General features: G+C 58.3%; 54 protein-coding genes and 1 pseudogene (1 of these 55 cut by a window edge). 27 read left to right on the forward strand and 28 right to left on the reverse strand.

What is annotated here, in order from left to right; translation table 11 throughout:
• Complete coding sequence (gene rep / locus ACYZTW_RS00005; RefSeq protein WP_462003254.1) at positions 1–2,010, forward strand: DNA helicase Rep; 2,010 nt, start codon at positions 1–3, stop codon at positions 2,008–2,010.
• A 57-nt stretch (positions 2,011–2,067) separates the two neighbouring features.
• Positions 2,068–2,640, forward strand: coding sequence for a xanthine phosphoribosyltransferase (locus tag ACYZTW_RS00010; RefSeq protein ID WP_020799401.1), 573 nt, complete (start codon positions 2,068–2,070; stop codon positions 2,638–2,640).
• Positions 2,641–2,769: 129 nt separating this feature from the next.
• Here the strand turns inward: ACYZTW_RS00010 and ACYZTW_RS00015 are convergent, their stop codons facing one another.
• The 6 genes from ACYZTW_RS00015 to dadA form a co-directional block, all read right to left on the reverse strand.
• Positions 2,770–4,692, reverse strand: a complete 1,923-nt coding sequence (locus ACYZTW_RS00015) for an acetyl-CoA hydrolase/transferase C-terminal domain-containing protein (protein WP_462003255.1) — start codon at positions 4,690–4,692, stop codon at positions 2,770–2,772.
• 134 nt (positions 4,693–4,826) lie between these two features.
• Positions 4,827–5,252 (reverse strand): c-type cytochrome, encoded by a 426-nt coding sequence (locus ACYZTW_RS00020; RefSeq protein WP_129440019.1) that lies wholly within the window; start codon positions 5,250–5,252, stop codon positions 4,827–4,829.
• Positions 5,253–5,421: 169 nt separating this feature from the next.
• Complete coding sequence (locus ACYZTW_RS00025) at positions 5,422–5,970, reverse strand: cupin domain-containing protein (protein ID WP_008150195.1); 549 nt, start codon at positions 5,968–5,970, stop codon at positions 5,422–5,424.
• Between the two features lie 127 nt (positions 5,971–6,097).
• Positions 6,098–7,171, reverse strand: coding sequence for an alanine racemase (gene alr / locus ACYZTW_RS00030; protein ID WP_056738693.1), 1,074 nt, complete (start codon positions 7,169–7,171; stop codon positions 6,098–6,100).
• Between the two features lie 97 nt (positions 7,172–7,268).
• Positions 7,269–7,622 (reverse strand): RidA family protein, encoded by a 354-nt coding sequence (locus ACYZTW_RS00035; RefSeq protein WP_076029299.1) that lies wholly within the window; start codon positions 7,620–7,622, stop codon positions 7,269–7,271.
• Complete coding sequence (gene dadA, locus ACYZTW_RS00040) at positions 7,594–8,898, reverse strand: D-amino acid dehydrogenase (protein WP_415772225.1); 1,305 nt, start codon at positions 8,896–8,898, stop codon at positions 7,594–7,596. The genes ACYZTW_RS00035 and dadA overlap by 29 nt, the downstream gene beginning before the upstream one ends.
• 157 nt (positions 8,899–9,055) lie before the next feature.
• Between dadA and ACYZTW_RS00045 the strand changes: the two genes are divergently transcribed.
• Positions 9,056–9,544 carry an Lrp/AsnC ligand binding domain-containing protein gene (locus ACYZTW_RS00045; protein WP_003206849.1) on the forward strand — a complete coding sequence of 163 codons (489 nt, stop codon included), beginning with the start codon at positions 9,056–9,058 and terminating at the stop codon, positions 9,542–9,544.
• A gap of 139 nt (positions 9,545–9,683) precedes the next feature.
• On the opposite strand, the gene ACYZTW_RS00050 is transcribed toward ACYZTW_RS00045, so the two are convergent.
• The gene (locus ACYZTW_RS00050) at positions 9,684–10,037 is read right to left on the reverse strand and encodes a YkgJ family cysteine cluster protein (RefSeq protein WP_007947437.1); all 354 of its coding nucleotides are present in this window, start codon (positions 10,035–10,037) and stop codon (positions 9,684–9,686) included.
• Positions 10,038–10,184: 147 nt separating this feature from the next.
• Here ACYZTW_RS00050 and ACYZTW_RS00055 point away from each other — a divergent pair, with 147 nt between their 5' ends.
• Complete coding sequence (locus ACYZTW_RS00055) at positions 10,185–11,498, forward strand: NAD(P)/FAD-dependent oxidoreductase (protein ID WP_462003256.1); 1,314 nt, start codon at positions 10,185–10,187, stop codon at positions 11,496–11,498.
• A gap of 123 nt (positions 11,499–11,621) precedes the next feature.
• Here the strand turns inward: ACYZTW_RS00055 and ACYZTW_RS00060 are convergent, their stop codons facing one another.
• Complete coding sequence (locus tag ACYZTW_RS00060; RefSeq protein WP_462003257.1) at positions 11,622–11,867, reverse strand: DUF1127 domain-containing protein; 246 nt, start codon at positions 11,865–11,867, stop codon at positions 11,622–11,624.
• A gap of 179 nt (positions 11,868–12,046) precedes the next feature.
• Here ACYZTW_RS00060 and ACYZTW_RS00065 point away from each other — a divergent pair, with 179 nt between their 5' ends.
• Complete coding sequence (locus ACYZTW_RS00065) at positions 12,047–13,480, forward strand: aminotransferase-like domain-containing protein (protein ID WP_462003258.1); 1,434 nt, start codon at positions 12,047–12,049, stop codon at positions 13,478–13,480.
• Positions 13,481–13,540: 60 nt separating this feature from the next.
• Entirely contained in the window at positions 13,541–15,109 is a 1,569-nt protein-coding gene (locus tag ACYZTW_RS00070; RefSeq protein WP_462003259.1) for a phospholipase D family protein, read from the forward strand.
• Between the two features lie 136 nt (positions 15,110–15,245).
• Here ACYZTW_RS00070 and ACYZTW_RS00075 read toward each other — a convergent pair whose 3' ends face one another.
• A complete protein-coding gene (locus ACYZTW_RS00075) occupies positions 15,246–16,391 on the reverse strand; it encodes an MFS transporter (protein WP_462003260.1) in 1,146 nt (381 codons plus the stop codon).
• A gap of 261 nt (positions 16,392–16,652) precedes the next feature.
• Complete coding sequence (locus ACYZTW_RS00080; protein WP_008150178.1) at positions 16,653–18,146, reverse strand: aldehyde dehydrogenase; 1,494 nt, start codon at positions 18,144–18,146, stop codon at positions 16,653–16,655.
• Between the two features lie 307 nt (positions 18,147–18,453).
• Here ACYZTW_RS00080 and ACYZTW_RS00085 point away from each other — a divergent pair, with 307 nt between their 5' ends.
• Positions 18,454–18,816, forward strand: a complete 363-nt coding sequence (locus ACYZTW_RS00085; protein WP_462003261.1) for a cupin domain-containing protein — start codon at positions 18,454–18,456, stop codon at positions 18,814–18,816.
• A 187-nt stretch (positions 18,817–19,003) separates the two neighbouring features.
• Here ACYZTW_RS00085 and rpmG read toward each other — a convergent pair whose 3' ends face one another.
• The gene (rpmG, locus tag ACYZTW_RS00090) at positions 19,004–19,159 is read right to left on the reverse strand and encodes a 50S ribosomal protein L33 (protein WP_007894709.1); all 156 of its coding nucleotides are present in this window, start codon (positions 19,157–19,159) and stop codon (positions 19,004–19,006) included.
• A gap of 11 nt (positions 19,160–19,170) precedes the next feature.
• Complete coding sequence (gene rpmB / locus ACYZTW_RS00095) at positions 19,171–19,404, reverse strand: 50S ribosomal protein L28 (RefSeq protein WP_007894701.1); 234 nt, start codon at positions 19,402–19,404, stop codon at positions 19,171–19,173.
• Positions 19,405–19,849: 445 nt separating this feature from the next.
• Between rpmB and ACYZTW_RS00100 the strand changes: the two genes are divergently transcribed.
• Positions 19,850–21,436, forward strand: a complete 1,587-nt coding sequence (locus ACYZTW_RS00100; RefSeq protein ID WP_462003262.1) for an ABC transporter substrate-binding protein — start codon at positions 19,850–19,852, stop codon at positions 21,434–21,436.
• A gap of 139 nt (positions 21,437–21,575) precedes the next feature.
• Here the strand turns inward: ACYZTW_RS00100 and radC are convergent, their stop codons facing one another.
• On the reverse strand, positions 21,576–22,250 hold the full coding sequence (radC, locus tag ACYZTW_RS00105; protein ID WP_462003263.1) for a RadC family protein: 675 nt from the start codon (positions 22,248–22,250) through the stop codon (positions 21,576–21,578).
• A 136-nt stretch (positions 22,251–22,386) separates the two neighbouring features.
• Between radC and coaBC the strand changes: the two genes are divergently transcribed.
• The 5 genes and pseudogenes from coaBC (at position 22,387) to argB (ending at position 26,709) form a co-directional block, all read left to right on the forward strand.
• Complete coding sequence (gene coaBC, locus ACYZTW_RS00110; RefSeq protein ID WP_462003264.1) at positions 22,387–23,595, forward strand: bifunctional phosphopantothenoylcysteine decarboxylase/phosphopantothenate--cysteine ligase CoaBC; 1,209 nt, start codon at positions 22,387–22,389, stop codon at positions 23,593–23,595.
• Positions 23,596–23,600: 5 nt separating this feature from the next.
• Complete coding sequence (gene dut / locus ACYZTW_RS00115) at positions 23,601–24,056, forward strand: dUTP diphosphatase (protein ID WP_462003265.1); 456 nt, start codon at positions 23,601–23,603, stop codon at positions 24,054–24,056.
• A gap of 127 nt (positions 24,057–24,183) precedes the next feature.
• Positions 24,184–24,381: a hypothetical protein gene (locus ACYZTW_RS00120; RefSeq protein WP_462003266.1), complete on the forward strand. Its 198-nt coding sequence runs from the start codon at positions 24,184–24,186 to the stop codon at positions 24,379–24,381.
• A pseudogene (locus ACYZTW_RS00125) lies at positions 24,375–25,778 on the forward strand (phosphomannomutase/phosphoglucomutase); the annotation flags it as partial. The gene ACYZTW_RS00120 and the pseudogene ACYZTW_RS00125, both read left to right, overlap by 7 nt.
• 25 nt (positions 25,779–25,803) lie before the next feature.
• Positions 25,804–26,709: an acetylglutamate kinase gene (gene argB / locus ACYZTW_RS00130; RefSeq protein ID WP_109626724.1), complete on the forward strand. Its 906-nt coding sequence runs from the start codon at positions 25,804–25,806 to the stop codon at positions 26,707–26,709.
• 203 nt (positions 26,710–26,912) lie between these two features.
• On the opposite strand, the gene pyrE is transcribed toward argB, so the two are convergent.
• Positions 26,913–27,557, reverse strand: a complete 645-nt coding sequence (gene pyrE, locus ACYZTW_RS00135; RefSeq protein WP_007934609.1) for an orotate phosphoribosyltransferase — start codon at positions 27,555–27,557, stop codon at positions 26,913–26,915.
• Positions 27,558–27,639: 82 nt separating this feature from the next.
• Between pyrE and ACYZTW_RS00140 the strand changes: the two genes are divergently transcribed.
• A complete protein-coding gene (locus ACYZTW_RS00140) occupies positions 27,640–28,419 on the forward strand; it encodes an exodeoxyribonuclease III (protein ID WP_007934608.1) in 780 nt (259 codons plus the stop codon).
• Between the two features lie 178 nt (positions 28,420–28,597).
• On the opposite strand, the gene ACYZTW_RS00145 is transcribed toward ACYZTW_RS00140, so the two are convergent.
• Complete coding sequence (locus tag ACYZTW_RS00145) at positions 28,598–28,966, reverse strand: DUF4870 domain-containing protein (RefSeq protein ID WP_462003267.1); 369 nt, start codon at positions 28,964–28,966, stop codon at positions 28,598–28,600.
• Between the two features lie 29 nt (positions 28,967–28,995).
• Complete coding sequence (rph, locus tag ACYZTW_RS00150; RefSeq protein ID WP_010465211.1) at positions 28,996–29,718, reverse strand: ribonuclease PH; 723 nt, start codon at positions 29,716–29,718, stop codon at positions 28,996–28,998.
• A gap of 270 nt (positions 29,719–29,988) precedes the next feature.
• Here rph and ACYZTW_RS00155 point away from each other — a divergent pair, with 270 nt between their 5' ends.
• From ACYZTW_RS00155 to ACYZTW_RS00180, 6 genes are all read left to right on the forward strand, one after another.
• Entirely contained in the window at positions 29,989–30,852 is an 864-nt protein-coding gene (locus ACYZTW_RS00155; RefSeq protein WP_462003268.1) for a YicC/YloC family endoribonuclease, read from the forward strand.
• Positions 30,853–30,864: 12 nt separating this feature from the next.
• Positions 30,865–31,485, forward strand: coding sequence for a guanylate kinase (gene gmk / locus ACYZTW_RS00160; RefSeq protein ID WP_050681654.1), 621 nt, complete (start codon positions 30,865–30,867; stop codon positions 31,483–31,485).
• A 167-nt stretch (positions 31,486–31,652) separates the two neighbouring features.
• Positions 31,653–31,916 (forward strand): DNA-directed RNA polymerase subunit omega, encoded by a 264-nt coding sequence (gene rpoZ / locus ACYZTW_RS00165; RefSeq protein ID WP_007894670.1) that lies wholly within the window; start codon positions 31,653–31,655, stop codon positions 31,914–31,916.
• Between the two features lie 56 nt (positions 31,917–31,972).
• Positions 31,973–34,078: a bifunctional GTP diphosphokinase/guanosine-3',5'-bis pyrophosphate 3'-pyrophosphohydrolase gene (gene spoT / locus ACYZTW_RS00170; RefSeq protein WP_033059343.1), complete on the forward strand. Its 2,106-nt coding sequence runs from the start codon at positions 31,973–31,975 to the stop codon at positions 34,076–34,078.
• A 24-nt stretch (positions 34,079–34,102) separates the two neighbouring features.
• The gene (locus tag ACYZTW_RS00175; RefSeq protein ID WP_003229509.1) at positions 34,103–34,483 is read left to right on the forward strand and encodes a RidA family protein; all 381 of its coding nucleotides are present in this window, start codon (positions 34,103–34,105) and stop codon (positions 34,481–34,483) included.
• A gap of 72 nt (positions 34,484–34,555) precedes the next feature.
• Positions 34,556–35,296: a hypothetical protein gene (locus tag ACYZTW_RS00180; protein ID WP_462003269.1), complete on the forward strand. Its 741-nt coding sequence runs from the start codon at positions 34,556–34,558 to the stop codon at positions 35,294–35,296.
• Between the two features lie 141 nt (positions 35,297–35,437).
• On the opposite strand, the gene ACYZTW_RS00185 is transcribed toward ACYZTW_RS00180, so the two are convergent.
• On the reverse strand, positions 35,438–36,298 hold the full coding sequence (locus ACYZTW_RS00185; protein ID WP_462003270.1) for an SDR family oxidoreductase: 861 nt from the start codon (positions 36,296–36,298) through the stop codon (positions 35,438–35,440).
• A gap of 189 nt (positions 36,299–36,487) precedes the next feature.
• On the opposite strand from ACYZTW_RS00185, the gene exbB reads away from it, so the two are divergent.
• The 6 genes from exbB (at position 36,488) to ACYZTW_RS00215 (ending at position 43,424) form a co-directional block, all read left to right on the forward strand.
• Entirely contained in the window at positions 36,488–37,483 is a 996-nt protein-coding gene (exbB, locus tag ACYZTW_RS00190) for a tonB-system energizer ExbB (RefSeq protein WP_462003271.1), read from the forward strand.
• Positions 37,484–37,489: 6 nt separating this feature from the next.
• Positions 37,490–37,918, forward strand: coding sequence for a TonB system transport protein ExbD (gene exbD, locus ACYZTW_RS00195; RefSeq protein WP_149630664.1), 429 nt, complete (start codon positions 37,490–37,492; stop codon positions 37,916–37,918).
• The gene (locus ACYZTW_RS00200; RefSeq protein WP_462003272.1) at positions 37,915–38,664 is read left to right on the forward strand and encodes an energy transducer TonB family protein; all 750 of its coding nucleotides are present in this window, start codon (positions 37,915–37,917) and stop codon (positions 38,662–38,664) included. Before exbD ends, ACYZTW_RS00200 begins: the two co-directional genes overlap by 4 nt.
• Positions 38,665–38,930: 266 nt before the next feature.
• On the forward strand, positions 38,931–39,860 hold the full coding sequence (locus ACYZTW_RS00205) for a LysR substrate-binding domain-containing protein (RefSeq protein ID WP_462003273.1): 930 nt from the start codon (positions 38,931–38,933) through the stop codon (positions 39,858–39,860).
• Between the two features lie 9 nt (positions 39,861–39,869).
• Positions 39,870–41,945 carry an ATP-dependent DNA helicase RecG gene (gene recG, locus ACYZTW_RS00210; protein WP_462003274.1) on the forward strand — a complete coding sequence of 692 codons (2,076 nt, stop codon included), beginning with the start codon at positions 39,870–39,872 and terminating at the stop codon, positions 41,943–41,945.
• Positions 41,946–42,023: 78 nt separating this feature from the next.
• Positions 42,024–43,424 (forward strand): aminoacyl-tRNA deacylase and HDOD domain-containing protein, encoded by a 1,401-nt coding sequence (locus ACYZTW_RS00215; protein WP_462003275.1) that lies wholly within the window; start codon positions 42,024–42,026, stop codon positions 43,422–43,424.
• A gap of 317 nt (positions 43,425–43,741) precedes the next feature.
• Here ACYZTW_RS00215 and ACYZTW_RS00220 read toward each other — a convergent pair whose 3' ends face one another.
• Complete coding sequence (locus tag ACYZTW_RS00220) at positions 43,742–44,131, reverse strand: hypothetical protein (RefSeq protein WP_008150118.1); 390 nt, start codon at positions 44,129–44,131, stop codon at positions 43,742–43,744.
• Positions 44,132–44,553: 422 nt separating this feature from the next.
• On the opposite strand from ACYZTW_RS00220, the gene ACYZTW_RS00225 reads away from it, so the two are divergent.
• On the forward strand, positions 44,554–44,937 hold the full coding sequence (locus ACYZTW_RS00225; RefSeq protein ID WP_462003276.1) for a DUF6124 family protein: 384 nt from the start codon (positions 44,554–44,556) through the stop codon (positions 44,935–44,937).
• A gap of 59 nt (positions 44,938–44,996) precedes the next feature.
• On the opposite strand, the gene ACYZTW_RS00230 is transcribed toward ACYZTW_RS00225, so the two are convergent.
• The 10 genes from ACYZTW_RS00230 to tssM form a co-directional block, all read right to left on the reverse strand.
• Complete coding sequence (locus ACYZTW_RS00230) at positions 44,997–46,337, reverse strand: lysozyme inhibitor LprI family protein (protein ID WP_462005876.1); 1,341 nt, start codon at positions 46,335–46,337, stop codon at positions 44,997–44,999.
• Positions 46,338–46,416: 79 nt separating this feature from the next.
• Entirely contained in the window at positions 46,417–47,553 is a 1,137-nt protein-coding gene (locus ACYZTW_RS00235; protein WP_462003277.1) for a lysozyme inhibitor LprI family protein, read from the reverse strand.
• Positions 47,554–47,672: 119 nt separating this feature from the next.
• A complete protein-coding gene (locus ACYZTW_RS00240; RefSeq protein WP_462003278.1) occupies positions 47,673–48,419 on the reverse strand; it encodes a lysozyme inhibitor LprI family protein in 747 nt (248 codons plus the stop codon).
• 132 nt (positions 48,420–48,551) lie between these two features.
• A complete protein-coding gene (locus ACYZTW_RS00245; protein ID WP_462003279.1) occupies positions 48,552–49,091 on the reverse strand; it encodes a hypothetical protein in 540 nt (179 codons plus the stop codon).
• A 344-nt stretch (positions 49,092–49,435) separates the two neighbouring features.
• Positions 49,436–50,032, reverse strand: coding sequence for a lysozyme inhibitor LprI family protein (locus ACYZTW_RS00250; protein ID WP_462003280.1), 597 nt, complete (start codon positions 50,030–50,032; stop codon positions 49,436–49,438).
• Positions 50,014–52,665: a pesticin C-terminus-like muramidase gene (locus tag ACYZTW_RS00255; protein WP_462003281.1), complete on the reverse strand. Its 2,652-nt coding sequence runs from the start codon at positions 52,663–52,665 to the stop codon at positions 50,014–50,016. Before ACYZTW_RS00255 ends, ACYZTW_RS00250 begins: the two co-directional genes overlap by 19 nt.
• A 54-nt stretch (positions 52,666–52,719) precedes the next feature.
• Positions 52,720–54,762 (reverse strand): type VI secretion system Vgr family protein, encoded by a 2,043-nt coding sequence (locus tag ACYZTW_RS00260; protein WP_462003282.1) that lies wholly within the window; start codon positions 54,760–54,762, stop codon positions 52,720–52,722.
• 28 nt (positions 54,763–54,790) lie between these two features.
• Positions 54,791–55,807, reverse strand: a complete 1,017-nt coding sequence (locus ACYZTW_RS00265; RefSeq protein WP_462003283.1) for a serine/threonine-protein kinase — start codon at positions 55,805–55,807, stop codon at positions 54,791–54,793.
• Entirely contained in the window at positions 55,804–56,532 is a 729-nt protein-coding gene (locus tag ACYZTW_RS00270; RefSeq protein ID WP_462003284.1) for a PP2C family protein-serine/threonine phosphatase, read from the reverse strand. Before ACYZTW_RS00270 ends, ACYZTW_RS00265 begins: the two co-directional genes overlap by 4 nt.
• Positions 56,532–57,055, reverse strand: the final stretch of a protein-coding gene (tssM, locus tag ACYZTW_RS00275) for a type VI secretion system membrane subunit TssM (protein ID WP_462003285.1). The gene runs 3,001 nt beyond the window's last position; 524 of the gene's 3,525 nt are visible here — the last part of the coding sequence; its start codon lies off the right edge, out of view — the gene reads right to left on this strand; the stop codon is at positions 56,532–56,534. Before tssM ends, ACYZTW_RS00270 begins: the two co-directional genes overlap by 1 nt.

Genomic DNA, 57,055 nt, shown 5'->3' on the forward strand with positions numbered 1-57,055 from the left:
ATGTCCCGACTCAATCCCCGGCAGCAAGAAGCCGTGAGCTACGTCGGCGGCCCTCTTTTGGTGCTCGCCGGCGCAGGCTCCGGCAAGACCAGCGTGATCACGCGCAAAATTGCGCATCTGATCCAGAGCTGCGGCATCCGCGCCCAGTACATCGTCGCCATGACCTTTACCAACAAGGCCGCGCGCGAGATGAAGGAACGGGTCGGCACCCTGCTCAAAGGCGGCGAAGGCCGCGGCCTGACGGTCTGCACCTTCCACAATCTGGGCCTGAACATCATCCGCAAGGAACACGTGCGGCTGGGCTACAAGCCAGGTTTCTCGATCTTCGACGAGACCGACGTCAAAGCCCTGATGACCGACATCATGCAGAAGGAATACTCGGGCGACGACGGCGTCGACGAGATCAAGAACATGATCGGCTCGTGGAAAAACGACCTGATCCTGCCGCCCGAAGCCCTGGAAAACGCGCGCAACCCCAAGGAACAGACCGCCGCCATCGTCTACACCCACTATCAGCGCACGCTCAAGGCGTTCAACGCGGTGGACTTCGACGACCTGATCCTGCTGCCGGTGAAGCTGTTCCAGGAACACGCCGACATCCTCGAAAAATGGCAGAACAAAGTCCGCTACCTGCTGGTAGACGAATACCAGGACACCAACGCCAGCCAGTATTTGCTGGTGAAGCTGCTCATCGGCATACGCAACCAGTTCACCGTGGTGGGCGATGACGACCAGTCGATCTACGCCTGGCGCGGCGCGCGGCCGGAAAACCTGATGTTGCTCAAGGACGATTACCCGTCCCTGAAAGTGGTGATGCTGGAGCAAAACTATCGCTCCACCAGCCGCATCCTGCGGTGCGCCAACGTGCTGATCTCGAACAACCCGCACGAATTCGAAAAGCAGCTGTGGAGCGAGATGGGCCATGGTGACGAGATCCGCGTGATCCGTTGCCGCAACGAAGACGCCGAAGCCGAGCGCGTGGCCGTGGAACTGCTGACCCTGCACTTGCGCACGGATCGGCCATACAGCGATTTCGCGATTCTGTACCGCGGTAACTACCAGGCCAAGCTGATCGAGCTGAAGCTGCAACACCACCAGATTCCGTATCGACTTTCCGGCGGCAACAGCTTTTTCGGACGCCAGGAAGTGAAAGACCTGATGGCCTACTTCCGCCTGATCGTGAACCCGGACGACGACAACGCCTTCCTGCGGGTGATCAACGTCCCACGCCGGGAGATCGGCTCGACCACGCTGGAAAAGCTCGGTAACTACGCCACCGAACGCAAAATCTCGATGTACGCCGCCACCGACGAAATCGGTCTGGGCGAGCATCTGGACACGCGCTTTACCGATCGACTGTCGCGCTTCAAGCGCTTCATGGACAAGGTCCGCGAGCAGTGCGCTGGCGAAGACCCAATTTCGGCGCTGCGCAGCATGGTCATGGACATCGACTACGAGAACTGGCTGCGCACCAACAGCTCCAGTGACAAGGCCGCCGACTACCGCATGGGTAACGTCTGGTTCTTGATCGAGGCGTTGAAGAACACCCTCGAAAAAGACGAAGAAGGCGAGATGACCGTCGAAGACGCCATCGGCAAACTCGTTTTGCGCGACATGCTGGAACGTCAGCAGGAAGAAGAAGACGGCGCCGAGGGTGTGCAGATGATGACCCTGCACGCCTCCAAGGGTCTGGAGTTTCCTTACGTGTTCATCATGGGCATGGAAGAGGAAATCCTCCCGCACCGTTCCAGCATTGAAGCCGACACCATCGAAGAAGAACGTCGGCTGGCCTACGTCGGAATTACCCGAGCGCGTCAGACCCTGGCCTTCACCTTCGCCGCCAAGCGTAAGCAATACGGCGAGATCATCGACTGCGCGCCGAGCCGCTTCCTCGATGAATTGCCGCCGGACGACCTGGCCTGGGAAGGCAACGATGACACGCCCGTTGAAGTCAAAGCTGTTCGCGGTAATACGGCATTGGCGGATATACGCGCGATGTTAAAGCGCTAGAATCGACTACTTTTTAACCGGCCTTAGGCGCACAAGGCGCCAGTAGAGGAAAGCTTCATGGAAGCACTGCACAAGAAAATTCGCGAAGAAGGCATCGTGCTTTCCGATCAGGTCCTGAAAGTCGACGCCTTTCTGAACCACCAGATCGACCCGGCCCTGATGAAGCTGATCGGCGACGAATTCGCCACGCTGTTCAAGGATTCGGGCATCACCAAGATCGTCACCATCGAAGCCTCGGGCATTGCTCCGGCGATCATGACCGGCCTGAACCTCGGCGTGCCGGTGATTTTTGCGCGCAAGCATCAGTCCCTGACCCTGACCGAAAACCTGCTGTCGGCGACCGTTTACTCGTTCACCAAGCAGACCGAAAGCACCGTAGCGATCTCCCCGCGCCACCTGACCAGCAGCGACCGCGTACTGATCATCGATGACTTTTTGGCCAACGGTAAGGCGTCGCAAGCGCTGATCTCGATCATCAAACAAGCCGGCGCTACCGTCGCGGGTTTGGGTATCGTGATCGAAAAATCGTTCCAGGGCGGCCGTGCGGAACTGGATGCGCAGGGTTATCGCGTTGAATCCCTGGCTCGCGTTCAGTCGCTGGCTGGCGGCGTCGTCACCTTCATCGAATAAAGCCACACCGCACATCCCCCTGTGGGAGCGAGCCTGCTCGCGAATGCTGAGTGTCAGTCGACATCAATGTTGACTGACCCAACGCTTTCGCGAGCAGGCTCGCTCCCACAGTGGTATTTGAGGTAACAGTTACTGCGCGGTGGCTTTGAGGCCGGTGAGCAACAGCCGCTGAAACAAATCCTCCTTCAGCCCTTCCGGGTTGGTCAGCTGCATCCGCTCCAGATGCTCGGGAAACTCCGAAGGTTCTGGCGCATCCAGCGCGGCCTTGCCCAGCTCCAGAATCTCCGTGAGCTTGAACTTGCTCTTCAGCCAATTCAGCGCCCGCAATAGATCCTTCTCCTCAGCGGTGAAATCACAACCCAACGGATACTCCGGAAACAACTGCGGATGCCGCGCCTGAATGGCCTGCAAGCGCTGCGGACTGTTGTCGGCGAACCGTGGATCAATACGGAAATTTTTCGGTAACTTGCCGACTGCCTGAGCCTGCTCGATCAGCCCCAACTGAAAACGTGAGTCGCTGATGTTCAGCAACGCCTCGATCACAGCCGCATCGGTCTTACCCCGCAGATCGGCAATGCCATACTCGGTGACCACGATGTCTCGCAAATGCCGCGGGATCGTGCAATGGCCGTACTCCCAAACGATGTTCGAACTCACCTCACCGCCCGACTCGCGCCAGCTGCGCAGGAGCAACACTGAACGCGCGCCTTCCAGTGCATGGCCCTGCGCGACGAAGTTGTATTGCCCGCCGACACCGCTGAGTACTCGCCCGTCTTCGAGCTGATCCGATACGGCTGCGCCAAGCAGGGTCATGGTGAAGGCGGTATTGATGAAGCGCGCATCGAGGCGCTGCAAGCGTTTGAGTTCTTCCTGACCGTAGAGCTCGTTGATGTAGCTGATGCGGGTCATGTTGAATTCGAGCCGCTTGCTGTGCGGCAGCTCGCGCAGCCGCTCATAGAAACTGCGCGGCCCAAGGAAGAAACCGCCATGCACCGAGATGCCGTCAGTCTGCGCGGCTTCGTCCAGCGTGCCGGCATTGGCCTGTTGCTGGGTCGGCACATCGGGGTAGACCTTGCGCCGCACAATCCCGGCGTCGGCCAGCACCAGCAAGCCGTTGACGAACATTTCGCTGCAACCGTAAAGGCCCTTGGCAAAGGGTTCGACGCCGCCTTCGCGGTCGATGAGTTGCGCCCACTGGCTGAGATTCACGTCCGCCAGCAACGCCTTGTAACCGTCATTGTCGGCCTGCCGCGCCAGCAGCGCAGCGGTCAGGGCATCACCCATGGCGCCGATGCCGATCTGCAAGGTGCCGCCGTCGCGCACCAGCGTGCTGGCGTGCAACCCGATGAAGTGATCCTGGAAACCCACCGGCATGTTCGGCGTGGAGAACAGCGTGGTGCTGTCCTTCTCGTCGATCAGCAGGTCGAAGGTGTCGATACCGATTTCGGCATCGCCGGGCATGTACGGTAAATCGTTGTGCACCTGACCCACCAACAGGATCGTCTCCCCCGCCGCCCGACGCTTGGTGATCATGGGAAACAGGTCAAGGGTGATGTCCGGGTTGCAGCTCAGGCTCAGGCGATCGGGATGCTCGCTGTGGCTCGCCACCAATTGCGCCACCAGGTTCAAACCGGCGGCGTTGATGTCCCGCGCGGCGTGACTGTAATTGCTGCTGACATAATCCTGCTGGGCCTGTGCGCTGTGGAGCAGGCTGCCAGGTTGCATGAAGAATTGCTGAATATGGATGTTGGGCGGCAGGCTGTCTTTATGCAGATCAGCCAAAAATCCCAGTTCCGGGTAATCGCCAAACACCCGCTCGATGAAGGGTTCGAGGAAGCGCTTTTGCAAGCCGTCGCCCAACGCAGGACGACCGAGGCACAGCGCGGTGTAGATCGTCAGCTGCCGTTCGGGCAACTGGGCGATGCGTTGAAACAGCGCGTTGACGAAGTGGTTGGGTTTGCCCAAACCGAGGGGCAGGCCCATGTGGATATGCGCCGGCAACCGTGCCAAGACATCATCGACCGCTTGCTCGATAGAACACAGCTGCACCATTTGATCCTCCCTTACATTCCGTGAACCGGGGTTGGACCGAGCTTGCCGGGTCTTTGCTGCAATGAACAGTCTCAGCCGAAAATCGCAGGCACAAAAAAGCCGCTCGAAAGCGGCTTTTTGCTGAAGATGAAGGCTTATTTCAGGCCGGACATCTTCTGGATGGCGCCTTTGAGCTCGGCGTCTGCGCAATCGGCGCAGGTACCTTTTGGCGGCATCGAGTTGAGGCCGGAGATCGCCTTGGCGAGCAAACCGTCAACGCCGCCTTCCTTCTTGGCGCGCTCGCCCCAAGCGGCGGCATCACCGATTTTCGGCGCACCCAACAGGCCGGTGCCGTGGCAAGCGTTGCAGTGTTTGGCAATCACTTCGTCAGGAGTTTTGGCACCACCGCCGCCTGCAGCAGCGGCGACTTCCATACCCTTGCACTCTTTACCCTGAACACAGACCTGGCCGACGGGCTCAAGGCGTTTAGCAATATCGTCGTTGGTCGCAGCTTGTGCGCTGACTGCCCAAAGGGCCAATACGGTTGCTGGTACGGCCAGCATTTTCATAATTAGATTCACGCGTTCACCCTCAATGGTGGCTAGTCACGCCCACGGCCACGGTTCGCAGGCGGGCGCAAGTATAACGGTAAGCCCGCCACACTGAAACAACCCTAAAGTCGAAGGGGTCTTATGCGTGGCGGAAAAACAACTCGGGCACCTGCGCAATGCTGGCGGGACGCCTCTTTTCTTAGAAATTCGCCGGGGTAGCTGCGCTGATTAGTCGCGCTGGCGCATCGAACGGATTACGGAAACGGTGTGGTTTTGTACTTTCAAAGTAGTAGCTGTCGCCGGCTTCGAGCACAAAAGTTTCAAGCCCCACCACCAGTTCAAGTCGACCTTCGAGCAAAATCCCGGTTTCCTCGCCCTCATGGGTGAGCATCTCGTCACCGGTGTCGGCGCCTGGCGGGTAGATTTCGTTGAGGAACGCGATGGCCCGGCTCGGATGAGCCCTGCCGACCAGCTTCATGGTCACTGCGCCATCGGAAATATCGATCAGCTCGTTGGCTTTGTAGACGATCTGAGTCGGTTTTTCCTGCAGGATCTCTTCGGAAAAGAACTCGACCATGGACATGGGAATCCCGCCCAATACCTTCCTCAGCGAACTGATCGAGGGGCTGACGCTGTTCTTCTCGATCATCGAAATGGTGCTGTTAGTGACGCCCGCGCGCTTGGCGAGTTCACGCTGGGAAAGTCCTTTGAGCTTACGGATGGATTGCAGTCGTTCACCGACGTCCAATGCTGGAGCCTCCAGGGATTCAGGTTGTTGGAATATTGAGCGTTATCATGGCGACAGCGTTCAGTATTTACAACACTTGGACCTGAATCCTGTTCGGTGAAGCGACTTTCGGTCGGGGCGCTTTGACCTAAGCCCCGGAATAGAGCATTGGCACCCGGCGCAGGTTGCAGAAGATCTGGTAAGGAATCGTGCCCGCAGCCGCGGCCACGTCACTGGCGAGGATGTTTTTGCCCCACAACTCGACGGTCGAACCGAGGCCGGCTTGCGGCACATCGGTCAGGTCGATGCAAAGCATGTCCATCGACACCCGGCCAATCAACTGGCTGCGCTGCCCGGCAACCATCACGGGCGTACCGGTCGGTGCCTGTCGTGGGTAGCCGTCGGCGTAACCCATGGCCACCACGCCCACGCGCATCGGTTTCTGGGTGATGAATGTGGCGCCGTAACCGATCGGCTCGCCGGCCGGGAGTTCACGCACACAAATCACTTTCGATTCGAGGGTCATCACCGGTTGCAGACGGGATGCCACGGCATTGGCTTCTTCGAAGGGCGTAGCACCGTAGAGCATGATGCCCGGGCGAACCCAGTCACTTGGAATCTGCGGCCAACCGAGCACTGCCGGCGAGTTGCGCAGGCTGACCTCGGCCGACAAGCCCTGGCGCGCCGCTTCAAACACCGCGACCTGCTCGGCACTGGCCTGACTGTGCAGCTCATCGGCCCGGGCGAAGTGGCTCATCAGAACGATCTTCGCCACCTTGCCGCTGGCCAGCAGCCGTTGATAGCCCGCCTGATAATCCTTTGGATGCAAGCCAACCCGATGCATGCCCGAATCGAGCTTGAGCCAGACCGTGATCGGCTTGCTCAATGCAGCTTTCTCGATGGCTTCGAGCTGCCACAGCGAATGCACCACACACCAGAAATCATGCTCGACAATCAGCGACAACTCATCAGCTTCGAAAAAACCTTCCAGCAACAACACCGGCGCACGAATGCCCGCGGCTCGCAGCTCCAACGCTTCTTCGATACAGGCCACGGCGAAACCGTCTGCTTCGGCTTCCAGCGCCTGGGCGCAACGCACCGCGCCATGACCGTAGGCATCAGCCTTGATCACCGCGAGGGCCTTGGCCCCCGTGACTTCACGGGCGATTTGGTAGTTGTGACGCAGGGCTTGAAGGTCGATCAGGGCACGGGCAGGACGCATGGCGGCAGACTTCTGGTCGGTCATTGGGAAGAAAAACCGGCGCTGGCTGACGGCGTAAACCGCCAGTAGCACCGGGAGAGGGATTTTTCAGACTGGCTTATGGCAGAGCGGCGACAACTGACAGCTCAACCAGGATTTGTGGTTCGCACAACTTCGATTCAACGGTGGCACGGGCCGGTGCGACGCCTTTTGGCAGCCACTTGTCCCAGACCGCGTTCATGCCTTCAAAGTGTGCATCAATGTCTTTCAAGTAAATCGTCACCGACAGTAAACGGCTCTTGTCGGTCCCGGCCAGATCCAGCAAACGCTCGATGTTGGCAAGCGTTTCACGGGTCTGCTGTTCAATCCCGGCGTTCATATCGTCGCCGACCTGCCCTGCCAGATACACGGTACCGCTGTGGACTACGATCTGGCTCATGCGCTCATTGGTGAGCTGGCGCTGGATTGACATGTTTTGCAGACTCCTGAAGTTTTTTTCCATAACGGGAAATATCGAGGCCTTCGGCGCTGATTTGCGGCGTTTTCTTCGCCATCAGATCAGCCAGCAAGCGACCGGAACCGCACGCCATGGTCCAACCGAGCGTGCCGTGACCCGTGTTCAAAAACAGATTGCTGAACGGCGTAGCCCCCACGATCGGCGTGCCGTCCGGGGTGGTCGGACGCAGACCGGTCCAGAAACTCGCCTGGGCCAGATCGCCGCCCTGAGGATAAAGGTCGTTGACGATCATCTCCAGGGTTTCGCGCCGACGCGGGTTCAGCGACAGGTCAAAACCGGCTATTTCAGCCATGCCGCCGACGCGGATACGGTTGTCGAAACGAGTGATCGCGACCTTGTAGGTCTCATCGAGGATAGTCGATGTCGGGGCCATCGCCGGATTAGTAATCGGCACGGTCAGGGAGTAACCCTTGAGCGGATACACCGGCGCCTTGATACCCAGCGGCTTGAGCAGTTGCGGCGAGTAGCTGCCCAGGGCCAGCACGTAGCGATCAGCGGTTTCCAGCTTGCCGTCGATCCAGACACCATTGATGCGGTCGCCGGCGTAGTCGAGGCGTTGAATGTCTTGGTCGAAGCGGAATTCAACACCGAGTTTCACGGCCATTTCGGCCAGGCGGGTGGTGAACATTTGGCAATCGCCGGTTTGATCGTTCGGCAGGCGCAGGGCGCCGGCGAGGATGTCGGTGACGCTGGCCAGGGCCGGCTCAACGCGGGCAATGCCGGCGCGGTCGAGCAGTTCGAACGGCACGCCGGATTCTTTCAGCACGGCGATGTCTTTCCAGGCGCCGTCGAGTTGAGCCTGGGTGCGGAACAGTTGGGTCGTACCGAGGCTGCGGCCTTCGTAGGCAATGCCGGTTTCGGCGCGCAATTCGTCGAGGCAGTCACGGCTGTACTCGGACAGGCGGACCATGCGCTCCTTGTTCACCGCATAACGGCTGGCGGTGCAGTTGCGCAGCATCTGCGCCATCCACAGGTACTGGTCGATGTCGGCGGTGGCCTTGATCGCCAGCGGTGCATGGCGCTGCAACAGCCACTTGATGGCTTTAAGCGGAACACCCGGCGCGGCCCACGGCGAGGCATAACCCGGCGAAACCTGTCCGGCGTTGGCGAAACTGGTCTCCATGGCAGCAGCCGGCTGACGGTCCACGACCACCACTTCAAACCCGGCACGCGCCAGATAGTAAGCACTGGTGGTACCGATGACGCCGCTACCCAAGACCATAACGCGCATTTTCATATCCCTCATCGCGGCTTGCCGCTGACGTTCGTAGTTGTCGAGCATTGATGTGCGCAGTGTAAAAAAGATTAGGCAGTGCTTTTCACTATATAAGTGCCTATATTTGGCGAGAATTCTCGGCAAAAACGCTTTTCACGGAGGCGCATCCCCTATGCGTACCAACACTCAGACCAAACGTGAGCTGGACAAGATCGACCGCAACATCCTGCGGATCCTTCAAGCGGACGGGCGCATCTCCTTCACCGAGCTGGGGGAAAAGGTCGGGCTCTCGACCACGCCGTGTACCGAGCGGGTCCGGCGGCTGGAGCGCGAAGGGATCATCATGGGCTACAACGCCCGGCTCAATCCGCAGCACCTCAAGGGTAGTCTTCTGGTGTTCGTCGAGATCAGCCTCGACTACAAATCCGGTGATACTTTCGAAGAGTTCCGACGCGCGGTCCTGAAACTCCCCCACGTGCTGGAGTGCCATTTGGTGTCAGGGGATTTCGACTATCTGGTGAAGGCGCGGATTTCCGAAATGGCCTCGTACCGCAAACTGCTGGGCGACATCCTGCTCAAGCTGCCGCATGTGCGCGAATCCAAGAGCTATATCGTGATGGAAGAGGTGAAAGAGAGCTTGAATCTGCCGATTCCGGATTGAGGGTTCAGCCACAAGGAAAGGGTTGTCTGAGCAACCGCTATCGCGAGCAGGCTCGCTCCCACAGGTACAGCGGTGCCCTTGTGGGAGCGAGCCTGCTCGCGATTGAAGCGACTCGGTCCCTGCTGAAGTAACGCTGTTTTTAAACCAACACCTGCCGGGTACTGGCCATGTACTCATGAATCTGCTTCTCGACCCGCGGATGAATCAGCTCCACCGGCCCCCGCCCATTAGGGCACGGCAAGGTCTTGGTGGTGCCGAACAATCGGCAGATCAGCGGCCGCTCGTCATACACAGTGCAGCCGTTGGGCCCCAGGTGAACGCAATTGAGCTCATCCATCGCCGCATCCTGCTCGGCCCGGGTCTTGCGCGGCAGGCGGGACATTTCTTCCGGTGAGGTGGTCACCGGCCCACAACAGTCATGGCAGCCGGGCACGCACTCGAACGAGGGAATCTGCTGCCGAAGCGTGCGAATTTTCTGACTGTTGCAGCTCATCGAAGCGGTAACCAAATGCGGAATAGAGCGGGATTCTGACGTAAAAGCCCCGATCCAGACAGCACCAACTGACCAGTGTTGCCCGTGTCCGAAGGTCCGGCTTATGCTCCGTCAAATGTTCTAAACACAAGTATCAGGATCACGCACATGAATGCCCGTGCTCAGCAACCTGTCCCGAACCACCAGCACATTGCCTCTTATTACGCCGCCAGCAGCCTGCCGCAGCCCGATCATCCGGCGCTCACAGGCGACCTGATGGCTGACGTGTGCGTGGTCGGTGGCGGGTTATCCGGGTTGAACACAGCACTCGAACTGGCCGAACGCGGCTTCAGTGTGATCCTGCTCGAAGCCCACAAAATCGGTTGGGGCGCCAGTGGACGCAATGGCGGGCAGTTGATTCGCGGGGTCGGCCATGGCCTCGATCAGTTCGCTAACGTGGTCGGTGCGGACGGTGTGCGTCAGATGAAACTCATGGGCCTGGAAGCGGTGGAAATCGTCCGACAGCGCGTCGAGCGTTTTCAGATCCCTTGCGACCTGACTTGGGGCTATTGCGATCTGGCCAACAAGCCCCGGGGCCTCGAAGGTTTCGCTGAAGATGCCGAAGAGCTGCGCAGCCTCGACTACCGTTACGAAACCCGTCTGCTGCAAGCCAGTGAAATGCATTCCGTTGTAGGTTCCGACCGCTACGTCGGCGGGTTGATCGACATGGGCTCGGGGCACCTGCATCCGCTGAACCTGGCACTGGGCGAAGCGGCCGCCGCCCAGCAGTTGGGGGTGAAGCTGTTCGAACAATCAGCAGTCACCCGCATCGATTATGGCCCCGAGGTCAAGGTCCATACCGCCCAGGGCTCGGTTCGCGCCAAGACGCTGGTGCTGGGCTGCAACGCCTACCTCAATGAACTCAATCCCGAACTCGGCGGCAAGGTGCTGCCCGCCGGCAGCTACATCATCGCCACCGAACCGTTGAGTGAAACGCTGGCTCACTCGCTACTGCCGCAGAACATGGCGGTCTGCGATCAACGGGTGGCGCTGGATTACTATCGGCTCTCGGCGGACCGACGCCTGCTGTTTGGCGGCGCCTGCCACTATTCAGGTCGCGACCCGAAGGACATCGCCGCCTACATGCGGCCGAAGATGCTGGAGGTTTTCCCGCAACTGGCCGGCGTGAAGATCGACTTTCAATGGGGCGGGATGATTGGCATTGGCGCTAATCGCCTGCCGCAGATCGGGCGGTTAAAGGATCAGCCGAATGTGTATTACGCCCAGGCTTATTCCGGTCATGGCGTGAATGCCACGCACCTCGCGGGGAAGTTGTTGGCTGAGGCTATCAGTGGTCAGCAGAGTGGAGGGTTCGATCTGTTTGCTCGGGTTCCGCACATTACCTTTCCCGGTGGGAAACATTTGCGCTCGCCGCTCTTGGCGTTGGGGATGTTGTGGCATCGGCTTAAAGAGTTGGTCTGAAGACTTTCGGTGCCTGTGCCGACGCCTTCGCGAGCAGGCTCGCTCCCACAGGATCTGTGTCGTTCACATATCCCCTGTGGGAGCGAGCCTGCTCGCGATTGGGCCGTAAGAGCGCCACAGAACTCAGATCCGCCAGAAGGGTTTAAGCCCCTCCTCCCGCGCCAGCTCCCGACTCAACCCGACATCCCTGAGCTGCTCCGGTGTCAGCTCCAGCAACGCCTTGCGCGTGTGCAGACGATGCCAGAACAGACCCCAGCGACTCAGGCCGGACGGTGCGTTGCGCATGACCGCCTCGCGTGCGCCGTTGTTTTGCCCTGCCGCCAGTTCCTGACTGTGTAACGTCAGCCGCACATCGCTCAAGCCGTTCATTTTGATTGCTCCTGTTTACTTGGGTAGCCAGAGCTTTCATGATGCGTCGACGGCAAAAAGCATTACAGATTCAACGAGACTGTATTAACTCCATACAGATTTTACATTTCAGCGTCTGAATCCTCTATTTTCGACCCATCTGTACTGGTTAACCGAATCACCCACACCGAGACTGCGCCATGACCCTTTACGTCAACCTCGCCGAACTACTCGGCACGCGTATCGAACAGGGCTTCTATCGCCCCGGTGACCGGCTGCCGTCGGTGCGGGCGTTGAGTGTTGAACACGGCGTCAGCCTGAGCACGGTGCAACAGGCGTATCGCGTGCTGGAAGACAGCGGCCTGGCGACACCCAAACCCAAGTCGGGCTACTTCGTACCGGTGGGTCGCGAACTGCCGGAGCTTCCGGCAATTGGCCGCCCGGCACAGCGTCCGGTGGATATTTCCCAGTGGGATCAGGTGCTGGAACTCATTCGCGCCGTCCCGCGCAAAGATGTCGTGCAACTGGGTCGCGGCATGCCGGACATCACCACGCCGACCTTGAAGCCGCTGCTGCGCGGTCTGGCGCGAATCAGCCGGCGGCAAGACATGCCAGGTCTGTATTACGACAACATCCACGGCACCCTCGAACTGCGCGAGCAGATCGCCCGCCTGCTGCTCGATTCCGGCTGCCAGTTGAGCGCCAGCGACCTGGTGGTCACCACGGGTTGTCATGAAGCGCTGTCCACCAGCATCCGCTCGATCTGCGAGCCGGGCGACATTGTCGCCGTGGACTCGCCAAGCTTTCACGGCGCCATGCAGACACTCAAGGGCCTGGGCATGAAAGCCCTGGAAATCCCCACCGACCCGCTCACCGGGATCAGCCTCGATGCCCTCGAACTGGCCTTGGAACAATGGCCGATCAAGGCCATACAGTTGACCCCCAACTGCAACAACCCGCTGGGCTACATCATGCCGGAGTCGCGCAAACGCGCGTTGTTGACGCTCGCACAGCGTTTCGACGTGGCGATCATCGAGGACGATGTGTATGGCGAACTGGCCTACACCTACCCGCGCCCGCGCACGATCAAGTCCTTCGACGAAGACGGCCGCGTCCTGCTGTGCAGTTCCTTTTCCAAGACCCTGGCGCCGGGGCTGCGTATCGGTTGGGTGGCGCCGGGACGGTATCTGGAACGGGTGCTGCACATGAAATACATCAGCACCGGCTCTACGGCGCCGCAACCGCAGATCGCGATTGCCGAATTTCTCAAGGCCGGGCACTTCGAACCGCATTTGCGGCGGATGCGCACCCAATACCAGCGCAATCGCGACGTGATGATCGATTGGGTCACTCGCTATTTCCCGGCCGGCACCCGTGCCAGCCGTCCTCAGGGCAGCTTCATGCTCTGGGTCGAACTGCCGGAGGGTTTCGACACCCTGAAACTGAATCGTGCGCTGCACGACCAAGGCGTACAGATTGCCGTTGGCAGCATTTTTTCCGCCTCGGGCAAGTACCGCAATTGCCTGCGCATGAACTACGCTGCCAAGGCAACACCGCAAATTGAAGAAGCGGTGCGCAAGGTCGGCACCGCGGCAATCAAGCTGCTCGCGGAAACCGACTGCATCACCGACTGACCTTTCTCGGGAATCCAACGTCCATATGCCGACACCTGCCGCCAATCGGAACGATCCCACATGAGAGTCAGACAGCCTCTGCTCGCTCTTCTGTTACTTGCCTCGTTCCTCGGCGGCTGTGCGACGTTCAACGTTCCGCGCGAACCTAGCCAGGCGCTGCCCGCCAGCGATTCGGCATTCGGGCGATCAATCCAGGCTCAGGCCGCGCCCCATGAGGGGCAATCCGGCTTTCGCCTGCTGTCCGACAGCACCGAAGCCTTCACGGTCCGCGCCGAGCTGATCCGCAACGCCCAAAGCAGCCTCGATTTGCAGTACTACATCGTGCATGACGGCATCAGCACGCGGATGCTGGTGGATGAACTGCTCAAGGCCGCCGACCGCGGCGTGCGCGTGCGCATTTTGCTCGACGACACCACCAGCGATGACCAGGACTGGATCATCGCCACGCTGGCGGCGCATCCGCAGATCCAGATCCGTGTGTTCAACCCATTGCACCTGGGCCGCAGTACCGGCGTGACACGAACGGTGGGACGGTTGCTCAACCTGTCGCAGCAACACCGGCGCATGCACAACAAGCTGTGGCTGGCCGACAACAGCATGGCCATCGTCGGAGGGCGCAATCTGGGGGACGAGTATTTCGATGCCGAACCCAACCTGAATTTCACTGACATCGACATGCTCAGCGTCGGCCCGGTCGCCGAACAGCTGGGGCACAGTTTCGACCAATACTGGAACAGTGCGCTGAGCAAGCCGATCGACGAGTTCCTCTCGAGCAAACCGACGGCCAAGGACCTGGAAAACACCCGGACCCGCCTGGAAGAATCGCTTGAGGAAACGCGCAAACAGAATCACGCGCTCTACCAGCAGTTGATGACCTACACCACTCACCCGCGCCTGGCCATCTGGCGTCGGCAGTTGATCTGGGCCAGGAGCCAGGCACTGTGGGACGCGCCGAGCAAGGTGCTGGCCGACGGCGAGCCCGACCCGCAGTTGCTGCTGACCACGCAGTTGGCGCCCGAGCTCAATGGCGTCAGCAAAGAGCTGATCATGATTTCGGCTTACTTCGTACCCGGCCAACCGGGACTGGTGTACCTGACCGGGCGCGCCGATGCCGGGGTGTCGGTGAGCCTGCTGACCAACTCACTGGAAGCCACTGACGTCCCGGCGGTGCATGGCGGTTACGCGCCGTATCGCAAGGCACTGCTGGAGCATGGCGTGCAGCTGTTCGAATTGCGCCGCCAGCCCGGTGAAGGCGGCGGCAGCGGACCCCATCTGTTCCACAGCAAGTCCTATCGCGGCTCAGACTCCAGCCTGCACAGCAAGGCGATGATCTTCGACCAGCAGAAATCGTTCATCGGCTCGTTCAATTTCGACCCACGCTCAGTGCTGTGGAATACCGAAGTCGGGGTGCTGGTAGACAGCCCGGAACTCGCCGCGCGCGTGCGCAAACTGGCGATGCAGGGCATGGCGCCGCCCCTGAGTTATCAGGCGAAACTGGAAAATGGCCAGATTGTCTGGGTCACCGAAGATGACGGCAAAATGCACACGTTGACCAAGGAGCCGGGGAGCTGGTGGCGGCGCTTCAATGCGTGGATGAGCACCACCGTCGGCCTGGAACGGATGCTCTGACAGACAACAAAAACCTCTGTGGGAGCGAGCCTGCTCGCGAAGACGTCATGCCAGCCAATACAGATGTCGACTGATACGTCGCTTTCGCGAGCAGGCTCGCTCCCACAGAGGGATGTGGCTGACGGGTAGTTCAGCGTCAAGCAGGTTCGGCTACCGCGCCAAATGCACCCTGGCGCGACACCAGAATCACCAACCCCAGCGCACCTGCCGCCATCAGCAGCGGCAACGCATGCCCGCTGATCCACTGACTGCCGGCACCGGCAGCCAGCGGCCCGACCAGGCAACCGATCCCCCACAGCTGCGCGATATGCGCATTGGCGCGCACCAGTGCATCGTCGCGATAGCGCTCGCCGATCAGGATCAGTGACAAGGTGAACAAGCCACCGGCACTGGCACCAAACAACACCCACAACGGCCAGATCAGCAACGTGTCGATCAACAACGGGATGGCCAGGCTCGATATCAGCAGGACCACCGCACACCCGGTGAACAACGTACGTCGCGACAAGCGATCAGCCAATGCGCCAATCGGCAATTGCAGCAAGGCATCACCCACCACCACCGTGCTGACCATTGCCAACGCAATGTCCGTCGTAAAACCCTGACGCAGGCAATAGACCGGCAACAACGTCAGGATCATCGCTTCGAACGCCGCGAACAGCGACACCGCCCAGGCAATCGCCGGCAGGCCACGGCAGAAACCCAGCAAGTCGCTGAAGGTCACGCTGCAGGCTTCACTGCTCGGTGCGCCGCTGCGGCCCAGCAACAGGAACGGTGCCGCGATCAGCAAACCGACGCCGACCCAGAATCCGTAATCGTGTTCGGTGCCCAGAACGCCAAGCAGCAACGGCCCGGCCAGCTGACTCAGCGCATAGCTGCTGCCATACAGCGCCACCAATCGCCCGCGCCATTGTTCGACCACCAGTTGGTTGATCCAGCTTTCGCCGAGGATGAAGACGAGGGTCAGGATCACCCCGATCATCAGCCGCAATACCAGCCAAACCGGATAACTCGGCAACAGCGCCAGCAAACCGATGGACAAAGCCCCGGCCCACAGGCATAGACGCATCAGATTGGCCGTGCCCAGACGCGCGGCCAGATGGCTGGAGATCTTTGCCCCCAGCAATACGCCAATGGCGGGCATCGCTGCCATCACACCGATGGCGAACGAGCCGTAGCCCCAGCCTTCCAGGCGAAACGACACCAACGGCATGCTGACGCCCAGCGCCAGGCCGACACTCAAGACAGACGCCAACACGGCGAAATAAGTCGCCCAACGCATGTTCCACGCTCCTGTGGATATTATTTTTCAGGCACGGCACAAAACAATGTGGGAGCGAGCCTTGTGGTGAGGGGATTTATCCCCGTTGGGTCGCGCAGCGGCCCCAAAACCTGCAATAACGGAGTATCAGATACACCGCGTGCATGGGTTCTGCGACTGCTTCGCAGCCGAACGGGGATAAATCCCCTCACCACAAAGGCTTGCTCCCACAGGGATTTCTGTACATTCGGGAGCCTGATTTGGCAGGCTCCCTTTAACGACTTACAACTTGATCCAGGTCGCCTTCAGCTCGGTGTACTTGTCGAACGCGTGCAGCGACTTGTCGCGACCGTTGCCGGACTGCTTGAAGCCACCGAACGGGGCCGTCATGTCGCCGCCGTCGTACTGGTTGACCCACACGCTACCGGCGCGCAGTGCCTTGGCGGTCAGGTGAGCCTTGGAAATATCCTTGGTCCACACCGCTGCGGCCAGGCCATACGGCGTGTCGTTGGCAATCGCAATGGCTTCTTCGGCGGTATCGAAAGTGATCACCGACAGCACTGGGCCGAAGATTTCTTCCTGAGCAATTTTCATCGCGTTGCTGACGCCGTCGAAAATGGTCGGCTCAACGTAGGTGCCACCGGTTTCCTGAAGAATGCGTTTGCCGCCCGCCACCAGTTTCGCGCCGTCGGTGTGGCCGGATTCGATGTAGGACAGCACGGTGTTCATCTGCTGAGTATCCACCAGCGCGCCGACGTTGGTCGCCGGGTCCAGCGGGTTGCCCGGCTTCCAGGTTTTGAGGGCCTCGATCACCAGCGGCAGGAATTTATCCTTGATCGAGCGCTCCACCAGCAGGCGCGAGCCGGCGGTGCAGACTTCGCCCTGGTTGAAGGCGATGGCGCCGGCAGCCGATTCAGCGGCAGCTTGCAGGTCCGGCGCATCGGCGAACACGATGTTCGGGCTCTTACCGCCGGCTTCGAGCCAGACGCGTTTCATGTTCGATTCGCCGGAGTAGATCAACAGTTGCTTGGCGATTTTGGTCGAACCGGTGAACACCAGGGTGTCCACATCATTGTGCAGGGCCAGGGCTTTGCCGACGGTGTGACCGTAACCTGGCAGGACGTTCAGCACGCCTTTCGGGATGCCGGCCTCAACGGCCAGCGCGGCAATGCGGATGGCGGTCAGTGGGGATTTTTCGGACGGCTTGAGGATCACCGAGTTACCGGTGGACAGCGCCGGACCGAGTTTCCAGCAAGCCATCATCAGCGGGAAGTTCCACGGCACGATGGCGCCGACGACGCCGACCGGCTCGCGAGTGACCAGACCCAGCTGATCATGCGGGGTCGCGGCCACTTCGTCGTAGATCTTGTCGATGGCTTCACCGCTCCAGCTCAGGGCTTGCGCCGCGCCTGGAACGTCGATGTACAGGGAATCGCTGATGGGCTTGCCCATGTCCAGGGTTTCAAGCAGGGCCAGCTCTTCGGCGTGCTGTTTCAGCAGGCCGGCGAAACGAATCATGGTGGCTTTGCGCTTGGTCGGCGCCAGACGCGACCAGACGCCGGAATTGAAGGTGGCGCGGGCATTTTCAACAGCGCGCTGGGCATCGGCGGCGTCACAGCTGGCAATCTTGCCCAGCAGACGGCCATCGACCGGGCTGATGCACTCGAAGGTCTCGGCGGAGACAGCATCGGTGTATTCGCCATTGATGTAGGCGCGGCCTTCGATCTTCAGATCGCGAGCCCGTTGTTCCCAATCGGCACGAGTCAGGGTGGTCATACGAGTGTCCTCCTCTTGTTGAATACGAGCGCGCCGCGTTCTTCGCGGGCGTCCTCAGGAATTCTGCCCGGCCAGCCTGCTTTTCGGCCCAAGGCAACTGCCACCCTAAACCAGTGGCCGGGGTTGTTTCAATATATTTGACACAAGGTCGGTAAACGGCCTTGCGGTGTTCATTTTAATAAACATAGACTTTGGGTTTTCCAGTGTCCGGCCTCGCAAATACGTTCCTCTTTTGACGTCAAAAAGTAACAGTATTTGTGAGACCGGACACCCACCACTCGCGCCGCAATCACGGGGGATTATAAAAATGAGCATCCAGGACATCGTCGACTTCAGCCAGGCCACCACCGAGCCCGAGCGCTACAGACCGGACCAGGCGAAAATCCTGAAGGGTGACCCCGAGCAAGTGGTTTACAACCACTACAACAGTCCTTGCGGCCAGTTGAATGCGGGTGTGTGGGAAGGCGCAGTCGGCCAGTGGCACGTCAACTTCACCGAGCATGAATACTGCGAAATCGTGCAAGGCGTTTCAGTGCTGCGCGACAACGAAGGCAACGGTAAAACCGTGCGCGCAGGCGATCGCTTCGTAATCCCGGCCGGGTTCCGAGGTACCTGGGAAGTGCTGGAGCCGTGCCGCAAGATCTATGTGGCGTTTGAACAGAAGGCTTGAGGATTCAGGCTGTCTGGGCCGACGCTTTCGCGAGCAGGCTCGCTCCCACAGGGGAGTTGTGTTGATCACAAAACCTGTGGGAGCGAGCCTGCTCGCGATGAGGCCCTAGCGGACACCACAAAACTCAGGCAACAAAAAAGGCCCGTATCTCGCGATACGGGCCTTTTTCGTAAGAGGGAAAAATCAATTACTTGATTTTGCCTTCTTTGTAGATCACGTGCTTGCGAACAACCGGATCAAATTTCTTGATCTCGATTTTGTCCGGAGTAGTGCGCTTGTTCTTGTCGGTAGTGTAGAAGTGACCAGTACCGGCGCTCGAAATCAAACGAATCAATTCACGCATGATTAGCTCCCTTAGATCTTGCCAGCTTTGCGGATTTCGGCCAGCACGACAGTGATGCCACGCTTGTCGATGATACGCATGCCTTTGGCAGATACGCGCAGACGCACGAAACGTTTCTCTTCTTCAACCCAGAAGCGGTGATGCTGCAGGTTCGGCAGGAAACGACGACGGGTTTTGTTGTTTGCGTGGGAAATGTTATTCCCAGTCACCGGACCCTTACCGGTAACTTGACATACTCTCGACATGCCTCAGCCCTCTAAAACCACATGCCCAACCCGGCATGGGTTGGCCGCTTAATCTCTCAGTCATTTGGCGCCAGGCGCCGCGTTTCTTTAGAGGTCTTACCGGCTACACCTACAGTGAAGGAACCGGGCCCCTAGAAAAGAGCGCTGCTTTATACCAGAAAGACTGAAGAGCAACAACATTCCGTGTGCGCGGACTTGATAAATTCCCCACTTTTCCGGCGCCGGGCGCCTTGGATAAAGGCTGTCGCCGATTAAGACCGCTCGTCGCAGAGAATCGGCCAATCGACCGATTCCGGGTTTTCCTCGGCCCGCATCACCGAAAACAAGCGCACATAGTCCCCTTAAAATGAAAAAGGGGATAGTCATTTGCAAAAGAGCCCACTAGGGTAAGCCTTTTCCAGACTGCACTTGCAGATGGGCCTTCGATCTGTAAAGGAATCCGACCATGCGCCTCGCTGCCCTACCGCTGTTGCTCGCCCCTCTTCTGCTGAGCCCATTGGCCCATGCCGCCGCGCTGAGCGTCTGCACTGAGGCAAGCCCGGAAGGGTTCGACGTGGTGCAATACAACTCGCTGACCACCACCAACGCCTCGGCCGACGTGCTGATGAACCGCCTGGTGGACTTCGACACCGCCAGCGGCAAAGTGGTCGCCAGCCTCGCAGACAGCTGGGAAGTCACACCCGACGGCCTCAACTACGTTTTCAAATTGCACCCGCAGGTGAAGTTTCACCGCACTGAATATTTCAGCCCGACGCGTGACCTGACCGCCGAAGACGTGAAGTTCAGTTTCGACCGTATGCTCGACCCGGCAAACCCCTGGCACAAAGTCGCCCAGAGCGGCTTCCCGCATGCCCAGTCGATGCAATTGCCTGCACTGATCAAGAAAATCGACGCACTGGACCCGCTGACCCTGCGCTTTACCCTTGATCACCCGGACTCGACCTTCCTCGCGACGCTGAGCATGGGCTTCGCCTCGATCTATTCCGCCGAATATGCCGACAAATTGATGAAGGCCGGCACCCCGGAAAAACTCAACAGCCAGCCAATCGGCAGCGGCCCGTTCATTTTCACGCGCTTCCAGAAAGATGCCTCGATTCGCTACAAGGCCAACCCGGATTACTTCCGCGGCAAGCCATCGGTGGACCCACTGGTCTTCGCCATCACCCCGGACGCCAACGTGCGGTTGCAGAAATTGCGCCGTAACGAATGCCAGATCGCCCTCTCACCCAAGCCGCTGGACGTACAGGCAGCGCTGAAAGAACCAACGCTAAAAGTCGAAAAAACCGACGCGTTCATGACCGCGTTCGTCGGCATCAACAGCCAGCATCCACCACTGGACAAGCCTGAAGTACGTCAGGCGATCAACCTCGCGTTCGACAAGGCCAACTACGTCAAAGCCGTGTTCGAAGACACCGCCGAGCCCGCCAACGGGCCTTATCCGCCCAACACCTGGAGCTACGCCAAAGGCTTGCCGGGTTACCCGCACGACGTCGAAAAGGCCCGCGCACTGATGGCCAAGGCCGGGCTCAAGGACGGTTTCCAGACCACCATCTGGACCCGACCTTCCGGCAGCCTGTTGAACCCGAACCCGAGCCTCAGCGCTCAAATGCTGCAATCCGACCTCGCAGAAATCGGCATTCAGGCCGAGATTCGCGTGATCGAATGGGGCGAACTGATTCGCCGCGCCAAGGCTGGCGAGCACGACCTGCTGTTCATGGGCTGGGCGGGCGACAACGGCGACCCGGACAACTTCCTCACGCCGCAGTTTTCTTGCGCCGCGGTCAAGTCCGGCACCAACTTCGCCCGCTATTGCAACCAGGACCTGGACAAGCTGATCAGTGCCGGCAAGACCACCGGCGAGCAAGGTGTGCGCACCAAGCTCTACGAGCAGGCTCAGGCGCAGATCCAGCAACAGGCGCTGTGGCTGCCGCTGGCCCACCCGACTGCCTTCGCGCTGACGCGCAAAGACGTTGAGGGGTATCAAGTGAGTCCGTTTGGTCGTCAGGATTACTCGAAGGTCATCCTCAAATAATCCGCGTCGCCACAAAACCCTGTGGGAGCGAGCCTGCTCGCGAAAGCGTCCATTCCGTCACTGAATAGGTTGACTGACACGACGCCTTCGCGAGCAGGCTCGCTCCCACAAGAGACTCACTTAACTCCGAAAACCTCGCTCACATCCACCCGTACTCGGCCATGGACAGCGGATCGCCGTCCCCGATGATGAAATGGTCGAGTACCCGCACATCAATCAGGTCCAGCGCCTCTTGCAGGCGCTTGGTCAGCAGTCGGTCGGCTTGACTAGGTTCAGGATTGCCCGACGGATGGTTGTGGCACAGGATCAGCGCTGCGGCGTTGTGCGCCAGCGCGCGCTTGACCACCTGCCGCGGGTACACGCTAGTGGTGTCGATGGAGCCGCGAAACAGCGATTCAAACGCCAGCACCCGGTGCTTTGAATCCAGAAACAGGCAGCCGAAAACCTCATGAGGCTCATGTCGCAGCATCGACTTGAGGTAATCACGCACGGCCAGCGGATTCTCCAGTACCGAGGTGTGGCGCAGCCGTTCGGCCAAATGCCGTCGGGCCATTTCCAGCACTGCCTGCAACTGCGCAAACTTCGCCGGACCGAGCCCGAGCTCCCCACTGAAGGTTCGCAGATCCGCCTCCAGCAGCGAGCGCAAACTGCCAAACTGATTCAACAGGTGTCGCGCCAGATCCACCGCGCTTTTGCCGGACACGCCGGTTCGTAGAAAAATAGCCAGCAACTCGGCGTCCGACAATTTCGCCGAGCCGTGCTCCAATAGCTTCTCCCGCGGCCGCTCGGCCGCCGGCCAATCACGAATACTCATAGCACCTCCCTGGTCTGTGGGCGCCGCTGTTCCGTAGCGGTCGCTGTGATATCGTAGCCCATCTTTTTTGCGGGCGATTTCACCCCTGGGGAGGGGGTATCGCCATGCAGTCATCAACGAAATGAAAGGCAGACCTATGCAGCGGCTGTATCGGAAACGCATCGTTCTGGGCGTCGGCGGTGGCATTGCTGCCTACAAAAGCGCCGACCTGGTTCGCCGCCTGATCGACCAGGGCGCCGAAGTGCGCGTGGTCATGACCCGTGGTGGCTGCGAGTTCATCACGCCGCTGACCATGCAGGCCTTGTCCGGGCACCCGGTCCACCTCGACCTGCTGGACCCGGCAGCCGAAGCTGCGATGGGCCACATCGAACTGGCCAAATGGGCCGACCTGGTGCTGATCGCCCCCGCCACCGCGGACCTGATCGCCCGCCTGGCCCAAGGCATTGCCAACGACCTGCTGACCACGCTGGTGCTGGCCACCGACGCCGTGGTCGCCGTGGCGCCGGCGATGAACCAGGCCATGTGGCGCGACCCGGCGACCCAAGCCAACCTGCAAACCCTCGAAAGCCGTGGCCTGAAAACCTTCGGTCCAGCCTCCGGCAGCCAGGCCTGCGGCGACGTCGGCATGGGCCGCATGCTCGAAGCCACCGACCTCGCGCAGTGCGCGGCGGACTGCTTCCAGCGTCAGGCGCTGACCGGCAAACACGTGCTGATCACCGCCGGCCCGACCCAGGAAAACATCGACCCGGTGCGCTACATCACCAACCACAGCTCCGGGAAAATGGGCTTTGCCCTGGCCGAAGCCGCGGTGGAAGCCGGCGCCCGCGTCACCCTGATCACCGGCCCGGTGCACCTGCCGACCCCGGATCGTGTCACACGCATCGACGTGGTCAGCGCCCGCGACATGCTCGCCGCTTGTGAAGCCGCGATCCCTTGCGACCTGTTCATCGCCTCGGCAGCGGTCGCGGATTACCGCCCGGAAGTCGTCGCCCCACAGAAACTCAAGAAAGACCCTACGAACGGCGACGGCTTGTTGCTACAAATGGTGCGTAACCCAGACATTCTGGCCACCATTGCCACTCGTCCTGACCGTCCGTTCAGTGTCGGTTTCGCCGCCGAAACCGAACACTTGCTCGATTACGCTGCACGCAAGTTGAAAGACAAGAACCTCGATTTGATTGTCGCCAACGACGTCGCCAACCCGAGCATTGGCTTCAACAGCGAAGAAAACGCCTGCAGCGTGATCGACCGCCAGCTACACGCCACACTTTTCGCCCAGACCAGCAAGAGCAAGATTGCTCGCCAGCTGATCACTTTTATCGCCGAACGTCTGAACCAGGTTTAATTTACATGCACACTTTGCAAGCCAAGATCCTCGACCCTCGCATCGGTACCGATTTCCCGCTGCCGCAGTACGCCACGCCAGGCTCCGCCGGCCTCGACCTGCGCGCCATGCTGGAAAAAGACACCGTCATCAAGCCGGGCGAAACCCTGCTGATTCCTACCGGCCTGTCGGTGTACATCGGCGATCCAGGCCTGGCGGCGCTGATTCTGCCGCGCTCGGGCCTGGGCCATAAGCACGGCATCGTGCTGGGCAACCTGGTCGGCCTGATCGACTCCGACTATCAAGGCCCGCTGATGGTGTCGTGCTGGAACCGTGGCCAGACCGACTTCAACATGGTGGTGGGCGAGCGTTTGGCCCAGCTGGTTTTGGTGCCGGTGGTTCAAGCGCACTTCGAGATGGTCGAAGAATTCGTTGAAACCGAACGCGGCGCTGGCGGTTTCGGGCACTCGGGCAGCCATTGATGATTTCCTTGTGGGAGCGAGCCGGCTCCGGGCGGCGTTCCGACGATGACGGTTGCACATTCGACACAGGTGTCGCCTGCGAGTCCGCTATCGCGAGCAGGCTCGCTCCCACAGGTTTTGCACTGAATTGCACAGCCGTCATCTGGAAGGTTTATCACTGGAAATCAAGGCATTGACCAGCCAATTGCTCGCTGCACTCGGCATCATGGCCTTTGCACACCACGAACTCTCAGTAGAAAACGTCGTCATACCCTTCAGTTTGAGCCTGTCGACGAGTTCTTCGCAGCAGGTCCAGCCACCCTTCGAGATGGAGCATTTCCAGTAATGAGCAGCCCAGCCCAAGTCGCACCCAAGTTCCCCGACAGCATCTTCCGCGCCTACGACATTCGCGGCACCGTCCCGGAATTTTTGAACGCTGAAACCGCTTATTGGCTCGGTCGCGCCATCGGCTCCCAGAGCCTGGCCCAGAACGAACCGAACGTATCCGTCGGCCGCGATGGTCGCCTGTCCGGCCCGGAACTGGTCGAACAACTGATCAAAGGCCTTGCCGACAGCGGCTGCCACGTCAGCGACGTCGGCCTGGTGCCAACGCCTGCGCTGTACTATGCCGCCAACGTGCTGGCCGGCAAATCCGGCGTGATGCTCACCGGCAGCCACAACCCGTCGAACTACAACGGCTTCAAGATCGTCATCGCTGGCGACACTTTGGCCAATGAACAGATCCAGGCCCTGCACGAACGCCTCAAGACTAACAATCTGAGCAGCGGCAAGGGCAGCATCACCCAGGTCGAGATTCTCGACCGCTACAACACCGAAATCGTCCAGGACATCAAACTCGCCCGCCGCCTCAAAGTCGTCGTCGACTGCGGCAACGGCGCGGCCGGTGTGATTGCCCCGCAATTGATCGAAGCGCTGAACTGCGAAGTCATCCCGCTGTTCTGCGACGTCGACGGCAACTTCCCGAACCACCACCCGGATCCGGGCAAGCCTGAAAACCTCGTCGACCTGATCGCCAAGGTCAAGGAAACCAACGCTGACCTCGGCCTGGCCTTCGACGGCGACGGCGACCGCGTCGGTGTAGTGACCAACACCGGCAGCATCGTCTACCCGGACCGCCTGCTGATGCTGTTCGCTCGCGACGTGCTGGCGCGCAATGCTGATGCGGAAATCATCTTCGACGTCAAATGCACCCGTCGCCTGACGCCGCTGATCAAGGAATATGGCGGTCGTCCGCTAATGTGGAAGACCGGTCACTCGCTGATCAAAAAGAAAATGAAACAAACCGGCGCCCTGTTGGCCGGCGAAATGAGCGGGCACATCTTCTTCAAGGAACGCTGGTTCGGTTTCGACGACGGCATTTACAGCGCCGCGCGTCTGCTGGAGATCCTCAGCAAAGAAAAATCCACCGCGGAAGAGCTGTTTGCGACCTTCCCGAATGATATTTCTACGCCGGAAATCAATATCCATGTGACCGAAGAGAGCAAATTCAGCATCATTGATGCACTGCACGACGCGAAGTGGGGCGAAGGCGCCGACCTGACCACCATTGACGGCGTGCGAGTCGACTACGCCAAAGGCTGGGGCCTGGTGCGCGCGTCCAACACCACACCGGTGCTGGTGCTGCGCTTCGAGGCCGATGACGAGGCGGAATTGCAGCGCATCAAGGATGTATTCAAAGTCCAGTTGAAGCGTGTTGCCCCTGATCTCCAATTACCGTTTTGATTTAACGAAGCACCCGGAGCCCTGAATGACCCTCGAACGCGAAGCCGCCGCCAACACCGCCAAGGTCCTGTCCGAAGCGCTGCCTTACATTCGCCGCTATGTCGGCAAGACGCTGGTGATCAAATACGGCGGCAACGCGATGGAAAGCGAGGAGCTGAAAACCGGCTTCGCCCGCGACATCGTGCTGATGAAAGCTGTTGGCATTAACCCGGTGGTGGTTCACGGTGGCGGCCCGCAAATCGGCGACCTGCTCAAGCGTCTGTCGATCGAGAGCCACTTCATCGATGGCATGCGCGTCACTGACGCGCAAACCATGGACGTGGTGGAAATGGTCCTCGGCGGCCAGGTCAACAAGGACATCGTCAACCTGATCAACCGTCATGGCGGCAGCGCCATCGGCCTGACCGGTAAAGACGCCGAGCTGATTCGTGCGAAGAAGCTCACCGTGACCCGCCAGACGCCGGAGATGACCCAACCGGAAATCATCGACATCGGCCAGGTGGGCGAAGTGGTCGGGATCAACACCGACTTGCTGAACCTGCTGGTCAAAGGCGACTTCATTCCAGTGATCGCACCCATCGGCGTCGGTGCCAACGGCGAGTCGTACAACATCAACGCCGACCTGGTGGCCGGTAAAGTTGCCGAAGCGCTGAAGGCTGAAAAGCTGATGCTGCTGACCAACATCGCCGGCCTGATGGACAAGTCGGGCACGGTCCTGACCGGCCTGACCACCCAACAGGTTGACGACCTGATCGCTGACGGCACCATCTACGGCGGTATGCTGCCGAAGATCCGTTGCGCGCTGGAAGCAGTGCAAGGTGGCGTGGGCAGCTCGTTGATCATTGATGGTCGGGTGCCGAATGCAATCCTGCTTGAGATCTTCACCGATACCGGTGTGGGTACCTTGATCAGCAATCGCAAGCGTCCCTAAGCAACCCATACAAAAAGACCCCGCTCAGCCTGGCTGAGCGGGGTCTTTTTTTGCCTGCGATCCCTGTGACAATCCAACTTTTGTGGCGAGGGAGCTTGCTCCCGCTAGAGTGCGCAGCACTCACAAAATCCTTGGGTCTGCTACGCAGCCCAGCGGGAGCAAGCTCCCTCGCCACACAAGCCCGATACCACAGGGAAATGCGGTCAGACGCCGAACTGTGCGCGGTAGGCTTCAACCGCTGGCAGGTGTTGCTTGAGCTGCGGATCGTCCGCCAGGAATTCGAGCACCTGGTTCAACGAAACAATGCTGATCACCGGGATGCCGAAGTCGCGCTCCACTTCCTGGATGGCCGACAACTCGCCGTTGCCACGTTCCTGACGGTTCAGGGCGATCAACACGCCGGCGGCTTTGGCACCGTCCTGGGAAGCGATGATCTGCATCACTTCGCGGATGGCAGTGCCTGCGGTGATCACGTCGTCGATGATCAGCACGTCGCCGGTCAACGGTGCGCCGACCAGACTGCCGCCTTCGCCGTGAGCCTTGGCTTCCTTGCGGTTGAAGCACCATGGCAAATCACGGTCATGATGCTCGGCCAGGGCCACTGCGGTGGTCGCCGCCAAAGGGATGCCTTTGTAGGCCGGGCCAAACAATACATCGAACGAAATACCGCTCTCGACGATGGCTGCCGCGTAGAAACGACCCAGCTGCGCAAGGGCCGAACCCGAGTTGAAAAGGCCGGCATTGAAGAAGTAAGGACTGGTGCGTCCGGACTTCAGGGTGAACTCGCCGAAGCGCAAAACGCCGCGATCGATGGCAAAACGAATGAAATCGCGCTGATACGCTTGCATGAAAAAAACCCCAAATACCACGGATTTAGCTAATTAGGTTGACGCCGTGTATCATACACGCACGCGATTTTTGGGGCCATTTATGCGGATCATCAGTGTGAACGTCAATGGTATTCAGGCTGCAGTGGAGCGAGGTTTGCTCAGTTGGCTGCAAGCACAGAATGCCGACGTCATCTGCCTGCAGGACACCCGCGCCTCCGCCTTTGAACTGGACGATCCAGCTTTCCAACTGGATGGCTACTTCCTTTATGCCTGCGAAGCTGAAGTTCCCGCCCAAGGTGGCGTGGCTTTGTATTCGCGGCTGCAACCGAAGGCAGTCATCAGCGGTCTCGGCTTCGAGACAGCCGACCGCTACGGGCGCTACCTGCAAGCCGATTTCGACAAGGTCAGCATCGCGACCTTGCTGCTCCCTTCGGGGCAGAACGGCGATGAAGACTTGAACCAGAAGTTCAAGCTAATGGACGACTTCGCCCGTTATCTGGATAAACAGCGACGCAAACGTCGCGAGTACATTTACTGTGGCTCGCTGTACGTGGCGCAACAGAAGCTGGATATCAAGAACTGGCGTGACAGCCAGCAATCCCCGGGTTTCCTGGCACCTGAACGTGCCTGGATGGACGAGATTGTCGGCAACATGGGCTATGTCGATGCCCTGCGTGAAGTCAGCCGGGAAGGTGACCAGTACAGCTGGTGGCCGGATAACGAACAGGCTGAAATGCTCAACCTCGGTTGGCGTTTCGACTATCAGTTGCTGACACCGGGCCTGCGCCGCTTCGTACGTAGCGCGCGCCTGCCTCGTCAGCCACGGTTCTCGCAGCACGCGCCGCTGATCGTGGACTACGACTGGACGCTGACTATCTAAGCGTCGTTTCGCACACACAAAAAAGCCGACATCAGTGTCGGCTTTTTTGTGTGCGCTGATTTCTGGCTTTTTGTAGGAGTGAGCCTGCTCGCGATAGCAGTAGACCAGTCACATTGATGTTGAATGTGAAGGCCTAATCGCGAGCAGGCTCGCTCCCACAATGGATTTGTGTCGTGGCTTACTTGATCAACCGCCAAGTGAATGGATACCGGTAAGGCACCCCTTCGTTGGCCTTCACGCCGCCGATGATCGTCAGCACCAGCGCACCGATCGCCAACAGACCGAACAGGAAGAACCCGACGATCACCACCATCAGCAGGAAGCAGATGGCGGAGGCAATGGCGACGGTGATCTGAAAGTTCAGCGCCTCCTTGCCCTGCGCATCGATGAACGGGTCCATCTCGCGCTTCATCTGCCAGAGAATCAGCGGGCCGATCAACGTCCCGAACGGAATCCAGATCCCCAGCAAGGCGGACAGGTGACAAAACATTGCCCACTGCCGAACCTCTTTGCTCGGGGTGGGAAGCAGCTGTTGCTCGTCACTCATGGCGTCCTCCTTGGTTGGAGCAGATCCGATCAGTCGGCCAGTGCAGCCTTTTGCAGTTCGAAGATTTCGGTCATGCCTTTCTTCGCCAATTCAAGCATAGCGTTCAGTTCTTCCGGCTGGAACGGAGCGCCTTCGGCAGTACCCTGGACTTCGATGAAGCCGCCAGTGCTGGTCATTACTACGTTCAGGTCAGTCTCGGCAGCCGAGTCTTCCAGGTAGTCGAGGTCGAGCACAGGCTCGCCCTGGTACATGCCGACCGAAACGGCAGCGATCATTTGCTTCAGCGGGTCGCCGCCTTTCAGGCCGCCACGCTTTTTGATCACTTTCAAGGCATCGACCAGTGCAACCATGGCGCCGGTGATGGACGCGGTGCGGGTGCCGCCGTCTGCCTGGATCACGTCGCAGTCGACGTACAGGGTGACGTCGCCCAGCTTGGACATGTCCAGCGAAGCACGCAGGGAACGACCGATCAGACGCTGGATTTCCAGGGTACGGCCGCCTTGCTTGCCGCGGCTCGCTTCACGCTGGTTACGCTCGCCAGTGGCACGCGGCAGCATGCCGTATTCAGCGGTCAACCAGCCTTGGCCCTGACCTTTGAGGAAACGCGGCACGCCGTTCTCGACGCTGACGGTGCAGATGACTTTGGTATCACCGAACTCGACCAGTACAGATCCCTCGGCGTGTTTGGTGTAGTTGCGGGTAATGCGGATCGAGCGGAGCTGATCGGCAGCGCGACCACTTGGACGTTTCATAGGGAGTACCTGTACGGGGGACGGAAAACTGCGGAGCATTATAGAGCCGCAGGGCCGCGAGTGGGCACTTCTAAAAAAATCCCCCGACGACTGAGGGCCCTGAATAGCGCTTTACCGACGGCCTGCAGCCCTTTGTCACACCGTGTGTTTGGGCGCATTCGCCCCACTGCGCTACAATCCTGCGCCTTTGCTGCCTCTGGGCTTAAATTCATATAGATCAGGCCTGCGAAACCTTTGGTAACGCATGAACCTGCATTGCGAGGTACCTCCATGGTGCACAGCATGACCGCCTTCGCCCGCGTCGAAAGAGCCGGCGCCCAAGGCACCCTGAGCTGGGAACTGCGCTCGGTCAACAGCCGCTACCTGGAGCCGCACTTGCGTCTGCCGGAATCCTTTCGCGACCTCGAGGGCGCGGTCCGCGAAGCCCTGCGCCAGGGAATCTCCCGGGGCAAGCTCGAATGCACCCTGCGCTTCACCGAAGAAAATACTGACAAACCACTGCAAGTGGACCGCGAACGCGCCGCGCAATTGGTCGCCGCCGCCGAGACCATCGCCGCCCTGATCAAAAATCCGGCCGCGCTGAACCCGCTGGAAGTCCTGGCCTGGCCCGGCGTGCTGGTGGGCGACGCGACCGACCCGCAAGCCCTGAATGCCGAAGCCCTGGCGCTGTTCAACGAAGGCCTGAAAGAACTCAAGGCTGGCCGCGAGCGCGAAGGTGCGGAGCTGGCGCGGTTGATCAACGATCGCCTGACCTCCATTGAAGAAGATGTGGTGACCCTGCGTGAACTGGTCCCGCAAATGCTCGCTACCCAGCGCCAGAAAGTCCTCGACCGCTTCGCCGACATGAAGGCCGAGATGGACCCGCAGCGGCTGGAGCAGGAAATGGTCATGCTCGCGCAAAAGAGCGACGTCGCCGAAGAACTGGATCGCCTGAGCACTCACATCATCGAAGTTCGCCGGGTGCTCAAATCCGGTGGTGCTGCCGGTCGGCGCCTGGACTTCCTGATGCAAGAGCTCAACCGCGAAGCCAACACACTGGGCTCAAAAGCCTTCGACCCGCGCAGCACCCAGGCGGCGGTCAACCTCAAAGTGTTGATCGAGCAGATGCGCGAACAAGTGCAGAATATTGAGTAAGGCAACCCTGACATGACCCACAGCACCGGCACCCTGTACATCATTTCCGCACCTTCGGGCGCGGGCAAAAGCAGCCTGGTCAAGGCCCTGACCGACGCTGATCAGGAGATCCGCGTCTCCGTCTCCCACACCACCCGCGCCATGCGCCCCGGTGAAGTGAACGGCGTGAACTATCACTTCGTCGAACGCAGCGAGTTCGTGAAGATGATCGAGCATGGGGATTTCCTCGAGCGCGCCGAAGTGTTCGGCAATCTCTACGGCACTTCGCAAAGCCATCTGCAGCAGACCCTGGACGAAGGCCACGACCTGATTCTGGAAATCGACTGGCAGGGTGCAGAGCAAGTGCGCAAGTTGATGCCCCAGGCCCGCTCGATCTTCATTCTGCCGCCGTCCCTGCAAGCCTTGCACCAGCGCCTGACCAATCGCGGCCAGGACAGCGATGAGATCATCGAAGGCCGGATGCGCGAAGCCGTCAGCGAAATGAGCCACTACGTCGACTATGACTACCTGATCATCAACGACGATTTCGCCCACGCACTGCGCGATTTGCAGGCGATTTTCCGTGCCAATCAGCTGCATCAGAAGCGCCAGCAGCAGCGTCACGGAAAACTTTTGGCCGAATTGCTCGGCTAAACAGCTCTTCCCAAAACTGTTGCAAGGGCTTTACATTGGCACTTGCAGCGCGTTGAAGGGCTTGGTCAAAAAATCAGCGCTTCCCTAATCGCTGGTGATTTTTTAAACTGTCGAGTCCGCTCGCCCAACCGGGCAGCGCGCATATTGCATTCGCTCCGAGGAATACCATGGCCCGCGTAACCGTTGAAGATTGCCTAAACCACGTGGAAAACCGCTTTGAGCTGGTCATGCTGTCTACCAAGCGTGCCCGTCAACTGGCCACCGGCGGCAAAGAGCCACTGGTTCAGTGGGAAAACGACAAGCCTACCGTTGTAGCCTTGCGTGAAATCGCTGAAGGCCTGATGAGCTACGAGTTCATCGCCAACGCTGAAATCGTCGAAGACGAACCGCTGTTCGCAGCGTTCGAGGACGAGTCCAACGAGGCAGTCTAAGCCATGCCTGGTCGACGTAGCACGGCGCGGGGTCACAGCGAACGGCAGGATTCATCATGCCGAGCATAGACGCCCTCGCCGATCGCTTATCGACCTACCTCGGCAAGGACCAGGTCAACCTGGTCCGCCGAGCGTACTTCTACGCCGAACAAGCCCACGATGGCCAACGCCGCCGTAGCGGTGAGGCGTACGTCACGCACCCCCTCGCGGTTGCGAATATTCTTGCCGACATGCACATGGACCATCAGAGCCTGATGGCTGCGATGCTGCATGACGTGATCGAAGACACCGGTATTGCCAAGGAAGCGCTGCAAGCGCAGTTCGGCGAAACCGTGGCCGAACTGGTCGATGGGGTCAGCAAACTGACCCAGATGAACTTCGAGACCAAGGCCGAAGCCCAGGCTGAAAACTTCCAGAAAATGGCCATGGCCATGGCCCGCGACATTCGCGTGATCCTGGTCAAGCTGGCTGACCGCCTGCACAACATGCGGACGCTGGAAGTCCTGTCCGGCGAAAAACGCCGCCGGATCGCCAAGGAAACCCTGGAAATCTATGCGCCCATCGCCAACCGGCTGGGCATGCACGCCATCCGCATAGAATTCGAAGACCTCGGCTTCAAGGCGATGCACCCGATGCGTTCCGCACGGATCAACCAGGCGGTCAAACGCGCCCGGGGCAACCGCAAGGAAATCGTCAACAAGATCGAAGAATCCCTCAGCCACTGCCTGGCCATCGACGGCATTCAGGGCGAGGTCAGCGGTCGCCAGAAACACCTCTACGGCATCTACAAGAAAATGCGGGGCAAGCGTCGGGCCTTCAACGAGATTATGGACGTCTATGCGTTCCGGATCATCGTCGACAAGGTCGATACCTGCTACCGCGTGTTGGGTGCTGTGCATAATTTGTACAAACCGTTGCCGGGGCGCTTCAAGGATTACATCGCAATCCCCAAGGCCAACGGCTACCAGTCGCTGCACACCACGCTGTTCGGCATGCACGGTGTACCGATCGAGATTCAGATCCGCACCCGTGAAATGGAAGAGATGGCCAACAACGGCATCGCCGCCCATTGGCTGTACAAATCCAGCGGTGACGAGCAGCCAAAAGGCACTCACGCCCGTGCCCGTCAGTGGGTCAAGGGCGTGCTGGAGATGCAGCAACGGGCTGGTAACTCGCTGGAATTCATCGAGAGCGTGAAGATCGACCTGTTCCCGGACGAGGTCTACGTGTTCACGCCCAAAGGCCGGATCATGGAGCTACCCAAAGGCTCCACGGCGGTCGACTTCGCTTACGCAGTGCACACCGACGTGGGCAACAGCTGCATTGCCTGTCGGATCAATCGTCGTCTCGCACCGCTGTCCGAACCGCTGCAAAGCGGCTCCACGGTCGAGATCGTCAGCGCCCCCGGCGCGCGGCCGAACCCGGCGTGGCTCAACTTCGTGGTCACCGGCAAGGCGCGGACCCACATCCGCCATGCGCTGAAACTGCAACGCCGCTCCGAGTCCATCAGCCTCGGCGAACGCCTGCTGAACAAGGTCCTCAATGGTTTCGACAGCTCCCTGGAAAAAGTCGCGGCCGAGCGCGTCAAGGCGATGCTCACCGAGTACCGCCTGGAACTGATCGAAGACCTGCTCGAAGACATCGGCCTGGGCAATCGCATGGCCTATGTGGTCGCCCGCCGACTGCTTGGTGAAGGCGAACAGCTGCCGAGCGCGGAAGGCCCGCTGGCGATTCGCGGCACCGAAGGCTTGGTACTCAGTTACGCCAAGTGCTGCACACCGATCCCGGGCGACCCGATTGTCGGCCACCTGTCCGCGGGCAAAGGCATGGTCGTGCACCTGGACAACTGCCGCAATATCAGCGAAATCCGCCACAACCCGGAAAAATGCATCCAGCTCTCGTGGGCCAAGGATGTCACCGGCGAATTCAATGTCGAACTGCGCGTCGAGCTGGAACACCAGCGCGGCCTGATCGCTCTGCTGGCCAGCAGCGTCAACGCGGCCGACGGCAATATCGAAAAAATCAGCATGGACGAACGCGATGGTCGCATCAGCGTGGTCCAACTGGTGGTCAGCGTGCACGACCGCGTGCACCTGGCCCGCGTGATCAAGAAACTGCGCGCCCTGACCGGGGTGATTCGCATCACCCGCATGCGTGCGTAAGCCACCTATTACAAGGAGTCATTCATGACCAAGACTGTTATCACCAGCGACAAGGCCCCGGCCGCCATCGGTACTTACTCCCAGGCGATCAAGGCTGGCAACACCGTTTACATGTCGGGTCAAATTCCTCTGGACCCAAAAACCATGGAACTGGTTGAAGGCTTCGAAGCCCAGACCGTCCAGGTGTTCGAGAACCTCAAAGCGGTGGCCGAAGCAGCCGGTGGTTCGTTCAAAGACATCGTCAAACTGAACATCTTCCTCACCGACCTGAGCCACTTCGCCAAGGTCAACGAGATCATGGGCAAGTACTTTGACCAGCCCTACCCTGCCCGCGCCGCCATCGGCGTAGCGGCCCTGCCAAAGGGTTCGCAGGTTGAAATGGATGCCATTCTGGTCATCGAGTAATACATCCGGCGCAGCCTTTTAAGGTTGCGCCGCTGCTGTATGTATAAAAAGCGTTTCTGAAAGGATTCCACCATGCGCCAAGCGCTAGCTCTCTCGCTGGTCGCCCTACTCTTGGGCGGATGTGCCAGCAACCCTGCCGACCGTGACATCAGCGGCACCTGGATCAATCAGGTGGCGATCGACGCTGCGTCCAAAGGCGGCCTCCTGCGTGAAGCGCTCCAGGCTTATGGCCCGAACCTGGAATGGGACGTCAACACCAAGGCCAGTCAGGCCCGCTACACCAATGGTTTTGAAAACGTCGACGGCAAGCTGCTGGGCGAAGCGTCCGGTGCCTGGAAAGTCGACTTTTATGGCAGCTCCGCCAGCGAGCTGAAGCGTGACGGCAAGCAACTGAGCCAGGCCGCCAGCGACAACGAACCGGAGCAGGTCTTTGACCGCGCGCTGATTCCGGTGCCGGATGGTGCACCGATTGGCGCGAGCTTCGAACGCGCGCTCTACACCGCCTACATGGGCGGCAGCTGGAAGATCGTCAGCGGCCCAGGCGAAGGCAATTCCGTGCAGTTCCAGGCCGATGGCCAGGTTGCCGGTTTACCGGGTGCAGATCGTTATGCCCTTTGCCTGGCGGGCGATTGCGCATCGATGAGCGGCGGCAATGACAATATGTGGCTGCAAGTGAACGGCCAAGGCAATACCTGGATCTTTGCGCGCAAGGGCAAGGAACTGGAAATTGTGCAGGCTGTGAACACTGCTCAGGCGGACGAGATGCCTCAGTTCACGCCGGGTGAGCGCAAGTGGTTGCTCGAGAAGCAGTAACCCGGCCCTGAAGGCCAACACAAAACCCATGTGGGAGTGAGCCTGCTCGCGAAAGCGGTGTAACAGCCAACAAAAATGTTGAATGTTATGGCCCCTTCGCGAGCAGGCTCGCTCCCACAATTGGTTTGTGGTGTTTGAGAGTTAGCCGCGGCCTTCGAGGATGGCGGCGTAGCCTTCGCGAAAGCTTGGGTACTTCGGTGTCCAGCCCAAGGCCTTCGCCCGGGCATTGCTGCATTGCTTGCTACCCGTGCGCCGCACGCTCGCGTCCTCAGCCCATTCGGTCACGCCCAGATACTCACGCAACCAGCCCACCACTTCGGCCAGCGGCGCAGGTGCGTCGTCCACACCGATATAGACGTCATCCAGCGCCACCCCGCGCCGATCCGCCTCAAGCAGAAATGCCAGCAAGCCTGCCGCGTCGTCGGCGTGGATGCGGTTGCCATACAGCGGTGGATCAATGGCCACGCGATAACCCCGACGAACCTGCGTCAGCAAGAATTCACGACCGGGGCCGTAAATGCCTGTCAAACGCACGATACTGGCCGGGATGCCGCTATCGAGCGCCACTTGTTCGGCTTCCAGCATCAAGCGGCCGGAATAACCGGCTCCCGCCTCAGCCGGCGAAGTCTCGTCGACCCACTCGCCATTCTGCTGGCCATACACACTGCTGCTGGAAACAAACAGCAGGCGATTGGGCACCTGCCCGTAGTCGTTCAGCCACTCCAGCACATGCTGCAAACCCTGGACATAGGCCGCGCGGTAACCGGCTTCGTCGTGATCGGTAGCGGCCGCGCAATACACCAGGTAATCCACCGCTCCGACCGGCCAGGTCGCTGGACAGTCTTCATTGAACAAGTCACCGGCAACGCCAATTACGCCCTTGGGCAGGCGTGAGACGTCACGCCTCAGGCCATGAACTTCCCACCCGGAAGCCAACAATTGCGTGGCCAGACGACTGCCGACATCACCGCAGCCGGCGATCAAAACAGAAGGCGCGGACATCAGAAAACTCCCTCAGGAAAGGTACAGACTAGCGCCCGAAATGGATGAGCGGCTAGTAATGGAGGAAAAAAAGAGACGCTATTACTTTTGTTAACAAGAATTAATTGCAATAATGCCGGCCACTTTTGTTCTCGGCCTCACGAGGCCTGGAAGAGCATCTACCGTTTTTCTTTCTCAGGTCCGGCCAGCATGACACCCAATCAATTCCCCGCTTCGCCTACCAAACGACCTCGCGCCTGGAGCGCTCTGGCCGCCCTGCTGCTTACCCTGATGCTCGCACCGGTCGCCGCCTTCGCTGACGAAGCCTCGGCATCCGTCGCCCATGAGCCTTCGGCTCAAGCAATACCTGACGTACCGAGAAATCCTGACGGTAGCGTCGATACTTCGTCCCTGCCTCCGGAAGTACAAAAAGCATTAGCCGAGTTCGGCGAAGCGGCGAAGAAGATGAACGAGCCGCAAGAAGAGGACAACTCGCTGGGCATGGCCCACGACCTGTCACCATGGGGCATGTACAAGAACGCCGATATTATCGTGAAAATCGTGATGATCGGCCTGGCCATCGCCTCGATCATCACCTGGACCATCTGGATCGCCAAGGGTTTCGAGCTGATGGGCGCCAAGCGTCGTCTGCGCACCGAAATCGTCCACCTGAAAAAAGCCACCACGCTTAAAGAAGCCAGTGCGACAGCCACCCAGCAAGGCACCCTCGCCAACTTGCTGGTGCATGACGCCCTGGAAGAGATGCGCTTGTCGGTCAACAGCCGCGAGAAAGAAGGTATCAAGGAACGCGTCGCCTTCCGCCTTGAGCGCCTGGTTGCAGCCTGCGGTCGCAACATGAGCAGCGGCACCGGCGTACTCGCCACCATCGGCTCCACCGCACCGTTCGTCGGCCTGTTCGGTACCGTGTGGGGCATCATGAACAGCTTCATCGGCATCGCCAAAACCCAGACCACCAACCTCGCCGTCGTGGCTCCCGGCATCGCCGAAGCCCTGCTGGCGACCGCGCTGGGTCTGGTTGCGGCGATTCCGGCCGTTGTGATCTACAACGTCTTTGCCCGCTCCATTGCCGGTTACAAGGCGCAGGTGTCCGATGCGTCAGCAGAAGTCCTGCTGCTGGTCAGCCGCGACCTCGACCACCAGCCGTCCGAGCGCAGCTCGCAACCGCACATGGTGAAAGTGGGGTAATCGGCCATGGGCCTGCATTTGAGAGAAGGCGCAGACGACGATCTGGCCGAGAACCACGAAATCAACGTCACACCGTTCATCGACGTGATGCTGGTGCTGTTGATCATCTTCATGGTGGCGGCCCCGCTCGCCACCGTAGACATCAAGGTCGACCTGCCCGCGTCCAGCGCCAAACCGGCACCGCGGCCGGAGAAACCGGTGTTCCTCAGCGTCAAGGCTGACCAGCGCCTGTTCCTCGGCGAAGACGAAGTGAAGGCCGAAGCACTCGGCGCCACCCTCGACGCCAAGACCAAAGGCAAGAAAGACACGACGATCTTCTTCCAGGCCGATAAAGGCGTGGATTACGGCGACCTGATGAGCGTGATGGACAACCTGCGCTCCGCCGGTTACCTGAAGGTGGGTCTGGTCGGACTCGAGACGGCAGTCAAGAAATGATCACGACGCGCCAAAAGCTGACGCGTTACAGCGCGAGCCTGGCCGTGGTGCTGGGCGTCCATGCGCTGGCCATTGCGCTGGCGCTGAACTGGACGTCGCGCCCACCGATCGAGCTGCCGCCGCAGGCGATGATGGTCGAGTTGGCGCCGCTTCCGGCACCGCCACCGCCGGCACCGCCGAAGGTCATCACGCCGCCACAGCCACCCGCCCCGGTGGAAGAACTGCCGATACCGAAACTGGCTGAAGTGCCGAAGGCCGAAATTGCGGTGCCGAAACCGGTCAAGCCCAAGCCCAAGCCTCAACCGCCCAAGCCTGTGGAGAAAAAGCCGGAACCGCCTAAAGAGAAGCCGTCCGAGGAAAAACCGAGCGACGCGCAACCGACTCAGGCGCCGACCGAAAAGTCCGCACAGCCAGCGCCAGGTCCGTCACCCGCACAGCAAGCCGCCAAGGCCAGTTGGCAGAGCGAATTGCTCGCGCATTTGGCCAAGCATAAGAAGTATCCACCCGCTGCAAAGATGCGGAACAAGGAAGGTGTGAACCGTCTACGTTTCGTGGTGGATGCGCAAGGTAATGTGTTGTCGTTCGAACTGGCGAGCCCTTCCGGCAACGCCGATCTGGACCGCGCCACCCTGCAAATGATCCGCGAGGCTCAACCACTGCCCAAGCCACCGGCGGATATGCTGACCAACGGCTCCATCGAAATCGTTGCACCGTTTGTTTACTCGCTGGAAAAACGCCGGCGTTAAGTCACCGACAAACCCATGTGGGAGCGAGCCTGCTCGCGAAGAGGCCATTACATTCAACATCTTCGTTGACTGTTACACCGCCTTCGCGAGCAGGCTCGCTCCCCCAAGGTCATGCAGCAGCCATAAAGGCACCGAAAATGTACCTTTTGCATGTCCGCCAGCGGCAAACCCGCTTTGCCCTGTGTCACTCAACGCACTCAGTCTGATAACGTGCGTCTATCGATTGCAGGCGGTATGCTTGGCTCGCAACTTCATGGACGCTTGCTATGACTCTTACAGAATTACGCTACATCGTTACCCTCGCCCAAGAGCAGCACTTCGGCCACGCGGCCGAGCGTTGCCATGTCAGCCAGCCGACCCTGTCGGTGGGCGTGAAAAAGCTTGAAGACGAACTCGGTGTGCTGATTTTCGAGCGCAGCAAGAGTGCCGTGCGCCTGACCCCGGTCGGCGAAGGCATTGTCGCCCAGGCGCAGAAAGTCCTGGAACAGGCCCAAGGCATCCGCGAATTGGCCCAGGCCGGCAAGAACCAGCTGACCGCGCCGCTGAAAGTCGGCGCCATCTACACCGTCGGCCCGTACCTGTTTCCGCACCTGATTCCACAACTGCACCGGGTCGCCCCGCAGATGCCGTTGTACATCGAAGAAAACTTCACCCACGTGCTGCGCGACAAACTGCGCAACGGCGAGCTCGACGCGATCATCATCGCCCTGCCGTTCAACGAGGCCGACGTGCTGACCCTCCAGCTCTACGACGAGCCGTTCTACGTCCTGATGCCGGCCCAGCACCCGTGGACCCAAAAAGAATCCATCGACGCCGCCCTGCTCAACGACAAGAGCCTGCTGCTGCTCGGCGAAGGCCACTGCTTCCGCGATCAAGTGCTGGAAGCCTGCCCGACCCTGGCCAAAGGCAACGACGGCGCCAAGCACACCACGGTGGAATCCAGCTCCCTGGAAACCATCCGTCACATGGTTGCGTCCGGCTTGGGTATCTCGATCCTGCCGCTGTCGGCGGTCGACAGTCATCACTACGCCCCCGGTGTCCTCGAAGTGCGCCCATTGTCGCCTCCTGTGCCGTTCCGCACCGTGGCCATCGCCTGGCGCGCGAGCTTCCCGCGGCCGAAGGCGATTGAAATCCTCGCTGACTCCATTCGCCTGTGCTCGGTGGCCAAGCCGCAAGCACCGGTGGTTGCGGCCTAAGTCGCTGCCATGACCGAGTTGTCGCAAGTGTCGGTGACGGCACTCAAGGGGGTCGGCGAGGCCATGGCCGAGAAATTGGCCAAGGTCGGCCTGGAGAATCTCCAGGACGTGCTGTTCCACCTGCCGCTGCGTTACCAGGACCGCACTCGCGTGGTCCCGATCGGCCATTTGCGACCGGGCCAGGACGCGGTGATCGAAGGCACCGTCAGCGGCGCCGATGTGGTCATGGGCCGCCGCCGCAGCCTCGTTGTTCGTCTTCAGGACGGCACCGGCGGGCTCAGTCTGCGTTTCTACCATTTCAGCAACGCCCAGAAAGAAGGCCTCAAACGCGGCACACGGATTCGCTGCTATGGCGAAGCGCGGCCCGGTGCGTCGGGTCTGGAAATCTATCACCCGGAATACCGCGCCATCACCGGTGACGAGCCGCCGCCGGTGGACGAAACCCTGACCCCGGTTTATCCGCTCACCGAAGGCCTGACCCAACAGCGTCTGCGCCAACTGTGCATGCAAACCCTGACGATGCTCGGGCCCACCAGCCTACCCGACTGGCTGCCGAGCGAACTGGCGCGGGACTATCAACTGGCGCCGCTGGCCGATGCGATTCGTTACCTGCATCACCCGCCCGCCGATGCCGACGTCGACGAACTCGCCCTCGGCCATCACTGGGCCCAGCATCGTCTGGCCTTCGAAGAACTGCTGACGCATCAACTGTCCCAGCAACGTCTGCGTGAGAGCATGCGTTCCCTGCGCGCGCCAGCGATGCCAAAAGCCACCCGGCTGCCGGCCAAATATTTGGCCAATCTGGGCTTCGCACCGACGGGTGCCCAGCAGCGTGTCGGCAACGAAATCGCCTACGATATGAGCCAGCACGAACCGATGCTGCGGCTGATTCAGGGTGACGTCGGCGCGGGTAAAACCGTGGTCGCCGCCCTCGCCGCACTCCAGGCCTTGGAGGCCGGCTATCAAGTCGCACTGATGGCGCCCACCGAAATCCTCGCCGAACAGCACTTCATCACCTTCAAGCGCTGGCTCGAACCGCTGGGCATTGAAGTCGCGTGGCTGGCCGGCAAGCTCAAAGGCAAGAACCGCGTGGCCGCACTGGAGCAGATTGCCAACGGCACACCGATGGTGGTCGGCACCCACGCGCTGTTCCAGGACGAAGTGCAGTTCAAGAATCTCGCACTGGCGATCATCGACGAACAGCACCGCTTCGGCGTGCAGCAACGGCTGGCGTTGCGGCAGAAAGGTGTCGGCGGGCGGATGTGTCCGCACCAACTGATCATGACCGCCACACCCATTCCCCGGACGCTGGCCATGAGTGCCTACGCTGACCTCGACACCTCGATCCTCGACGAACTACCGCCCGGCCGGACCCCGGTGAACACCGTGCTGATCACCGATACCCGGCGCGTCGAAGTCATCGAACGGGTGCGCGGCGCCTGCGCTGAAGGACGTCAGGCCTATTGGGTGTGCACGCTGATTGAAGAGTCAGAAGAGCTCACCTGCCAGGCCGCCGAAACCACCTACGAAGACCTCACCGCCGCCCTCGGCGAGCTGAAGGTCGGGCTGATCCACGGCCGCATGAAGCCCGTCGAAAAAGCCGCGGTCATGGCCAAATTCAAGGCCGGCAACCTGCAACTGCTGGTCGCGACCACGGTGATTGAAGTCGGCGTCGACGTGCCCAACGCCAGCCTGATGATCATCGAAAACCCCGAACGCCTCGGGCTCGCGCAATTGCACCAGTTGCGCGGTCGCGTGGGGCGAGGCAGCGCCGCCAGCCATTGCGTGCTGCTCTACCATCCGCCGCTGTCGCAAATTGGCCGTCAGCGCCTGGGCATCATGCGCGAAACCAACGACGGGTTTGTCATCGCCGAAAAAGACCTTGAGCTGCGCGGCCCCGGCGAAATGCTCGGTACGCGTCAAACCGGCCTGCTGCAATTCAAGGTCGCCGACCTGATGCGCGACGCCGATCTGCTGCCCGCCGTGCGCGACGCCGCCCAAGCGCTGCTGGAGCGCTGGCCAGATCACGTCAGCCCGCTGCTCGACCGCTGGTTACGTCATGGGCAGCAATACGGCCAAGTGTGAGCACCGTCGCAGTTTCTGAACCACCGTTCTGAGCAAGCTGGTTATACTCCTGCCATTGTTTTAAAACGGATACAGACCATGACCGAAGTTGCCCTCGCACCCGCCTCCCCGCACGCTCCGTCGGTTATTCGGCTGATGCTGGGCAAATTGGGTATCGCCTACGAAGAAGTCCTCGACCATCACGGCCTGAACGCCGCACGCAAAGTGCAGGCTGTTCTGCTCGATGACGCCGTGGGCACGCTCATGGTGCTGTTCCCGCAGAGCCAATTGCTGGACCTCAATCGCCTCGCCGAACTGACCGGCCGCCGCCTCACCGCCGTGTCCACCGAACGCCTGGTCAAAATGCTCGGCAAACACAACCTGAGCCTGCTGCCCGGCATGCCGGCGCTCACCAGCTCACCGTGCCTGTATGAAGAAAGCCTGCTGCGCGAGCCGAAGTTGCTGATCAACTCGGGTGAGCCCGGCGTGCTGCTGGAAGTCACCAGTGAAGACTTCAAGACCATGCTGACCAAGGCCAGCGCCGCCAACTTCGGTGAAGCCCTGACCAGCATTCGCCCGAACCTCGACCGCCCTCACGATGACCGCGAGGAAATCACCCAAGCCGTTCAAGCGTTCACCGCGCGGCGTATCCAGCAGCGCCTGGAAGAAACCATCGAGATTCCGCCGCTGGCCGAGACCGCGCAGAAAATCATCAAACTGCGCGTCGACCCCAACGCCACCATCGACGACATCACCGGCGTGGTCGAAACCGACCCGGCCCTGGCCGCACAGGTTGTGAGCTGGGCGGCGTCGCCGTACTACGCCTCGCCGGGCAAGATTCGTTCAGTAGAAGACGCCATCGTCCGGGTCCTGGGCTTCGACCTGGTGATCAACCTGGCGCTGGGCCTGGCCTTGGGCAAAACCCTGAGCCTGCCCAAAGACCACCCGCAACACACCACGCCGTACTGGCAGCAATCGATCTACACCGCCGCCGTCATCGAAGGCCTGACCCGCGCCATGCCGCGCGCACAGCGTCCGGAAGCCGGCCTGACCTACCTCGCCGGCCTGCTGCACAACTTCGGCTACTTGCTGCTGGCCCACGTCTTCCCGCCGCACTTCTCGTTGATCTGCCGCCACCTGGAGGTCAACCCGCACCTGTGCCACAGCTACGTCGAGCAACACTTGCTGGGCATCAGCCGTGAACAGATCGGCTCGTGGCTGATGCGCTACTGGGACATGCCGGATGAACTGGCTACGGCGCTGCGCTTCCAGCACGATCCGGGCTACGACGGCGACTACGCCGAATACCCGAACCTCGTGTGCTTGGCCGTGCGTTTGTTGCGTAGTCGCGGGATCGGCTCCGGGCCGGATGAAGACATCCCGGATGCGTTGTTGGAGCGTGTGGGGCTGACTCGCGACAAAGCCAACGACGTGGTCAGCAAAGTCCTCGAAGCCGAAGTCCTGCTGCGCGAACTGGCTTCGCAATTCACCCAGGCCTAAAACCAATCGCGGGCAAGCCTCGCTCCCACAGGATCACCAAAACCCTGTAGGAGCGAGGCTTGCCCGCGATGAATCCCCCGCCGATCCACCCGAACCACCACAACCCCTGTGGGAGCGAGCCTGCTCGCGATGAATCCAACTCGGCATCTCTGAATCACCACACCCCACTGTGGCGAGGGAGCTTGCTCCCGCTCGACTGCGCAGCAGTCGCAACCCAGCTAACGCGATGTATCAGATACAACCGAGGTCTGAGGTATTAGGGCCGCTCCGCAGCCCAGCGGGAGCAAGCTCCCTCGCCACAAAGTCAGTCACTCGACTCAAGCCTTTGCCTTAGCTTTGGCCTTCCGCGGCTTCAAATACTTGGTCAACCCCTGAAACCAGATCACCAACGCCGGATTCCCCTTGATCTGAATCGACTTGTCCTGAATCCCCGTCATAAACGCCAACTGCTTGTTCTTCGCCTGCATCGTGGCAAAGCCATACGCCGCGTCTTTAAAGGCAATCGCAAACGCCGGCTCGGCATACACGCCGGACTTGCTGGTGATGCGCTGATCCTTCACAAAGAAATGCCGCGCCACTTTCCCGTCCAGGGTCTGTAATTGGAATACAAGCTCCTTATCACCCAACTGCTGTTGAAATGCAGGATTAGTCCGACTGGCCTTACCCATCAACAAACCCAGCATCCACAGAAGAAAACGAAATTTCATGCGCACAGCCTCAAAAGGAAAATGAACGGCCGGCGCAGTGTAGCGGCTTCATGCAAGAACGCCACTATCTGGTTGCGTTAGAAGAAGATACGGTGTTTTTTGACGCCAATGACTACCAAGTCACGCCAACCTGATCGTTCCCACGCTCTGCTTGGAAATGCATCCCGTGACGCTTCGCGTCACCTCTCAACACCTTCCCTACACCTGAAGAAACACAATCCTGTAGGAGCTGCCGAAGGCTGCGATCTTTTGATCTTGATCCCCTCAAACCTCTCGGACATTTCCTTCAACATGCCGGGCTGTCCGTGAACTAGGCAGTCTTCGGCATCACCGATAGTCTCTGGTGGTCGCCGCAATTCGGTGACACGGATGTGCAAGTCCGAAACCGGGAGAGAATTTATTAACTCCGAGGATTTACACCTATGACCAATCCAACAGCTAACTCGCCCGAAAACGAAGACACATCCCCCTACGAATCTCTCGATTCAAAAAAACTCCACGCAGCCGCAGAGCGCGCTCTAGATCTTCACCTCGGCACACCTGCGGATAAAAAACCTAAACGTCGCAATGGCGACCTCTTCATCGTCGCTCCCGACCTCCACACCGAAACCGTCCTGGCCAACGCCTCGGAAGACCTGCTGTCCATCAGCGCCATCGCCGCCGACCTGGCCGACAGCGTAGAAGGCTCACGCCGCTCCGTCGCACTGGCACTCAGTAGAATGGCGGTCGGTGTGCATCTGTTAGTGGAGCGAGCGCTGGATCATATTGATTCGCCGAATCCGGCGGAGCATCGGGCGAAGGTGTAGCAACTTCGCGAATAGAGAACGGGGGGCTTTGCGCCCCCCTTCTTGCTGAACAGCGAAATTCACAGACAGTGACTGGCCTTTATGTCTGAGCCTTGCGAAACCAAGCGCTTCACGCTGTCGCTACCCTGCGGGCTACCTTTGTCAGCTGACAACTGATAACAGGCCAACGCCCGGGACATATCCTTAGTTCCCAACTGGCCACTCTCAAAAGAAGAACCCAGATAGTTGCTCGCCTCTGTGGACCCCATGGATACCGCGCGAAAAACTTCCCTTTCTGCCTGCTCGGGGTGCAGGCAAGGGCCGTTATAGTCGGTGGAATTACCGTTACAAAAATAAGTGGCATAACCCAACGCGCCGCTCGGTGTCGTCGATGCCGCTTTGAACAAAGCCTCAAGCTTGCTGGTTTCCAATTGAGGCGCCATCTGCGAAAGACTCAAACTTGCCGCCGACAGACTCGCCTGTGGATCACCCGACTCCGCAGCACAGACATAGTTTTCCAGGGACGCTTCAATCAACTCCGTAGTCAGACGGTATCGCTCAAGAAACCCTAGCCCGCCCAAACCTTCAGCACGTTGATAACAAAGGTTCTCGGCGCGGCTCATTCCGGGTCTAGCGGGTGCGACAAGCTCCTTCTCACTGAGCGACCAATCCTCAATCCCCACCAGCGCCCAACACGATTTTTTAGCAAAGTTAAGAATTTTGATGTTGCTGTTACCAGCCCGTTTATCCACAACGTTCATGTGAGTGTCGTCGACCGTTTCGATCTCAACCCCTTCAGTCTTGCCTTCCATCGCAGCCAACAACGGAAACGCCAAACCGGCGCCTGGCTCAGCAGTAATTTGCGGCTCAAATCGACCAGGATCAGAGGTCCGTTTCAACACCAATATTTTCACTGCCAGTGCGGTTAGGCGCTTCTGGGACTCTGCGTTGGCAGAAAACGCTGGCAGAAACTGAGCAAAATCCTGGGACGGACATGATCCACGCCCAATCACTGAGCCACTCCGATTGTCGGACGCAATGTTGTCCAGAAAGACGGAACGGTCGCGACTCATACTCGCAACGCAATTGTTCACGGCTGTCACGTACGCAGACGAGCCAGGCTCCGTTTCAAACGCATCGAGCAGGCAATCGGTATCACGCAATTTGATCCAGGCCCGCTGAGACTCTTTAACCTTCACCATATAGTCAGCAGCGACGACGGGATCAGTCTGATTGCCGCCCTCAAGCCGTACCATGAGTTGCTGATAGCTGACGTTTAATTGTGAATCGGCAGCTGACTTCAAACTTACAGAGCATCTTTCACCCTGAGAGCTAGTGGATATTTTTTCACAAACATCCTGCGCAAACGCAACAGACGACAACGAAGAAAAATTAAAAGCCAGCGCATAAAACGCGATCATCAAAAACGGCTTAGTCATTGAACACATAACCTTCCATAGAAACGTCCACATCCATTTCATTGCCAATGAAAACTCATACTTATTCATCTGGTGCGATAGCAATCTTCAGAAGAGGACCATGAAGGTACACAACAGCCTCGCGGCCATTAATGTCTACCGGCGTAGGGTTCTGAATCAAATCCTCACCATCTCCACTAACTATCTTGGTAAGTGTCTTATCTAAAATATTGGCACGCCATATTGTTATGCTTCCGTTCTTAAAATAAAAAATGGGGCGCGACTTACTCCAAATCGGGCTGTAAATATACCAATCATTTCCCGGTGTATTGACAGGCGCAATAGTTTCCTCTCCAGCGGAGTGCGAATAATATGCCGTTATAGGTCCAAACATCTCAATGGTACCGAACAGCACCCCGCCTATGGCGTGTTCAGTGCTATTTGACCACTGCTGAATCAGCAAGCTAGTCTCCTTAGGTTGTGCATTCGACCCCAGTTTGTAAACCATACCTTTCTGCTGCTTTCTAGTTATCTGTTCCCGATAGTAAAAAGACCCATCTAAAATCCCGGCGAACCTTTTGCCTTCGTCATTTCCGCCTAAATTTAGCGCGCCATCAAATCCGATATCTTTAGCAATGGTGTGGGTAATGGGTTGTGCTATTGGATTTCTATCCACATATTCATACAGATTCCCCCTATAAGCAGACAACTGGGTATCGTAGTGCCCTTCGAAAATGATGACATGTAGCATCCCTGCCAACATTTCTGCGGAAAGAAGATAACGTTCAGTGACGCCCTTCTCGTTCGGAAGCCCCGCTAGCCCCACGGTTCTCCACGAGCGGGAACTTTGCGTATATATTTTGTCCGCCGGCAGAAGCTTGATATCTTTTTCAGTAACAGGAGCGTTTTCCGGCAACGGTGTTAGAAAACGAATTTGTTGATCGTAAGCGTCTTCCAAACACTCTGTTGATTCGCAGGTGTTGCGCTGCGTCTCAAGCCATTCACATTCAATAATCTGAAACGTATGTTGATTTTTTAATAGTTTGAAAGCTGCGCTCAACTGTTCATCCAGAGTAGATAAAGACGGAGTTTCGCAGATTTTTCTCTCTACTTCTGTTGAGGCTTTGTCGCAGTCAAAGCTTGCCGAATACGTATAAGAACTGAGCAGCAGTAGCAAAACAAGCGACACTCCTGCAGAAAGGAATTTTAATTCTCTCATTAAACAACCATAAAATTTATTATGCCGAAGGACGTTCACAAAAAGGAAAATAACGAAGTCTCGTCTATTTATTAAAAACATAGAATTGGACCGACGAGCTTCTTACTTTTATTTTTCATTTATTTTGATGGCGGAGCGACCGCGATCTGCCTAGCACGATCAAGTGTCAGACGAATCAAGCAACTAGCAGATTGCTCACCATATATATACTTTACGCACTCGAGATCCCGAAGTTTCATCCAAGCTCGTTGAACCTCACGAAACGCGGTTCTTTTTTCGTCATTTAAACGATTTGCCTTATCATGGTAAGCCGAATTAAGCAGCGCATCCGCATCCGCCAGAACCAACTGATAAATATCGCTCTCTTGCACTATTTTGACTTGAGGTAAACTCTGAGGTAGATCCGCATCCCAGTTATTCAATCCATTATTATCATCAACTCTTAGCTTGACCGTTTTATTATCAAACCACCCATATTGATTTTTTTCCTGCTCCGATTTGTAAAGCAACTCAATATAAATTGGGTCGCTTCCCCGTTGCGGATCATTTAGCAGAGTCTGCTTTAAAACACTGACATTTCCATTTCCCTCATCCAGTTCGAAAGAAAAGCAAGGGTTTGGCCCAGGCTGAGCAGCTGACTTGCTAGCACGCATACAGGCCGCTCGAGTGGAGCCGCTTGGCTCATTACTTCCCGTTTCTACATCTTGAACTCGAATTAGCAGTCTCAGATTAGGGGCCGCAGAATAGTCGGCTTGTAATATCTTCGCGGAATAGAACGGTTCTGCTTGAACGGTAGCAACGCTAGATACAAAAAATGCTGAGCATGCCAAGAAAACTATATTTTTAACCACAAGTACTAATTCCATTTAGTTCAAAAAATTGCAAACCACTGGGACAGATTTAAAAAAATGGGGACACCCATCTATTTATCGTAAGCCAAATCTACTTTACAAATAAATTCGCCCATTTTTTTGCTTCTGCTCATCTGTGAGAACCACTTAATGAACGTTTATATTCTTTTTAATATAGGATTTTATTGATGCCGCATCCTTATAGGCAAAGTGCTCCTCCTCTCCCTCCTGGTAACCATCAATACCGCTCAGATGCTTATCGAACCGAATAAGCTTATTAGTCACCAACTGATTTTTCGACCCCTTCTCATAACTATAAACCTGATAAAGGGTTCCATAGGTACCAATACCCCTACTGGTAAGCTCCCAAGAAACCAAAACCAATACATTTTTCTTCCCTTGTACGGGGTAAAAGAACAGCGACTCAATTTTAGGATCTGAGCCAGCGACATCGTACTTATCAACTAGACTTTTAACCTTGCTTTTATCAGCCTCTGCTGTCTCTAGGATTAGCGAGATAGGGAACTCTGCATCTCCCGTATCTAAAAATGATAACTCGCCATTATCTACAACGTTTGTTTTAAATGGACCTTGAATTACCTTGCCTTGCAAAGGCCTCGCATCATCTTGAGCAAAGCTTATACCCGCCAAAATAAAAAAGAAGAAAAACGCAGTAAGCCGGAGCATTGTGAGCACTCTCTTAATCAAAGATTCATTAGCGTTGCGAGAGATTGGAATCGGTTATTCCTATCCGTATATCCATTTTGGCCACCGTTCACCATCTGCATTACGTTAACGACACTGCCTGTCTTAGCAATATCACAAAGCTTCGTCCCTCCCTGACCAGTTTTCGTGAACCAGAATACGAAAGCAGACTCCACACCGTATTCGATCGAGGAAACCAGTAGATCAGGGTTGGCCACGAAATCCTGTATATCCGTTGGATTTTTCTAGCGAGGAAAAAGGGGCAGATTTATTTATCGATAGCTAACCTACCCCATAAATAAATCTGCCCCCTTTTCTATCTCAGATCAATAGATTGGCATCTGAAACCGCATTCTCGCCATACATCTTTCTGGCGCTTCCCCATACAACTTCTGAGTCATGGCGCAATTCTTTTCTGCATACTCATTCCACGAAGGGCCAAAGTCTACATCCCCTGCAACGTATTCAACTGCTTTGGAGTAATCCATAGCAGTAGCTTTCTCGTTAACCACTGAAACTGCCTTGTAAAAGCCGTCTCCAATTACGCCGGTGCGGAGATATATGAGCTCACTCAAGCGAAAACTTGTAAGCTGTTTCATGCAAGAAATTTTGTCTATTGGCGCCTCCGCACCAGAGGTCCCCTCGCCTTCGTCGTTACAATATCCATCTTTCAACTTAATCCAATTTTTCTGCACAGCCAGCAATTCGGATTTTAATGACACATCTAATTCTAACGACAACGCTTTGTATTGATCATTTAGCACTTTATCAATTTTGACAAATGCTGCCTGCGAGCAGGTAATAATATCCGGATTCGTTAGATTCGCAGAATTACATTTAATATCCGCCAATGCTAACCCCATCGAAACGTACAAAATGGAGACAGCAGTAAACATTTTTTTAATTACTTCCAGCAACTGCATTTTAATGCCTCCTCAAAATAAACTGCTTCTTTTTCACGCCTTGTCACGAGACCAGCTGTTTCAGGAGCATTCTCCCAAAGCCTTTTCATACTGCGAAGTCGTGAAGGAATCAACTCAGGTTTGTCGCTATCAAAATCTTCTTTTATCTGCTTCATCTCCAGACGCGCCAGTGCTTTTGCTGGAGTGCTTCCGCTTAACGCATTGCCTCTATTTACGACGAGAGAGAGCAATACACCCTGACAATCCGGATGTAAATTTATCGCTTTAGGGTACACATTAACAACCTGTTGAGCATACCGTCTCTTCATAATCACAGCTAGCTTCAGCGCGCTATCTTTACTTATCGATATGGAACTCACATTGTGAACAAAGTCCCTGGCGTCTTGGCCTTTTTTACCTAATGCACCCTTCAAGCTTTCTATTTCACTTGCTGTGTAAAGATCTTTAAGCTCAGCATCTACCGCGGCAGAAGTTTGCTGTCCAAGATCATAGCCATAACCGATAGTCACACCACTATTATTATCAGCCAAAGCATACGGATGTTCTCTATACGCCTCAGTCGCCAAGAGAAAGTCGAATAGCTTCTTGGAGACCACATAGGGCCCGACCGTCGTTTCCAAAGTATAGACTTCCGACTTACACTTCTCAGGACATCCAGACAGGAAGTTGCCCAACAATCCAATTGGATGAATATGTTGAATATTAATATCGCTGGTTATTCCATATTTTCCAACCAGTTTGTCCCACCAACTCAAACGTTCAATCCGCGCCTTCTCTTCAACCCATCCCTTATGTGGATCCGAGTCGCTGTGCCCCATTAGCTCATCCAAGGCATCCCACTTCTCTTTTTTGTATTGCCACTCGCTCTCGTAGCGCGTAACCATCTGAGAGATAGGTTGAGAGAGCCAAGGCTTACCTAGGGCTTCTTTTATTTCCAAAGGGGTCAGCTTTTTATCGCCATTTTTGTCCAGTATTTTATACAACTGCTGCTTCGCAGGACCGTCGTTAGCGTTTCCGACATTAGGCAGATAAGTTGCTCGCTCCTCTTCATTAAGGTTTTCCTGTGCATGAAGAAAGGCAGCCAAGTGGTCCACATTGCTGACGGTTTCTTCAATAAAACTGAAGTTTTCCCACTCAAAGGGCGAGTGACGAGACAACGTGATGTCTGGCTCCGCGAACCAGCCGCTGATCTCGTTGCCATCCGCATCCCCCAGCAGTCCATCTAAACGCCACCAAAGCGTGTAAGTGGTTGCTCCACCCATGACGACAGGTACCTTGATTTTTTTCTCGGCAGGTAACGCTTCGAGCACACCTACAGGAACCAAAAAATCATAGCCGACCTTTTTGTGGGCGTCGGTTACTTTGGGTGGATTCGCAGCGTTCATGCCTTGCACATGGGTGATCAACAAGCTGTCTTTGGGAATCTTGAGCAGTGTTTTTTCGGCTGCTGGCAAACCTGTAGCCTTCTCCTTGCTCAGATCGGTGAATGCCTTGATGTCTTCGCAGCTAAACACTTCCAAGTGCAGCAAGTTTTTGGGGGCAGGATCAGAGTGGTTCTGATATTTCCCTACATGACCAATCAGGCTCCCAGCCTTTACCGGAAATGGACGCTCCAGCACATGGACAGTATTTTTTTCGGCCGGCTCACTCTTCGTTTCAAGCATTGCGGTCGAGACATAGCCGAGCACGCCATTGGTTGCGGTCAGCGCAGGGACAGCACTACCGCCAACGATTTCTAGCAACTTTTGATAGCTACCACTTGTCCCGTCATTCCCGATTTTCACCTGAGTTCCAATCGGTAGAATTGATTTTATAGCGCTTGTCCGGTTATTCGTTACATGAACGGCAAGGCCTTTTTGAGGCGGGTTCATTTCATCTTTCGCAGCGCCACCGATAACGTAGCTATTGGGTGTTGCACCAGCCGTCATTTCTCTCTTGAATACCCAACCGGTTCCCGGAAGAAGACTGGCATCAGCAGGAGTAACACTCACCACCTTGAGCCATCCGTGATCTTCTTCGCCTGTTTCAACGACCGTGCCGCGGGGTAATACGGTTAACACAGTGCCGTAACCAGGTTTTCCCCTCGGTTCCTGTCGAACCCTCAGCCCCAGGAGTTTGTCATTAGCAGCTGCCTTGACCTGCCACTTACCACCGTTCCAGAAGGTCGGTCCGCCTAATGCGGGAGTAGAATTGTAGGTATTCCAGTCCAGCAAATGCATGTAAAGACTGAAAAACGTAAGGCTTGGCCCAGGCACAGTTGCCGCAGGTGACGCGCCGGAGGCAGGTGCTGGTGCGGGAGGCACGGGAACTTCCAGACGGTGCTTAACCAACACAAACCCCGTTGAATAAACCGAATGCGTCGAACCGAAATCTGATTTTGGGTATGCCTCGTCAATCCGATAAGCCACTACCTCGCCGTCTGCGATGCACCTGACTTCCGTCAGATCACTCACCAAACCGGTGTCTTCATCAAAGTGAACACCGCCGTGCCAAAGGCCGTTGGCACCTAATGGATAGTAACCATCCTTGGCCTTCGCCAGCGCCTTGTAAAACTGCTGTGGATCCGTCACTTCTGCTGTCCCTACTTTCAGGGGATACGACCATTTTTGTACTTTGCTAGTTGTTTCTGTCATTACCAATTTACCTAAATCCTGATCCCTGGTGGCTTGGATTGCCGTCTATGTCGATCAACCAGAAAAATTGAGCATTCGTTTGGGTTTGCGTTTGACCTGTTCCTCAGGCGCATTCAACAACGCCTGATCCATCAAACTCCCCGCCTTATCCTTATCCGCAGCCCCCGGCAGCACCGGCGGTTTAATCCCAATCCCTGTCCCGCTCCCCGCCGAACCACCCGCGTTAATCTTCACGATCGGCCCAACAATCGTCACACCACCGGCATCCAGCTTGATAAAGCTGCCGCCCCCCAAAATGGTCAGTTCCGAACCCGCCTCAATAACAATCTTCGCCCCGGCCTTCAGATGAATCTCTTTCCCAACGCTAGTCAGCTGCGCAGTCCCCAACTTCACATGCTGGTTCTGCCCAATCGTCAGGTGATCGTCCATCCGCGCTTCAGTCTTACGATCAGCAATCGTGGTGCGATGTTCTTCAGCTTTGAGCTCGGTGTAAGTGTTCTTCTCCACCGTGTCGTGGCGTTCGTTACCCACGCGAATCTTCTGATCATGCTCAATGTTTTCATCCCAATCCCGCTGGGCATGGATGAAGATCTGCTCCGCCCCTTTCTTGTCTTCAATCCGCAGTTCATTGAACCCACCGCCCCCGGGTGAGCTGAGGGTTTTGAACACGGTTCGGGTTTTGTTCGCCGGCAGATCGTAGGGAACCTGGTTTTCCTTGTGGTACAGGCAACCGGTGACCACAGGCTGGTCGGGATCACCTTCGAGGAAGGTCACCAGCACTTCCATGCCGATACGCGGGATGGCGATGGCGCCATAACGATCACCGGCCCAACTCGAAGAGACACGCATCCAGCAGCTGGTTTTGTCGTCGGCCAGGCCTTCGCGGTCCCAGTGGAATTGCACCTTGATGCGGCCGTACTGGTCGCAGTGGATTTCCTCACCTTTGGGGCCGGTGACCATGGCGGTCTGGCTGCCGAGGACGCGTGGCTTCGGGTGCTCCAACGCGGGGCGGTAGAACACGTCCCACGGGGTGGCCAGGAAGCGGTTGCGGTAGCCCTGGTGGAAGTCGTCTTTGTCGTCGGTGGTGTCGCTGGTCACGGACTCTTCGAGCACTTGCGGTTGTTTGCCTTCATGGACGATTTCGGTGAGCAGCCAGAGGTCGTTCCACTCGGTGCGCGGGTGGTCGGACATTTCCAGGAAGTGGCCGCTGACCAGGGTGGTCTGATCGCTTTTGCCTTCGGCCTGGCGGTAGTCGGCGCGGTGGCGTTCGAGGGCGCGTTGGCTGAGGAATTTGCCGCGCGCACGGTCGAGGAAGCGGCCGGGGTAGTCGTAGTCTTCGAGGTCTGGCTCAGTGCTTTCGCCGTCGGGTTTGTACGCGGATTCGAGTTGCAGACGTGGTTTTTCGAAGTCGTAGTCGCGGCGGGTGACGCGGCCGGTGCGGGTTTCGAGGCGCAGTTTGAAGCCTTTGATTACCGGCTCATCCGCGACCATGCCGCTGCCTTGCACGTACGCGGTTGGCTGCCCGAGTTTTGGGAACACGGTCTGATCATCGCCGAATACCAAAAGATGACCTTTGGAACTGTGCTGGAAGTGGTAGTGAATGCCTTCTTCTTCGCACAGGCGCTGCACGAAGTGCAGGTCGGTTTCGTCGTATTGCACGCAATAGTCGCGGTCCGGGCACGGCTGGCTCAACTGAAATTTGTAGGCGTTGCCTTTGATGCCGTGCTCATCGAGGATCAGCGCGATGATTTTCGGCGCGGACATCTGCTGGTAGATGCGCTGATTGGTGCGGTGGTGCAGGTATTGCAGTTGCGGCACCAGGGAGATTTTGTAGCGGGTCAGGCGTTTGCCGGCATCGCCTTGGGCGACGCGGTAGATCTGGCCGTGGATGCCGCTGCCTTGCGGATCGAACGCGAGGAATGCCTGTTTATGCAGGAGCTTTTCCAGGTCCAGATCGGGGTTTTCGCTGACCAGTTCCAGGTCGAAGCGATACGGCTGGCTGATGCCTTCAGTGCCGGTGAACGACAGCACTTGCAGGTCGCCAACATAGTCGTCGACGGTGAGGCTGAAATGCGTTTCGTTAGCTGAGTTGAACATGGCTTGCTCCCTGTTCGGTAGTCATCCGTTACGCCCGAAGTCGCAGGCGTTGCAGCCAAGACGATTTGGCGCCCATGGCGTCACGCAGTTGGGCGGCAGTGATCGTTCGATCTGCCGCATCGAAAGCCAGCGCCGCTCGCAGGGCTGGCCAGCAGTGTTTCGGTAGATTCCTGGGTGCGTGCAACTCGCGTTCGAGGTGGCCGTCGCGGGCCTCGGTCGAGGGCAAGCGGCGGAACGGGTGTTTGCCGCCCGCCAATTCGTACAACACGCAGGCCACGCCGTAGACATCCGCACTGGCCGACAGCGGTTGGCCTTCGAGCAGTTCGGGGGCGGCGTAGCCGGGGGTCCAGGCGTTGAAGCGGCTGCGGCTCAGGTGTGGCAGGCCGGGCAGGATACCCTCCTCGGCCTGGCCCAGACCGAAGTCGAACAGGCGCACGCCTTCTTCGCTGAGCATGACGTTGCTCGGCTTCATGTCACCGTGCAGCACACCGCGCGCGTGGGCGAAGGCCAGCGCGTCGAGCAGCGGCAGCGCGATGTCGCGCAGTTCTTTCCACAGCAAACCCAGCGGCCGCTCGCAGAGTAATTTGTCCAGGGTCAGCCCACGCATGAGTTCCATGGTGATGAAGGCGCGCTGGCAATCGGTGTCCACTTCAAAGCTGTGCAAACGCAGCACGTTGTCGTGGCGCAGGCGTCGGGTCAGGGCGAACTCGCTGTAGAGCAAGGCACTGGCGTCCGGCGATTCGGCAAATTCTTCGCTGAGGATTTTCAGCGCAATGTAAGGGTCGGGATCGCCGAACTGTTCGCTCAGCAGATCCCGTGCGCGGTAAACCGCGCCCATGCCGCCTGCACCGAGCAAGCGCTCGATGCGGTAACGGCCTGCGAGCACGTCCGGCATTTCACCGAGGCTGGCCTTGGTCGGCGCCAGCGCAGGCTCAGCGTTACGCGGCTTTCCGTTTAGAGGCGTGGCAAAGGCAAAGTAAGTCAGGTTACTGGCCTCCTCGTCGGTCACCAGCAGGTCGTCGAGCGGCGGCATGAGTTGGGTCATTGTCGGATCACCACGGCAGTCAGGTTGTCCCGGGCCGAGCCACGCAGAGCGCCGTCGAATAGACGCTCCAGCGCAACGTGCGGTGCGGTCAGGCTCAGGGCATTGCCCAAGGCATCGCTGCTGAGCCCTTGGTACAAACCATCGCTGCACAACAGAAACGTATCGCCGGGGTAAACCTCAAGTTCGAGCACGTCCAGCGTCAGCTGCTCGGCAGCCCCGACCGCGCGGGTCAAGGCATGAGCAGAAGGATGCGCACGAGCGTCCTCGACGCTCATGTTTTGCTCGTCGATCAGTTGCTGCTGCAGCGAATGGTCCTTGGACAGCTGATACAAACGCTGGCCGCGCCACAGGTAGCAACGGCTGTCGCCGGCCCAGATGCAGGCCGCGCGATTACCTTCCACCAGCAGCGCCACCACGGTGCTGCCCATGATGCTGTCATGGCGCCCGGCGGTGACGGTCAACTCCTGACCCAAGCGGCGGTTGAGCCAGTGCAGGCACTGGCGTATGCCTTTGAGTCGTTCGTCGAAGTCGTCCTGCACCGGCAATTCCGCCAGGCTGGCGACGATCAACTGGCTGGCGATGTCGCCACCCTGATGACCGCCCATGCCGTCCGCGACCACCCACAACCCCTGCTGTGGACAGTCGAGAAAAGCATCTTCGTTGCGCGCCCGAACCTTGCCCGGATCGGTACGCGCAGCGCTGCGCCAGGGACTGGCAACCAGCATCAGAGCTGCACCGGCATACGGAAGGTGCGCAGCACGCCCATGTCGAACGGGTTCGGCGTGCGCTGGCTCGACAGCAAGTAGTTGGCGCGCAGGCCGCCCACGTCAGCCTTGAGCACCAACACGTCGCGACCGGTCAGGTACTCGGTCTGCATCAAGTCGAACAGACGGAACAGCGACCATGGGCCGGTGTTCTTCTCGATGCCGATCGGGCGGCCGGCCATTTTGTCGAGGACCAGGCTGGTGCGACCGTCTTCAGCGTCGGTCGGCCATTTGAACGACACCGGCACGATCGGGCCGTGGCGGTATTCGATGGTCTTGTCGCCAAACTTGAACTCGGAACGGCTGACGGCCGGGTCGAGGGTGTACGGCTCCAGTTTGAACTGCACTTGTGGCTCGGCCGGATTGATCGAGAAGAAGCTCTGGCGAATCACTTGTGCCGCGGCCATCTGGTCGAGGTAGACCTTGGAGATCGGCATGCTGTGACCGTCGATGCTGCGCAGACGGTAGTTGCCTGGGTCGCCAC

Source organism: Pseudomonas sp. LB3P25, assembly GCF_054897985.1.

Coding starts and splice junctions, on each gene's coding strand:
- ACYZTW_RS00235 (WP_462003277.1), bottom strand. CDS start 47,553: ATGAGAGAATTAAAATTCCTTTCTGCAGGAGTGTCGCTTGTTTTGCTA.
- ACYZTW_RS00270 (WP_462003284.1), bottom strand. CDS start 56,532: ATGCTGGTTGCCAGTCCCTGGCGCAGCGCTGCGCGTACCGATCCGGGC.
- ACYZTW_RS00060 (WP_462003257.1), bottom strand. CDS start 11,867: ATGAACGGCTTGAGCGATGTGCGGCTGACGTTACACAGTCAGGAACTG.
- ACYZTW_RS00250 (WP_462003280.1), bottom strand. CDS start 50,032: ATGCAGTTGCTGGAAGTAATTAAAAAAATGTTTACTGCTGTCTCCATT.
- ACYZTW_RS00085 (WP_462003261.1), top strand. CDS start 18,454: ATGAGCATCCAGGACATCGTCGACTTCAGCCAGGCCACCACCGAGCCC.
- exbD (WP_149630664.1), top strand. CDS start 37,490: ATGGGCCTGCATTTGAGAGAAGGCGCAGACGACGATCTGGCCGAGAAC.
- ACYZTW_RS00180 (WP_462003269.1), top strand. CDS start 34,556: ATGCGCCAAGCGCTAGCTCTCTCGCTGGTCGCCCTACTCTTGGGCGGA.
- ACYZTW_RS00230 (WP_462005876.1), bottom strand. CDS start 46,337: ATGATCGCGTTTTATGCGCTGGCTTTTAATTTTTCTTCGTTGTCGTCT.
- ACYZTW_RS00220 (WP_008150118.1), bottom strand. CDS start 44,131: ATGAAATTTCGTTTTCTTCTGTGGATGCTGGGTTTGTTGATGGGTAAG.
- ACYZTW_RS00050 (WP_007947437.1), bottom strand. CDS start 10,037: ATGAGCTGCAACAGTCAGAAAATTCGCACGCTTCGGCAGCAGATTCCC.
- ACYZTW_RS00240 (WP_462003278.1), bottom strand. CDS start 48,419: ATGGAATTAGTACTTGTGGTTAAAAATATAGTTTTCTTGGCATGCTCA.
- ACYZTW_RS00140 (WP_007934608.1), top strand. CDS start 27,640: ATGCGGATCATCAGTGTGAACGTCAATGGTATTCAGGCTGCAGTGGAG.
- ACYZTW_RS00155 (WP_462003268.1), top strand. CDS start 29,989: ATGGTGCACAGCATGACCGCCTTCGCCCGCGTCGAAAGAGCCGGCGCC.
- rpmG (WP_007894709.1), bottom strand. CDS start 19,159: ATGCGTGAATTGATTCGTTTGATTTCGAGCGCCGGTACTGGTCACTTC.
- ACYZTW_RS00185 (WP_462003270.1), bottom strand. CDS start 36,298: ATGTCCGCGCCTTCTGTTTTGATCGCCGGCTGCGGTGATGTCGGCAGT.
- rpmB (WP_007894701.1), bottom strand. CDS start 19,404: ATGTCGAGAGTATGTCAAGTTACCGGTAAGGGTCCGGTGACTGGGAAT.
- ACYZTW_RS00035 (WP_076029299.1), bottom strand. CDS start 7,622: ATGTCAATCCAGCGCCAGCTCACCAATGAGCGCATGAGCCAGATCGTA.
- rep (WP_462003254.1), top strand. CDS start 1: ATGTCCCGACTCAATCCCCGGCAGCAAGAAGCCGTGAGCTACGTCGGC.
- ACYZTW_RS00145 (WP_462003267.1), bottom strand. CDS start 28,966: ATGAGTGACGAGCAACAGCTGCTTCCCACCCCGAGCAAAGAGGTTCGG.
- recG (WP_462003274.1), top strand. CDS start 39,870: ATGACCGAGTTGTCGCAAGTGTCGGTGACGGCACTCAAGGGGGTCGGC.
- ACYZTW_RS00260 (WP_462003282.1), bottom strand. CDS start 54,762: ATGTTCAACTCAGCTAACGAAACGCATTTCAGCCTCACCGTCGACGAC.
- ACYZTW_RS00010 (WP_020799401.1), top strand. CDS start 2,068: ATGGAAGCACTGCACAAGAAAATTCGCGAAGAAGGCATCGTGCTTTCC.
- pyrE (WP_007934609.1), bottom strand. CDS start 27,557: ATGCAAGCGTATCAGCGCGATTTCATTCGTTTTGCCATCGATCGCGGC.
- alr (WP_056738693.1), bottom strand. CDS start 7,171: ATGCGTCCTGCCCGTGCCCTGATCGACCTTCAAGCCCTGCGTCACAAC.
- ACYZTW_RS00065 (WP_462003258.1), top strand. CDS start 12,047: ATGACCCTTTACGTCAACCTCGCCGAACTACTCGGCACGCGTATCGAA.
- ACYZTW_RS00175 (WP_003229509.1), top strand. CDS start 34,103: ATGACCAAGACTGTTATCACCAGCGACAAGGCCCCGGCCGCCATCGGT.
- ACYZTW_RS00200 (WP_462003272.1), top strand. CDS start 37,915: ATGATCACGACGCGCCAAAAGCTGACGCGTTACAGCGCGAGCCTGGCC.
- ACYZTW_RS00245 (WP_462003279.1), bottom strand. CDS start 49,091: ATGCTCCGGCTTACTGCGTTTTTCTTCTTTTTTATTTTGGCGGGTATA.
- dadA (WP_415772225.1), bottom strand. CDS start 8,898: ATGCGCGTTATGGTCTTGGGTAGCGGCGTCATCGGTACCACCAGTGCT.
- radC (WP_462003263.1), bottom strand. CDS start 22,250: ATGAGTATTCGTGATTGGCCGGCGGCCGAGCGGCCGCGGGAGAAGCTA.
- ACYZTW_RS00075 (WP_462003260.1), bottom strand. CDS start 16,391: ATGCGTTGGGCGACTTATTTCGCCGTGTTGGCGTCTGTCTTGAGTGTC.
- rpoZ (WP_007894670.1), top strand. CDS start 31,653: ATGGCCCGCGTAACCGTTGAAGATTGCCTAAACCACGTGGAAAACCGC.
- ACYZTW_RS00045 (WP_003206849.1), top strand. CDS start 9,056: ATGCGTACCAACACTCAGACCAAACGTGAGCTGGACAAGATCGACCGC.
- argB (WP_109626724.1), top strand. CDS start 25,804: ATGACCCTCGAACGCGAAGCCGCCGCCAACACCGCCAAGGTCCTGTCC.
- ACYZTW_RS00080 (WP_008150178.1), bottom strand. CDS start 18,146: ATGACCACCCTGACTCGTGCCGATTGGGAACAACGGGCTCGCGATCTG.
- rph (WP_010465211.1), bottom strand. CDS start 29,718: ATGAAACGTCCAAGTGGTCGCGCTGCCGATCAGCTCCGCTCGATCCGC.
- spoT (WP_033059343.1), top strand. CDS start 31,973: ATGCCGAGCATAGACGCCCTCGCCGATCGCTTATCGACCTACCTCGGC.
- ACYZTW_RS00015 (WP_462003255.1), bottom strand. CDS start 4,692: ATGGTGCAGCTGTGTTCTATCGAGCAAGCGGTCGATGATGTCTTGGCA.
- ACYZTW_RS00265 (WP_462003283.1), bottom strand. CDS start 55,807: ATGACCCAACTCATGCCGCCGCTCGACGACCTGCTGGTGACCGACGAG.
- dut (WP_462003265.1), top strand. CDS start 23,601: ATGCACACTTTGCAAGCCAAGATCCTCGACCCTCGCATCGGTACCGAT.
- exbB (WP_462003271.1), top strand. CDS start 36,488: ATGACACCCAATCAATTCCCCGCTTCGCCTACCAAACGACCTCGCGCC.
- ACYZTW_RS00215 (WP_462003275.1), top strand. CDS start 42,024: ATGACCGAAGTTGCCCTCGCACCCGCCTCCCCGCACGCTCCGTCGGTT.
- ACYZTW_RS00255 (WP_462003281.1), bottom strand. CDS start 52,665: ATGACAGAAACAACTAGCAAAGTACAAAAATGGTCGTATCCCCTGAAA.
- ACYZTW_RS00225 (WP_462003276.1), top strand. CDS start 44,554: ATGACCAATCCAACAGCTAACTCGCCCGAAAACGAAGACACATCCCCC.
- gmk (WP_050681654.1), top strand. CDS start 30,865: ATGACCCACAGCACCGGCACCCTGTACATCATTTCCGCACCTTCGGGC.
- ACYZTW_RS00070 (WP_462003259.1), top strand. CDS start 13,541: ATGAGAGTCAGACAGCCTCTGCTCGCTCTTCTGTTACTTGCCTCGTTC.
- ACYZTW_RS00055 (WP_462003256.1), top strand. CDS start 10,185: ATGAATGCCCGTGCTCAGCAACCTGTCCCGAACCACCAGCACATTGCC.
- ACYZTW_RS00100 (WP_462003262.1), top strand. CDS start 19,850: ATGCGCCTCGCTGCCCTACCGCTGTTGCTCGCCCCTCTTCTGCTGAGC.
- coaBC (WP_462003264.1), top strand. CDS start 22,387: ATGCAGCGGCTGTATCGGAAACGCATCGTTCTGGGCGTCGGCGGTGGC.
- ACYZTW_RS00205 (WP_462003273.1), top strand. CDS start 38,931: ATGACTCTTACAGAATTACGCTACATCGTTACCCTCGCCCAAGAGCAG.